The organism is Mesorhizobium sp. P2_D5, from assembly GCF_056404355.1.
Genome location: NZ_JBFUEE010000003.1, coordinates 782,244 through 838,457, shown reverse-complemented (window position 1 = coordinate 838,457; position 56,214 = coordinate 782,244). Strand labels below are relative to the sequence as shown.

General features: G+C 63.7%; 51 protein-coding genes and 1 pseudogene (2 of these 52 running past the window's edge). 25 read left to right on the top strand and 27 right to left on the bottom strand.

Annotated elements, in window-relative coordinates:
- The 3 genes in view from AC1DYW_RS17300 to AC1DYW_RS17290 are tightly spaced (at most 20 nt apart) and all read left to right on the top strand, a layout consistent with a single transcriptional unit that may run on beyond the window.
- Positions 1 to 123, top strand: partial view of an SspB family protein gene (locus AC1DYW_RS17300; RefSeq protein ID WP_477227031.1) — the end only. The gene continues 420 nt to the left of window position 1, outside the view; only the last 123 of its 543 coding nucleotides appear in the window; its start codon lies off the left edge, out of view; it ends in the stop codon at positions 121 to 123.
- A 15-nt stretch (positions 124 to 138) separates the two neighbouring features.
- Positions 139 to 384 carry a DUF4169 family protein gene (locus tag AC1DYW_RS17295; protein WP_477227030.1) on the top strand — a complete coding sequence of 82 codons (246 nt, stop codon included), beginning with the start codon at positions 139 to 141 and terminating at the stop codon, positions 382 to 384.
- Positions 385 to 404: 20 nt separating this feature from the next.
- A complete protein-coding gene (locus AC1DYW_RS17290) occupies positions 405 to 626 on the top strand; it encodes a ribbon-helix-helix domain-containing protein (protein WP_477227029.1) in 222 nt (73 codons plus the stop codon).
- A 127-nt stretch (positions 627 to 753) separates the two neighbouring features.
- Here the strand turns inward: AC1DYW_RS17290 and AC1DYW_RS17285 are convergent, their stop codons facing one another.
- A complete protein-coding gene (locus AC1DYW_RS17285; protein ID WP_477227028.1) occupies positions 754 to 2,556 on the bottom strand; it encodes a chloride channel protein in 1,803 nt (600 codons plus the stop codon).
- 152 nt (positions 2,557 to 2,708) lie between these two features.
- On the opposite strand from AC1DYW_RS17285, the gene AC1DYW_RS17280 reads away from it, so the two are divergent.
- From AC1DYW_RS17280 to AC1DYW_RS17270, 3 genes are all read left to right on the top strand, one after another.
- The gene (locus tag AC1DYW_RS17280) at positions 2,709 to 3,140 is read left to right on the top strand and encodes a MarR family winged helix-turn-helix transcriptional regulator (RefSeq protein WP_477227027.1); all 432 of its coding nucleotides are present in this window, start codon (positions 2,709 to 2,711) and stop codon (positions 3,138 to 3,140) included.
- Positions 3,141 to 3,263: 123 nt separating this feature from the next.
- Complete coding sequence (locus AC1DYW_RS17275) at positions 3,264 to 3,569, top strand: hypothetical protein (protein ID WP_477227026.1); 306 nt, start codon at positions 3,264 to 3,266, stop codon at positions 3,567 to 3,569.
- Between the two features lie 15 nt (positions 3,570 to 3,584).
- The gene (locus AC1DYW_RS17270; RefSeq protein WP_477227025.1) at positions 3,585 to 4,466 is read left to right on the top strand and encodes a sigma-70 family RNA polymerase sigma factor; all 882 of its coding nucleotides are present in this window, start codon (positions 3,585 to 3,587) and stop codon (positions 4,464 to 4,466) included.
- A gap of 34 nt (positions 4,467 to 4,500) precedes the next feature.
- Here the strand turns inward: AC1DYW_RS17270 and AC1DYW_RS17265 are convergent, their stop codons facing one another.
- A complete protein-coding gene (locus AC1DYW_RS17265; protein WP_477227024.1) occupies positions 4,501 to 8,415 on the bottom strand; it encodes an AsmA family protein in 3,915 nt (1,304 codons plus the stop codon).
- Between the two features lie 178 nt (positions 8,416 to 8,593).
- Between AC1DYW_RS17265 and AC1DYW_RS17260 the strand changes: the two are divergent.
- Positions 8,594 to 9,570, top strand: a pseudogene (locus AC1DYW_RS17260) (Dyp-type peroxidase).
- Positions 9,571 to 9,713: 143 nt separating this feature from the next.
- Here AC1DYW_RS17260 and AC1DYW_RS17255 read toward each other — a convergent pair.
- A complete protein-coding gene (locus AC1DYW_RS17255) occupies positions 9,714 to 11,201 on the bottom strand; it encodes a winged helix-turn-helix domain-containing tetratricopeptide repeat protein (RefSeq protein ID WP_477227023.1) in 1,488 nt (495 codons plus the stop codon).
- 143 nt (positions 11,202 to 11,344) lie between these two features.
- Here AC1DYW_RS17255 and AC1DYW_RS17250 point away from each other — a divergent pair, with 143 nt between their 5' ends.
- Complete coding sequence (locus AC1DYW_RS17250; RefSeq protein WP_477227022.1) at positions 11,345 to 11,563, top strand: hypothetical protein; 219 nt, start codon at positions 11,345 to 11,347, stop codon at positions 11,561 to 11,563.
- 109 nt (positions 11,564 to 11,672) lie between these two features.
- On the opposite strand, the gene AC1DYW_RS17245 is transcribed toward AC1DYW_RS17250, so the two are convergent.
- Positions 11,673 to 13,085 (bottom strand): FAD-binding oxidoreductase, encoded by a 1,413-nt coding sequence (locus AC1DYW_RS17245; protein WP_477227021.1) that lies wholly within the window; start codon positions 13,083 to 13,085, stop codon positions 11,673 to 11,675.
- A 205-nt stretch (positions 13,086 to 13,290) separates the two neighbouring features.
- On the opposite strand from AC1DYW_RS17245, the gene AC1DYW_RS17240 reads away from it, so the two are divergent.
- Positions 13,291 to 13,776, top strand: a complete 486-nt coding sequence (locus tag AC1DYW_RS17240; protein WP_095087065.1) for a thioesterase family protein — start codon at positions 13,291 to 13,293, stop codon at positions 13,774 to 13,776.
- A 143-nt stretch (positions 13,777 to 13,919) separates the two neighbouring features.
- Positions 13,920 to 14,117, top strand: a complete 198-nt coding sequence (locus AC1DYW_RS17235) for a hypothetical protein (RefSeq protein ID WP_095087062.1) — start codon at positions 13,920 to 13,922, stop codon at positions 14,115 to 14,117.
- Between the two features lie 42 nt (positions 14,118 to 14,159).
- Here the strand turns inward: AC1DYW_RS17235 and AC1DYW_RS17230 are convergent, their stop codons facing one another.
- Positions 14,160 to 14,639, bottom strand: a complete 480-nt coding sequence (locus AC1DYW_RS17230) for an Lrp/AsnC family transcriptional regulator (protein ID WP_477227020.1) — start codon at positions 14,637 to 14,639, stop codon at positions 14,160 to 14,162.
- Positions 14,640 to 14,728: 89 nt separating this feature from the next.
- Between AC1DYW_RS17230 and AC1DYW_RS17225 the strand changes: the two genes are divergently transcribed.
- The 3 genes from AC1DYW_RS17225 to AC1DYW_RS17215 all read left to right on the top strand — a co-directional run bounded on the left by AC1DYW_RS17225 (position 14,729) and on the right by AC1DYW_RS17215 (position 17,380).
- Positions 14,729 to 15,646: an EamA family transporter gene (locus AC1DYW_RS17225; protein ID WP_477227019.1), complete on the top strand. Its 918-nt coding sequence runs from the start codon at positions 14,729 to 14,731 to the stop codon at positions 15,644 to 15,646.
- 139 nt (positions 15,647 to 15,785) lie between these two features.
- On the top strand, positions 15,786 to 16,934 hold the full coding sequence (locus tag AC1DYW_RS17220) for a histidine kinase dimerization/phosphoacceptor domain -containing protein (protein ID WP_477227018.1): 1,149 nt from the start codon (positions 15,786 to 15,788) through the stop codon (positions 16,932 to 16,934).
- Positions 16,931 to 17,380, top strand: coding sequence for a response regulator (locus AC1DYW_RS17215; protein WP_095087049.1), 450 nt, complete (start codon positions 16,931 to 16,933; stop codon positions 17,378 to 17,380). Before AC1DYW_RS17220 ends, AC1DYW_RS17215 begins: the two co-directional genes overlap by 4 nt.
- 81 nt (positions 17,381 to 17,461) lie before the next feature.
- On the opposite strand, the gene AC1DYW_RS17210 is transcribed toward AC1DYW_RS17215, so the two are convergent.
- Positions 17,462 to 18,337, bottom strand: coding sequence for a dienelactone hydrolase family protein (locus tag AC1DYW_RS17210; protein WP_477227017.1), 876 nt, complete (start codon positions 18,335 to 18,337; stop codon positions 17,462 to 17,464).
- Between the two features lie 256 nt (positions 18,338 to 18,593).
- Between AC1DYW_RS17210 and AC1DYW_RS17205 the strand changes: the two genes are divergently transcribed.
- Together AC1DYW_RS17205 and AC1DYW_RS17200 are read left to right on the top strand one after the other, a co-directional pair.
- Complete coding sequence (locus AC1DYW_RS17205) at positions 18,594 to 18,749, top strand: hypothetical protein (RefSeq protein WP_477227016.1); 156 nt, start codon at positions 18,594 to 18,596, stop codon at positions 18,747 to 18,749.
- Positions 18,750 to 18,758: 9 nt separating this feature from the next.
- Positions 18,759 to 19,193: a hypothetical protein gene (locus AC1DYW_RS17200; protein ID WP_457151975.1), complete on the top strand. Its 435-nt coding sequence runs from the start codon at positions 18,759 to 18,761 to the stop codon at positions 19,191 to 19,193.
- A 30-nt stretch (positions 19,194 to 19,223) separates the two neighbouring features.
- Here the strand turns inward: AC1DYW_RS17200 and AC1DYW_RS17195 are convergent, their stop codons facing one another.
- On the bottom strand, positions 19,224 to 21,539 hold the full coding sequence (locus AC1DYW_RS17195) for a glucose/quinate/shikimate family membrane-bound PQQ-dependent dehydrogenase (protein WP_477227015.1): 2,316 nt from the start codon (positions 21,537 to 21,539) through the stop codon (positions 19,224 to 19,226).
- A gap of 189 nt (positions 21,540 to 21,728) precedes the next feature.
- On the opposite strand from AC1DYW_RS17195, the gene AC1DYW_RS17190 reads away from it, so the two are divergent.
- Both AC1DYW_RS17190 and AC1DYW_RS17185 read left to right on the top strand, forming a co-directional pair.
- Complete coding sequence (locus tag AC1DYW_RS17190; protein ID WP_477227014.1) at positions 21,729 to 22,556, top strand: DUF2059 domain-containing protein; 828 nt, start codon at positions 21,729 to 21,731, stop codon at positions 22,554 to 22,556.
- 81 nt (positions 22,557 to 22,637) lie between these two features.
- Positions 22,638 to 25,298, top strand: coding sequence for an ATP-dependent helicase (locus AC1DYW_RS17185; protein WP_477227013.1), 2,661 nt, complete (start codon positions 22,638 to 22,640; stop codon positions 25,296 to 25,298).
- Positions 25,299 to 25,355: 57 nt separating this feature from the next.
- Here the strand turns inward: AC1DYW_RS17185 and AC1DYW_RS17180 are convergent, their stop codons facing one another.
- From AC1DYW_RS17180 to AC1DYW_RS17160, 5 genes are all read right to left on the bottom strand, one after another.
- On the bottom strand, positions 25,356 to 26,399 hold the full coding sequence (locus AC1DYW_RS17180) for an ABC transporter permease (protein WP_477227012.1): 1,044 nt from the start codon (positions 26,397 to 26,399) through the stop codon (positions 25,356 to 25,358).
- A complete protein-coding gene (locus AC1DYW_RS17175; protein WP_477227011.1) occupies positions 26,396 to 27,193 on the bottom strand; it encodes an ATP-binding cassette domain-containing protein in 798 nt (265 codons plus the stop codon). Before AC1DYW_RS17175 ends, AC1DYW_RS17180 begins: the two co-directional genes overlap by 4 nt.
- Before the next feature lie 85 nt (positions 27,194 to 27,278).
- A complete protein-coding gene (locus AC1DYW_RS17170; RefSeq protein WP_095087028.1) occupies positions 27,279 to 28,286 on the bottom strand; it encodes a substrate-binding domain-containing protein in 1,008 nt (335 codons plus the stop codon).
- A 105-nt stretch (positions 28,287 to 28,391) separates the two neighbouring features.
- Entirely contained in the window at positions 28,392 to 29,300 is a 909-nt protein-coding gene (locus tag AC1DYW_RS17165) for a sugar phosphate isomerase/epimerase family protein (protein WP_477227010.1), read from the bottom strand.
- On the bottom strand, positions 29,297 to 30,331 hold the full coding sequence (locus tag AC1DYW_RS17160; protein ID WP_477227009.1) for a Gfo/Idh/MocA family protein: 1,035 nt from the start codon (positions 30,329 to 30,331) through the stop codon (positions 29,297 to 29,299). Before AC1DYW_RS17160 ends, AC1DYW_RS17165 begins: the two co-directional genes overlap by 4 nt.
- Before the next feature lie 198 nt (positions 30,332 to 30,529).
- Between AC1DYW_RS17160 and AC1DYW_RS17155 the strand changes: the two genes are divergently transcribed.
- Positions 30,530 to 31,555, top strand: a complete 1,026-nt coding sequence (locus tag AC1DYW_RS17155) for a LacI family DNA-binding transcriptional regulator (RefSeq protein WP_477227008.1) — start codon at positions 30,530 to 30,532, stop codon at positions 31,553 to 31,555.
- Positions 31,556 to 31,598: 43 nt separating this feature from the next.
- Here the strand turns inward: AC1DYW_RS17155 and AC1DYW_RS17150 are convergent, their stop codons facing one another.
- The 4 genes from AC1DYW_RS17150 to AC1DYW_RS17135 all read right to left on the bottom strand — a co-directional run bounded on the left by AC1DYW_RS17150 (position 31,599) and on the right by AC1DYW_RS17135 (position 36,799).
- Complete coding sequence (locus AC1DYW_RS17150) at positions 31,599 to 31,913, bottom strand: ferritin family protein (RefSeq protein ID WP_477227007.1); 315 nt, start codon at positions 31,911 to 31,913, stop codon at positions 31,599 to 31,601.
- A 56-nt stretch (positions 31,914 to 31,969) separates the two neighbouring features.
- On the bottom strand, positions 31,970 to 32,725 hold the full coding sequence (locus AC1DYW_RS17145; RefSeq protein WP_477227006.1) for a bestrophin-like domain: 756 nt from the start codon (positions 32,723 to 32,725) through the stop codon (positions 31,970 to 31,972).
- Between the two features lie 99 nt (positions 32,726 to 32,824).
- Entirely contained in the window at positions 32,825 to 34,378 is a 1,554-nt protein-coding gene (locus tag AC1DYW_RS17140) for a trimethylamine methyltransferase family protein (RefSeq protein WP_477227092.1), read from the bottom strand.
- Positions 34,379 to 34,387: 9 nt separating this feature from the next.
- Entirely contained in the window at positions 34,388 to 36,799 is a 2,412-nt protein-coding gene (locus tag AC1DYW_RS17135) for a GcvT family protein (protein ID WP_477227005.1), read from the bottom strand.
- Positions 36,800 to 37,108: 309 nt separating this feature from the next.
- Between AC1DYW_RS17135 and AC1DYW_RS17130 the strand changes: the two genes are divergently transcribed.
- Entirely contained in the window at positions 37,109 to 38,590 is a 1,482-nt protein-coding gene (locus AC1DYW_RS17130) for an esterase-like activity of phytase family protein (RefSeq protein WP_457151464.1), read from the top strand.
- 55 nt (positions 38,591 to 38,645) lie between these two features.
- Here AC1DYW_RS17130 and AC1DYW_RS17125 read toward each other — a convergent pair whose 3' ends face one another.
- Complete coding sequence (locus tag AC1DYW_RS17125) at positions 38,646 to 39,434, bottom strand: L,D-transpeptidase (RefSeq protein ID WP_477227004.1); 789 nt, start codon at positions 39,432 to 39,434, stop codon at positions 38,646 to 38,648.
- Between the two features lie 143 nt (positions 39,435 to 39,577).
- On the opposite strand from AC1DYW_RS17125, the gene AC1DYW_RS17120 reads away from it, so the two are divergent.
- Together AC1DYW_RS17120 and AC1DYW_RS17115 are read left to right on the top strand one after the other, a co-directional pair.
- The gene (locus AC1DYW_RS17120) at positions 39,578 to 41,050 is read left to right on the top strand and encodes an MATE family efflux transporter (protein WP_477227003.1); all 1,473 of its coding nucleotides are present in this window, start codon (positions 39,578 to 39,580) and stop codon (positions 41,048 to 41,050) included.
- A 166-nt stretch (positions 41,051 to 41,216) separates the two neighbouring features.
- On the top strand, positions 41,217 to 41,792 hold the full coding sequence (locus tag AC1DYW_RS17115) for a TMEM175 family protein (RefSeq protein ID WP_095086996.1): 576 nt from the start codon (positions 41,217 to 41,219) through the stop codon (positions 41,790 to 41,792).
- Between the two features lie 143 nt (positions 41,793 to 41,935).
- Here the strand turns inward: AC1DYW_RS17115 and AC1DYW_RS17110 are convergent, their stop codons facing one another.
- On the bottom strand, positions 41,936 to 42,217 hold the full coding sequence (locus AC1DYW_RS17110; RefSeq protein ID WP_184874898.1) for a hypothetical protein: 282 nt from the start codon (positions 42,215 to 42,217) through the stop codon (positions 41,936 to 41,938).
- Positions 42,218 to 42,478: 261 nt separating this feature from the next.
- Between AC1DYW_RS17110 and AC1DYW_RS17105 the strand changes: the two genes are divergently transcribed.
- Positions 42,479 to 43,345, top strand: a complete 867-nt coding sequence (locus tag AC1DYW_RS17105; protein WP_457151468.1) for an SDR family NAD(P)-dependent oxidoreductase — start codon at positions 42,479 to 42,481, stop codon at positions 43,343 to 43,345.
- Between the two features lie 34 nt (positions 43,346 to 43,379).
- Here AC1DYW_RS17105 and AC1DYW_RS17100 read toward each other — a convergent pair whose 3' ends face one another.
- The 3 genes from AC1DYW_RS17100 to AC1DYW_RS17090 all read right to left on the bottom strand — a co-directional run bounded on the left by AC1DYW_RS17100 (position 43,380) and on the right by AC1DYW_RS17090 (position 45,274).
- Positions 43,380 to 43,805, bottom strand: coding sequence for a low affinity iron permease family protein (locus AC1DYW_RS17100; RefSeq protein WP_457151469.1), 426 nt, complete (start codon positions 43,803 to 43,805; stop codon positions 43,380 to 43,382).
- 251 nt (positions 43,806 to 44,056) lie between these two features.
- On the bottom strand, positions 44,057 to 44,698 hold the full coding sequence (locus AC1DYW_RS17095; RefSeq protein WP_477227002.1) for a DapH/DapD/GlmU-related protein: 642 nt from the start codon (positions 44,696 to 44,698) through the stop codon (positions 44,057 to 44,059).
- A 72-nt stretch (positions 44,699 to 44,770) separates the two neighbouring features.
- On the bottom strand, positions 44,771 to 45,274 hold the full coding sequence (locus AC1DYW_RS17090) for a CreA family protein (RefSeq protein ID WP_457151471.1): 504 nt from the start codon (positions 45,272 to 45,274) through the stop codon (positions 44,771 to 44,773).
- A gap of 188 nt (positions 45,275 to 45,462) precedes the next feature.
- On the opposite strand from AC1DYW_RS17090, the gene AC1DYW_RS17085 reads away from it, so the two are divergent.
- The 3 genes from AC1DYW_RS17085 to AC1DYW_RS17075 all read left to right on the top strand — a co-directional run bounded on the left by AC1DYW_RS17085 (position 45,463) and on the right by AC1DYW_RS17075 (position 48,983).
- Positions 45,463 to 46,041, top strand: coding sequence for an SCO family protein (locus tag AC1DYW_RS17085; RefSeq protein WP_477227001.1), 579 nt, complete (start codon positions 45,463 to 45,465; stop codon positions 46,039 to 46,041).
- Between the two features lie 79 nt (positions 46,042 to 46,120).
- Positions 46,121 to 46,993: a 50S ribosomal protein L11 methyltransferase gene (locus AC1DYW_RS17080; RefSeq protein ID WP_477227000.1), complete on the top strand. Its 873-nt coding sequence runs from the start codon at positions 46,121 to 46,123 to the stop codon at positions 46,991 to 46,993.
- A 145-nt stretch (positions 46,994 to 47,138) separates the two neighbouring features.
- Entirely contained in the window at positions 47,139 to 48,983 is a 1,845-nt protein-coding gene (locus AC1DYW_RS17075) for an aminopeptidase P family protein (RefSeq protein ID WP_477226999.1), read from the top strand.
- Between the two features lie 221 nt (positions 48,984 to 49,204).
- Here AC1DYW_RS17075 and AC1DYW_RS17070 read toward each other — a convergent pair whose 3' ends face one another.
- The 6 genes from AC1DYW_RS17070 to AC1DYW_RS17045 all read right to left on the bottom strand — a co-directional run.
- The gene (locus tag AC1DYW_RS17070) at positions 49,205 to 49,501 is read right to left on the bottom strand and encodes an AzlD family protein (RefSeq protein WP_477226998.1); all 297 of its coding nucleotides are present in this window, start codon (positions 49,499 to 49,501) and stop codon (positions 49,205 to 49,207) included.
- Entirely contained in the window at positions 49,498 to 50,226 is a 729-nt protein-coding gene (locus AC1DYW_RS17065) for an AzlC family ABC transporter permease (protein WP_477226997.1), read from the bottom strand. The genes AC1DYW_RS17070 and AC1DYW_RS17065 overlap by 4 nt, the downstream gene beginning before the upstream one ends.
- 111 nt (positions 50,227 to 50,337) lie before the next feature.
- On the bottom strand, positions 50,338 to 51,030 hold the full coding sequence (locus tag AC1DYW_RS17060; RefSeq protein WP_477227091.1) for a DUF2461 domain-containing protein: 693 nt from the start codon (positions 51,028 to 51,030) through the stop codon (positions 50,338 to 50,340).
- A complete protein-coding gene (gene ligA / locus AC1DYW_RS17055) occupies positions 51,030 to 53,234 on the bottom strand; it encodes an NAD-dependent DNA ligase LigA (RefSeq protein WP_477226996.1) in 2,205 nt (734 codons plus the stop codon). The genes AC1DYW_RS17060 and ligA overlap by 1 nt, the downstream gene beginning before the upstream one ends.
- Positions 53,235 to 53,498: 264 nt before the next feature.
- Complete coding sequence (gene recN, locus AC1DYW_RS17050) at positions 53,499 to 55,172, bottom strand: DNA repair protein RecN (protein ID WP_477226995.1); 1,674 nt, start codon at positions 55,170 to 55,172, stop codon at positions 53,499 to 53,501.
- Positions 55,173 to 55,374: 202 nt separating this feature from the next.
- Positions 55,375 to 56,214, bottom strand: the 3' portion of a protein-coding gene (locus tag AC1DYW_RS17045) for an outer membrane protein assembly factor BamD (protein WP_095086961.1). The gene runs 33 nt beyond the window's last position; the window shows 840 of its 873 coding nt (coding positions 34-873); the start codon falls outside the window, past its right edge; its stop codon occupies positions 55,375 to 55,377.

Here is a 56,214-nt window from a genome sequence, read left to right as displayed (position 1 = left end):
GAGAAAAAGCCGAAGGCCGAGAAGAAGGCCGCCACCGCCGAGTCGGAGAAGAAGCCCGCTGCTGCCGACGCCGCCACCAAGGGCGCCGAAGTGGTCTCGCTCGACGCCTTCCGCAAGAAATAGTCCACGCCTCGCGCCATGGCCGACATCGTCAACCTCCGCCAGGCCCGCAAGCAGAAGGCGCGGGACGAGAAACTGCGCGTCGCCGAACAGAACCGGGCGCTGCACGGTCGTTCCAAGGCCGAAAAGGAACGCGACCGCATGATCGCCGACAAGAGCGACAAATTCGTCGCTGGCCACCGTCGCGAACCCTTTGACGACAAAGACAACCAGAGCTTCGGACCGAAAAGCGCGCAGCGGCTTTCGGATGAATCAGATGCTTAAAGCAAAATGAGCACTCCGCGGTGAGCGCCGTGGAAAAGCGCTCGGTGACCATTCGCGGTCACCGCACCAGCTATTCGCTGGAAAAGCCCTTCTATGACGATCTCGTCGCGATCGCAGCGATCAGGAAGCTGACGCTCGCCGCTCTTGTCGCCGAAGTCGACGAGACGCGGCCCCGCGACACCAACCTGTCCTCGGCGCTCCGGCTCGTTGTCCTGGAGTGGGCAAAGCGCGGCGCCGGCTAAATCTTTGTCTTTACGCACTTCCGGACGGAAACCGCTAGACACTTCCCGGAAACGGCGAACCGCTCTAACTCGTTGTTTGAAGCACTTTCGGACGGAAAACCGCTAAACCCTTTTCCTGGAATTGCTCCTAGAGGCTCTCGACCGCGTCCGCCTTTTTCCTGCGTCTGGTGCCGAAACCAAGCAGGGTCGAGCGATCGCGTTCCTCGGCCTGTTTCCTCGACCGCACGCGCATCAGATCCTTCCAGCCGACATAACCGACCAGCTGCAGGCCCTCTCGGGTGACGACGGGCAGATGGGACACGTTGGCCAGCAGCAGCTTGTCGGAGAGACCCTCCAGATATTCATCCGGATAGGCCAGCGTGATCTTGCTGCCGGCCAGCAGCTCGCCAAGCGTCGTGGTACGGTGCCTGCCGGCGCGTCTCCAGCGCAGGATTGCCGGCGGATCGATGAGACCGATCACATGCCCGTTCTCGTCGACGACGGGAAAGCTCGGATGCCGCGTTTCCGGCGCCGTCAGGAACGCCGCCGCGCCATGCAGCGTCATCGTCGCCGGCACGCTCTCGACTTGAGAGGTCATCACCTCGCGCACCCTGGTCAGGGCGAAGGGATCGACACGGTATTCGCGAACCAGATGGTGTCCCCTTCTGGCGATCTTCTCGGTCAGGATCGAACGCTTCATCAAAAGGACGGTGACGGCATGTGCCGCCGCGCAGGCCGCGATCAGCGGCACCAGCATGTGCGTGTTGCCGGTCAGCTCGACGGCAAAGAAGGTTGCGGTCAGCGGCGCCCGCATCGTGCCGCCCATGGTGGCGGCCATGGCAAGCAGCGCCCAGAAGCCCGGATCGGCCGCAGGCAGAATGCCGGCGAGCACCGCTCCCATCGCACCGCCCATGATCAGCAGAGGTGCCAGCACGCCCCCGGACGTTCCCGAACCGAGCGCCACCGACCAGATGATGGCTTTCACCACAAGGAGGATAAGTGCCGCGGTGGCGACCGTGCGGCCGTCCAGCATGTCGGTGATGTTGTCATAGCCGACGCCGAGCGCCTGTGGCTCGATCAATCCGCCTATGCCGACCACCAGGCCGCCCAGCATCGGCCACCACATCCAGTGAATGGGCAGCTTCTGGAAGCCGTCCTCGCAGGCATAGACCATCTGCGTCAGCAGCCCCGACAACAGGCCGGCCGCAACGCCGATCGAGACCCAGCCGGCAAGCCCGACAAAGGACACCTCCATGCCGCCCTGAAACGGAAAGATCGGCCCGGGCAGATGCAGCATGGTGCGCTCGACCTCCGCAATGATTGCCGCGACCGCCACGGGAATGAAGCTGCGCGGGGTCCATTCGAAAAGCAGCAGTTCGACCGCCAGCATGATGGCCGCGATCGGTGTGCCGAAGACCGTGGTCATGCCGGCCGCCGCACCTGCCACCAGCAGCGTCTTGCGCTCATTGTCGCTGACCGGCAGCATTTGTGCGATCAGCGAGCCGATCGCGCCGCCCGTCATGATGATCGGGCCCTCGGCCCCGAACGGGCCGCCCGAGCCGATCGAAATCGCCGACGACAGCGGCTTCAGGATCGCAACCTTGGCGTCGAGCCTTGAGCGCCCGAGCAGGATCGCCTCGATGGCCTCCGGAATACCGTGGCCGCGGATCTTCTCGCTGCCGAAGCGCGCCATCACGCCGATGATCAGCGCGCCGATCACCGGGACGACAACAGAGGCATAACCCAAAGGCGTGTCCTGCAGCTTCATATCGGCAAGCGTGAACTGGCCAAAATAGGCAATGTTGGTGGCAAGACGGATCAGTTTCAAAAGCGCGATGCCGGCAAACAGCCCCGCAGTCGCCACCACCACGGCGATGGCGGCGACCAGCAGCACCCTGGCATCGGTGGTGAAATCCCTGAGATGACCGGGATTGGAGTGATTGGGCTTCATGACGGACTTTGCTTTCTGGCGGCGAGCCGTATCTCGCGGCATGGTCGAGGCGGCCAGCCGGCTTTGTCGGCTGGCTATGTATCGTAACACGATATAAATATTCAAGTCGCTTTTGCGCGAAATCCGTTTGAGCTTTCCTGGAAAACGAACAAATGTCTGGTATGACGCAGCCACAGAAACTACGCCCGGCGATCAAGCAGTCCGACTACCAGCGGCTGTCCGAATTTCGCTACCTGATCCGGCGCTTCCTCGAATTCAGCCAGATCCAGGCGGAAGACGCCGGCCTGACGCCGCGCCAGCATCAGGCGCTGCTTGCAATCAAGGGATTCCCGGGCGGCGGACCGGTGACGATTGGCGATCTGGCGGAGCGCCTTCGCATTCGCCATCACAGCGCCGTCGAGCTGGTCAATCGCCTTTGCGAGGCAGGGCTGGTGGCAAGAGATCAGGACAAGGATGACCATCGCCGTGTGCTGCTGCGGCTGACCGAGCGCGCCGACGATTGTCTGGCCGAGCTGTCGGCAGCACATCTCGACGAGCTGTCACGCATCGAACCCATGCTCAAGCGCCTGCTCGTCCGCGAGTGACGCGCCGGCATCGTTGCGGCACGGCAGCAAATTATTCCTGGCACCCTGAATCCTTGGGCTTCCCGGGAACGTCTCGACAGGAGTGGGCCGGCAAGGCGAAACACGATTCAAGGAACAACCACGATGAAACGCCACCTGATACGCTACAAGACCAAGCCGGAGCTGGCCGATGAGAACGAGCGGCTGATCAAGGCCGTATTCCAGGAACTGAGCGATAAATCTCCGGACGGCGTTCGCTATATGACCTTGCGGGCCGGCGACGGGACCTTTGTCCATCTGGTCGAAACGGAAACTGATGCCCATGCCGAACTCATCACCGGGCTTGCGGCATTCGAGGCCTTTCAGAACGGCATCCGGGACCGTTGCGTTGAGCGCCCTCAACGTGACGAAATGACCGTCGTAGGCAGCTATCGGATGCTGGGCGAGTAGTCGGGATAGAGGCGCATGAACATCCCTGGCGATATCCGCGATCCCTTCGATCGCCTGTTCGGGGAATTGCGCCCCAAGCTGCACCGCTACTGCGCCCGCATGACGGGCTCGGCCATCGACGGTGAAGACGTGCTGCAGGAAGCCCTGGCCAAGGCGTTCGAAGCCCTGCCCAACACCGGCCCGATAGCGAATCCGGAAGGTTGGCTGTTCCGCATCGCCCACAATGCGGCGCTTGATTTCCTGCGCCGTCGCGCCCGTGAAAAGGCCTTTTCCGATGAGGATCCGGACATGATCGTCGACCCGGCCAACCCCACCGTCGATCGTCAGGCCGCGGCCGCCGGCCTGCACACCTTCATGCGCCTTCCCGTCGCACAGCGAAGCAGCATCATCATGATGGATGTCCTGGGCTATTCGCTGCAGGAGATCAGCGCCATGCTCGACACCAGCATTCCGGCCATCAAGGCGGCGCTGCATCGTGGCCGCGGCCGCCTGCGCCAGCTCGCCGATGAACCCGAGGATCGCCCTTCCCCCAGGCTGAGTGCGTCCGAGCGCCTGCTCCTCGACGCCTACATCGATCGCTTCAACGCCCGCGATTTCGACGCGGTGCGCGACATGCTGGCGGACGAGGTGCGGCTGGACCTGGTGGCCAGGGCGCGGCTGAATGGCCGCGGGCAAGTGGGCACCTACTTCCGCAATTATTCGTCGGTCCAGGATTGGCGTTTCGTGCCGGGCTTCGTCGAAGGCAGGCCGGCAGTCCTTGTCTGCGATCCAAGTGATCCGACGGCGCGGCCTTCCTACTTCGTGCTGCTGGGATGGCAGGCGGGCAGGCTTGCCGCCATTCGCGATTTTCGTCACGCTCGCTACGTTGCGGACAGCGCCGAGATGTCCGTCCTCTGAGGCAATCGTTCAGCGCGCCGGTCGGCAGTTTGTGCTACTGCAACGACTTCAGCAGATTGTCGATGGTGAACGGGTTGGACTTCGGCTTGGCCGGCGGCGGGTTGTCGTTGGCCTCCGGCAGCGGCGCACGCTCCACCTTCGGCGCCTGCTGCGCGGCCTTGCGTTCGGCCTCGAGCCTTGCCTTTTCCTGCGAGGCGATGCGTCTCGCCTCCTCCGCCTTCTGCCGCTCCTGCTCGTCGGCCTGCGCCTTGGCTGCCTCGTCGGCGGCCTGCTGCTGGGCCGCGGCCTCGGCATCTGCTTGGGCTTTCGCTTCGGCATCGGCTTTCGCCTTTGCATCCGCTTCAGCCTGGGCCTGCGCATCTGCTTGGGCCTTTGCCCTGGCGTCGGCCTCGGCTTTCAGCCGCGCCGCTTCCTCCTGTTGGCGCAGTTCCTCGGCCGCCCTGTCGCGTTCGTCCTGCAACGCCGCGTAGTAGCGCACCTCGCGCCGCAGCCGCTGCTTTTCGAGCAGCGCCGCCTGCATCGCCTCGACGCGCTGCTGTTCCCTTTCCAGCGCGCGCTGGGTCAGGAACTGTGCCAGCGGCTCACTGTCGAACTGCCGTTTCACGGCGCCGAACGGACCCTCGGCGGTGAAGTTCACGACCGGCTCGGAGCCGACCAGCGCGTCGTCGCCTGGCCGATAGGTGATCGCTCCCTTGGCGGAAACCATGGCTGTGTTGAGGTCCGCAATAATGTCGGCGGACAAGGTCGCCGCGGGATTTTCCAGGCTGATCGGCGGTGCCCGCACCGTGCCGCCGGCAACCGTGAAGGCGACAGATGTATCCTTGGCGGCAAAACTGCCATCGGCGGCGATTTGCGGCGCGAAGGCGGCGGTCTTGGCCGCGTCGATGTCGCGCCCTATCACATCCGCCTTGGCAAGAAGCGCGTTGAACGCATCGGGATTGACGCCGGCGACCTGCAAGCCCTTCAGCGCCGCCGTGCCGGAGCCGGACAGAGCGGCCACCATCGCATCGACCGACTTGCCGCTGGTCGACAGCGCCGTCGAAAAGTCGCCACTGCCGCTGATGCCGGCATTTGGCAGCACGGTCGCCAGATCGGCGCCGGCCAGTTTCATCTGGCCGGTGAAAAGTCCGGTGCCGTCATTGTTCTTCAATTCGAACAGGCCTGTCAGCGCACCATTGAGGAATTTCGCCTTGAGGTCAGAAACCCGGATGCCTTCCTGGTCGAGTTTGAGCGAAAAGCCGGCGTCATAGGCGGTGGCGAACGGCCCGGCGGCAAGTGCCGCCGTCGTCAGGTCGAGGTCGGCGGTGAATGGCAGGCTGGATTTCTGGCTGAACGGAGCAGCCGGCCAGCCGCCATTCTTGTCGCCCCCACTCTTATTGGCAAGGAAAGCGGAATCGCCGAACAGCGCCACCGCCATCGGATCAAGATCAAGTTCGTCGAGCACCAGCGCGCCGGCCAGATGCGGCACGCCGTCCTTGACCTCGACATTGACGTCGCCGGACACCGCCGCCTCGTTTAGGGCGCCGCTGAGATTGTCCAGCACCAACAGGCCGTTGCCATAGTCGCCCTGCGCCGCGAGTGACGCCGACATGCCAGCGCCCATGCCGGGCAGGCCGATGCCGGTCGTCATCAGCCACGGCTCGATGTCGGCGGCGTCGAGGCTGAGCTTGCCTTTGACGGTAGCCCCTTGCGGCGTGTCCGCAACGGTTCCCTCGAAACCGGCCTTGAAGTCGTTGCCGGCGAGGCTGAAAGTCGTCGCCAGGCCGCCGCCAAGCGTGCCCTTGGCCTGAACGTCCGTGCTCGCCTCGCCCAGCATGCCGAGCGGCAGCGCCGGCAGGCCGTAGAGCGCCAGCAGGGCGGTGGCGTCAGGGTTCCTGGCGTTGAAGGTCAGCGTCACCGGCGCTTCGAGCAACTTGTCCGCTGCTCCCTTCCCCGACAGCGACGCCGAAAAGGCCGAGCCACCGGCCTTGCCTTGGCCGCTCACCGCCAGCCCCGTGGTGCCATCGCCATTGTCGGCGGCACTTGCCACAAGGTCGACACGCGCATCCTGGAACAGCTCGGGATAGGCCGCTGCACGGCTCGAAAGCCCCTTCAGCACGGCATTGTCGGGATAGTGCTGGGCGGCGACATCGACCAGAGGCTTGAGATCGACGGCAACCACCGAAGCGTCGAGCTTGCCGGTCGGACTTGCCGGAAAATCCTTGATCCGGCCGGTGGCGCTGATCGAGGCGCCGGCCAACCCGCCCAGCGACAGTCGGTCGATTTCAAGCAACCCGTCGCGCAGCCTCAACGCCGTGTCGACCGTGTCGGCGGTCAGGCCCCCGGCGCTGACCGGCCCGGCCTTGATCTGGAAATCCAGGTCGCGGTCGGCAAAGCGGTTGGCGCCCTTGTCGCTGACGAAGATCGAAGCGAAGGCTGCCAGCCCGTCGACATCAAGCTCACCGCCTTCGAGCCGCATCAGCACCGACGGTTTGGCATCGTCGGGCTGGCTGGAATCGATACTGCCGGAAAACTTCGCCTTGCCCAGGATCAGTTCGAGATCGCTGAAGGCCTGGCGCTTTTCCGTGAGATCGACCGTGGCCTTGAAACCGGCCGCGGGCAGACGGCGGATCGCCTCGTCGACATCCTTCGACAGCCAGGCGGCAAAGCCTGAAGGTTGCGCCACCGCCAGCAGCAGCGAGCCGGTGAAGCCGAAATGATTCTCGACGCTGAGCATGCCATTGGCTTCCAGCGTGGTGCGGCCAGGCAGTGTCGCGGCGAGCGATTCCACCAACCAGCCGCCATCGGTCGGCTGGGCGGAAAGATGGACGTCGCGCACCGTGGTGTCGCCGGCGACCACCGCCGGCAGCTTGACCTCGACGGTGCCCGGTATGGTCGGCTTCGGCAGCTCGTGCAACGCTTGCTCAAGCGCCGCGATGCGCTGGTCGAGCGTCGCGCCGGCGCCGGCCTCGGCGCCCACCGCCTCGTCGAACTGCACCTGCGCGCCACTGGCCTCGATGGCGAAGCTCGGCTTCAGACCGAGATCGACCGAAGCCTTGCCGTCGGCGGTGTACGGGTTGTCGAGCGGACCGGTCTCGAAGCGGAATTCGTCGACACCGAGCTTCTGGTGGTCGAGCGAAAACTTGCCGTTCAGCCGAAAGCCCGGATCGGGCTTGCCAGCACTGACCTTCACCGTCTCGCCGTCGTTGCCGCGCAGCGCGGCGCTGTTCTTGTCGGCACCGGAGATCTTGAACTGGCCGGAGTAGACGGCGGCACCTTTGACGATGCCGGCATTGCCGTCGGTTTCGATGACCAGCGGATAGGCATCGGGATCGGCCTTCAGCCGAAGCCGCATCTGCCCGGTGCCTTCGGCCTTGCCAGTGGACGCCACGACCGTGGTACGAAGGCCGTCGAGCCGCAGTGTGCCGTCCATGCGCCATGGCCCGGCCAGCGACTTGGCCGAGATCGTCGAATTGATCTCGGAAATGAGATGGCTGCGTCCGCCGGCGGCATGGCTGAGTTTGATCTGCCCTTCCGTCACCGTCAGCTTTTCGATCGAGATCTGGTTGAGGTCGAAGGGCGAGGACGGTCGCATCGCCCAGTCGACGGTACCGTTGCTGGCAATATCGATGGTCGCTTGCGGCCGCACCAGCCGCATGTCGAAGATCAGCACCTCGCCACGCAGGAAGGGCGCCAGCTCCGCATCCATCGAAAACGTCTCGACGGTCATGGCCGGCTGGCCATTCGGGCCACCGGCGACGGTGACGTTGGAAAAGGTCACCGAGGGAAACGGCAACAGCCGCGCCGTGGCATCGCCCTGCACCGTCACCTTGCGGCCGAGGATGGCGCTGGCCTCGCGCTCGAATTCGGCGCGGTAGCCGGTCCAGTCGACAAAATACGGCACCACCAGTGCCGCACACAGCACCAGCACGAACAGGCCACCGAAGATCACGAACAGGCGTGCGAGCATCAGCTCCAAACGGATCGATTGAAATTCTGCCGCACTCTACCTGCATCCGCGTGTCGATAAAGAGGCAATTCGTCCAGCGTTGCGTGATGTCTCATCCGCAGGTTGCGTGATGTCTCATCCGCAGTTGCGTGAAGTCGGATGATCTGAAACAAATCCTGGAAAAGCGGAGATTTTTCGGATGTCAGGGAAGAACTGGGACCGCGTGCCGATCGATGCGCAGAGCGTCGATGCTCCACTGTCGTTGTCGGCGGTCTTTCTTGTCGTCACCGTCGCCGGCGAGCAAAGCGCTCTGGCCAAGGTCGCGGCCGTGCTCGGCGGGCTTGACGATCTCGTCAAGACTGTCGGATTCCGTGACCTGTCCGGCCACCTGTCCTGCATTGCCGGCATCGGCCGTGAGCTCTGGGATCGTCTCTCTCCAGACCGGCGGCCGCTGGAGCTGAGATCGTTTGCGCCGATCAAGGGCGCGGTTCATTCGGCGCCGTCGACAGCGGGCGACCTTCTCTTCCACATCCGGTCCGAACGCCCCGACAGTTCGAGCGCATTCTGCTCGACAGCCTTGGCGACGGCGTGACGGTCGTCGACGAGGTCTCGGGCTTCCGCTATTTCGATGCGCGTGACCTGCTCGGCTTTGTCGACGGCACGGCCAACCCGACCGGCCTCGATCTGCCTGCCTCGGCGCTCGTCGGCGATGAAGATGCCGACTTCGCCGGCGGCAGCTATGTCGTCGTTCAGAAATATCTGCACGATCTCAATGCGTGGGCGCGAACGCCAACGCCCCTCCAAGAAGAGATCATCGGCCGCACCAAGATCGACAACATCGAAATCGATGATGACGCCGCGCCGCGCAAATCGCACAAGTCGCTGGCCACCATCGAGGATGCCGATGGCAACGAATATGACATCCTGCGCGACAACATGCCTTTCGGCCAGCCGGGGCGACGAGAATTCGGAACCTATTTTATCGGCTACACCAGGTATCTCTGGGTGATCGAGAAGATGCTGCAGCGAATGTACATCGGTGACCCGCCGGGCGCTTACGACCGGCTGCTCGATTTCTCCACGCCGCACACCGGCACGACGTTCTTCGCGCCAACCCGCCCCATGCTGCAAACGCTTGTTCAGGGCGCGCAGGAGAAGCCTGCGGCCGCACGGTAGTCCGCCGTCTCTGGTTTGCCACCGACCGCATTCCCGTGCGCGCGGTGCGCGAGTTGAAGGCAGGGCCGTCCGAGGCGGCGCGTTGTCTTAAGACGGGTCTATGGGCACTCACAGCTCACAGCGGGCTGCGGCTTGGGAGACGCTTATTCTTGCCTGTCGACACGCTCCAGGATCGCGCGATAACGGCTGCACACAGCGGGATCCTCAAAGAAATCCAATTCCGCATCGACTATCTCGTCAAGTCTTAGTCCAGGGTAATGTGCCTTGACTTTTGCCAGGACGTCTTGCGCTTGCTCGATTTCGCCGAGTTCGCAATGGCAGACGACAAGACGAACGAGCGACCACCGCGGTACGCTCGCCATTTTCGCGTAGCAGGCCGTTGCCTCGCGATATCGTCCAGCAGTGGTCAGTATGATGCCGCGAAAGTCTTCATACCATCCCACGGCGTATGGGTCGCGGCGCTGGGCTTGGTTTATTTCAACAAGCGCCTCATCCGGCCTGTCCGTGTAATTGAGGAAAAGGGCACGGATGCTGAGAATGAACGGGTCGTTCGGATTCAGGGCAACCGCACGGTCAAGACTGATTTCAGCCTGCCTGAATTGGCGCAAGTACAAGAGAGCAAAGCCGGTCGCGAGATGGCCGTACGCCCCGTCGGGGTCGAGTTGCAACGCGGTTTTTGCCATCTCCAGTGCGGAATGCAGATAATCTGAATTGTAGTAGACCCAGAAGAATTTGAGGGTCTCGACAACGCCGAGCATGGCGTGGGCAGCAGCAAACCGCGGATCGAGCTTTACCGCATGGCGCAGAAACGGTTCCGCTTCGTGCGCGGCGTCATAGACGGCCGCCAATTGCAGCGCCCGCAGGTAAAACTCATAGGCCGACATGTTGTCCGTCGGCCGGGCCCTGGCGCGCGATGCAATCGCGGTTCTGGCCTGCCGGGCCAGGCGGGCTGCAATCATCTGGGTGATTTCATCCTGGATGGCGAAAATGTCATCGAGTTCGCGGTCGTAGTGCTCGCCCCAGATGTGAGCTGTTGAAGATGCGTCGATCAGTTGCACGGTGACCCGCACCCGGTTGCCGATCTTCCGCACGCTGCCTTCGACGACATACTGGACGCCAAGTCTCTTCGCCACCTCGGCCACGTCATTCGCCTTGCCGCGGAACTGGAAGGAAGAGTTCCGCGCAATGACCAGGAACTCCCTGAACTTGCCAAGCTCGGTGATGATGTCTTCGGTTATCCCGTCGCTGAAATAGCCCTGCTCCCGGTCGCCGCTCATGTTGTCGAAGGGAAGGACGGCGATGGACGCTCTGGCCGGCGCTGTAGCCTCTGCGATAGCCACAAAGGGCTTGGGACCAGCATATTTATAGCCGCGACCATGCACGGTTACGATCATCTCGGGGGGCAGCAGTTTTCGCAGCGCCGAAATATGGACCTGCAGCGTATTCTCCTCCACCACCACGCCGGGCCAGACAGCATCGAAGAGTTCGGTCTTGCCGATCACCTCGTCCGGCCTCTCCAGCAACGTGGCGAGGATGTCGAAGGACCGCGTCGACAGCTCCATCGGCCCCTTGGGACCCAGCAGAAGCCGTTCGGCGCGCTTCAGACGATAATTCCCAAACTCCAAGTCCATTTGCAAAAGAACCCGTCCCTCGAGGGCAACGATAACCCAAGACGGTCCTGAAGGCGAACTTCAGGGTAGTTCAGAACCTTTCAGGTCCGAGCCAAGGACCTGAGTGGGACACGGTGTCATTCTCACCGTCACTGGAGGACACAATGGCCGACATCTCCACCACCGCCCTGATTAGCATCCGACGCCTTAAGCTGCCTCGGCTAGGCTTTCCGAGGCTTGCAATCGGCGCAACTCTCAACGCCATATGCGGGGTGATGGGCGACGCATTCAAAATGGCCTACCTGGACCCATACACCGGTCTTCGTCGCCAACCGCCGATCGTCCCGGACGATGATCTTGAAGGCCGAGATCCCGGCTGGTGACCAATGTCCCCAACGAGTGGTTCAGCGCAAGCTTCCAGTCAGCGCGGGATATCTGTTTTGGGTCATTCGCGACCGGGTCGAGCCAACTAAGCGTTAGTAAGTCCGCGCCCTAATTTCCAGGCAATATCTTGCCCGGGTTCATGATATCAAGCGGATCGAGCGCCTGCTTGATGGTGCGCATGATGTCGACGCCGTGGCCGAGTTCATGGCGCAGGAAGCCGACCTTGCCCTGGCCGATGCCGTGCTCCCCGGTGCAGGTGCCGTCCATGGCGATAGCCCGCATGTTGAGCCGCGCGACGAACTTTTCCGACAGCGCGATCTCCTTGGGATCGTCGACGTCCATCAGCACCAGAACGTGAAAATTGCCGTCGCCGGCATGGCCGACGATCGGCGCAATCAGCCCCATCTCGGCGATGTCGGCTTCGGTCTCGGTGACACATTCGGCAAAGCGCGAGATCGGCACGCAGACATCGGTCGACAGGCCCTTGGCGCCCGGCCGCAGCGTCAGCGACGACCAGTAGGCGTCGTGCCTCGCCTTCCACAGTTTCGTCCGCTCTTCGGCGACACTGGTCCACAGGAACGGCCCGCCGCCATTCTCTTCGGCGATCATGCCGAAAGTCTCGGCCTGCTCGGCAACGCCGGCGTCGCTGCCGTGGAATTCGACGAACAGGCACGGGCTTTCAGGGTAATCAAGCTTCGAATAATTCTTCATCGCCCGCATCTGCAGTGCATTGACCAGTTCGATGCGCGCCACCGGAATGCCCATCTGGATCGTCGCGATGACCGTGTTGCAGGCCGCCTCGACGCTCGGAAAGGGACAAACGCCGCCGGAGATCGCTTGTGGAATGCCTTGCAGCTTCAGTGTCAGCGACGTGATGATGCCAAGCGTGCCTTCCGAGCCGACCAGCAATCGCGTCAAATCGTAGCCGGCCGCGCTCTTTTTCGCGCGCTTGCCGGTCGTAACCGTCTCGCCGTCGGCCATGACGGCGGTCAGCGACAGCACGTTATCGCGCATCGTGCCGTAGCGCACCGCATTGGTGCCGGACGCCCGCGTTGCCGCCATGCCGCCGAGCGAGGCATTGGCGCCTGGATCGATCGGAAAGAACAGGCCGGTGTCGCGTAGATGCCGGTTCAAGTCCTCGCGGGTGACGCCGGCTTCGACCGTGCAGTCGAGATCCTGCGGATTGACCGCCAGGATACGGTTCATCCGCGACGTATCGACCGAGATGCCGCCGCCCGGCGCATTGGTGTGGCCTTCGAGCGATGAGCCGACGCCGAAGGCGATCACCGGCACCCGATACACGGCGCAGGCGCGCACGATCTCCTGCAACTCGGCCGTCGTCTCCGGGAAGGCGACACCATCCGGCGCCTGCGTCGGGATATAGGTGGTGGTGTGCGCGTGCTGTGAACGAATGGCCTGGCCGGTCTGGAAGCGCTCGCCGAGCCGTTGCTTGAGGATGCCGAGCACCGCCGCGATGCCTTCCTCGTTGCGTTCGACCGGATTGAGGTCGCTCAGAGCCATGAATTCCTCCGCGAATGGACCAGCGCGCACCCTTGTTGTGCATCTATGGATGATGCGCTCGGCAATTCCAGGAAAGGCGTGGAGCGGCTTTCCATCGGAATTGCATCAAACAAGGAGATAGAGCAGTTCGGCGTTTCCGTGAAACGATGAACCGATCTAGTCTCACCGGCAACAGTCTGTCCAGCACCAGAACAAGGAAGTTTCGATGCCTATCCCCGCCCCCTTCGTCTCCCAACCCATGGACATCGAGAAGGACTGGATCGACTACAACGGCCATCTCAACATGGCCTATTACAACGTGCTGTTCGACCGCTGCTCGGACGACGCCTTCGAGGCAATGGGCATGGGGCCGAATTACGCCAGGGACCGCCGCCTCACCATCTACACGGCGGAAGTCCATGTCTGCTACGTGCAGGAGCTGCATCTCGAGCACAAGGTCACTGTCACCTTCCAGCTGATCGACCATGACGACAAGCGGCTTCGGGTCTACCAGGAAATCCGCCACGTCGATGGCTGGCTGGCTGCCACGTCGGAATCGCTTTCACTACATGTCGACATGTCCGGGCCGAAGGTGGCGCCCTTTCCCGCCGATGTGCTTGCCAAGGTCGAAGCCATGCGCGCCGCCCATTCGGCACTGCCGATGCCGGAGCGCGCCGGCCGTTCGATCGGGATTCGCCGCAAGACCGCTTGAAGCGACTCGACGGCCACGTTAACCTTACCGAGGTTTTAACGGGAACAAGCCAATTGAGCCATTGAACGACTCAGCGGAGCGGTCGAGAACGATGCTCATGGGTTGCGATACGGCGGCGGGCGAAGCCGGTTCGAGGGACGTGCATGAAAACCGACATCAAGGTCGAGGTGGACAGGCTCGTAGCCGATCCGCGCATCACCGACTATGATTTCTGGCGCTCGCTCAAGAACGTCAACAACGAGATCTTCCACATCGCCAACAACAACGAGCCGATCCCGTTCGACATGATCCGCTGGCGCGCCATCCTGAAGCAGGCCCGCATGAAGCGCGGCCACGCCTAGAGCCTTCGACCGACATCCTCGCCTTCAAGACTGGCCTCGCCCTCAAGATTGGCGCTTCACCGCTCCCAGCGGCGAGCGCGCCACTACTGGTGACGACTGGATGATCGCCGTGTTGGTCATCGCGTAGGGAATGATGCGGTCGATCACCCGTTCGAGCTCGGCCACCGAGCCGACATGCGCCAGCGCGATGAAACAGTCCTCACCGGTCACCCGGTCGCATTGCGCGATCTCCGGCAACTCGCGGATGATCTCGGCCACCACTGCCAGTTGCCCCGGCACCGGACGGATGCGCAGCCATGCCGATAGCGGCAGGCCAAGTGCGGCAGGGTTGATCCTGACCGAATAGGCCTCGATGACGCCGCTCTCCTGCAGCCGCTTGATGCGCTCGGCGACACTCGGCGCCGACAGGCCGACCGAGCGTGCAAGCTCCGCCGTGCTGATGCGCGCGTCCTTCTCCAGCAGGCGCAGGATCTTCATATCCGCAGCATCGAGGTCGGCACTTTCAGTTCGAAGGCGTTTCAAGGAAATCTCCTTGCTTCCGGGCGAAAGCTAGCCAGAGGAGCCAATCATCACCCATATAAATCGACAGAACCGCCTGCGATACTGATCCGATGGATGATCAAACGCAATCTCTTGCTGCAAACCCTGCCCCTGCCGACAAAGCGCAGAGCGGGCTGGCGACGAGACTGCCGCCACATGTCTGGTTCGGCATCAGCGCCGTCTTCCATTATCTCGGGCCGGCATTCGCCGTGCTGCTGTTTCCGCATGTCGGCGTGCTCGGCATGGCGTGGCTGCGCATAGCCACCGCAGCCCTGGTCTTCGCGCCAGTGACCCGTCCATGGCGAACCTTCGCCCGCGCCGATCGCTCGACGCGGCTGCTGTTGCTGGCCTTCGGCGCCTGCCTGGCGGTGATGAACTGTTCGTTCTACCTGGCGCTCGACCGCTTGCCGATTTCGCTGGTCGCGGCAATCGAATTCGTCGGCACCATCGGCATTGCGCTGATCGGCCTCAGGAGCCCGCGCAATCTTGCCGCCCTTGCCGTTGCCGTCATGGGCACATTGCTGCTCATCGACGTCAAGTGGTCGAGCGATCCGCTCGGGCTGTTCTGGGCCTTCCTCAACGGGGTGCTGTTCGTTGGCTACATCGTGCTCGGCCACCGCGTCGCCCGCTCAGGCGCAGGCGACGGCATCGCCGGCCTCGGCGCAGCCATGGCCATTGCCTTCATCGTCGTGCTGCCGATCGGCCTCACCGACGCGCTGCCGGCCCTTTTCTCACCAGTGCTGTTGCTCGCCGCCATCGGCGTCGGCATCTGCTCGTCGGTCATTCCCTACATCTGCGACCAACTCGCCATGTCGCGGCTGCCGCGCGCGAGCTTTGCGCTGATGCTGTCGCTGCTGCCGGTCACCGCGACGCTGATCGGCGTCATCGTCTTGCGCCAGATTCCGAGCCTCATTGACTGCTTCGGCATCATTTTGGTCGTCGCTGGCGTTGCCTTGCATAAACCCGCAGCCGTCAGAAAAGTTGAATAAAACAGTTTATTATCAAAGGCTTAAATCAACAACTCTTGAGCTCCGCGAGTCGCCAGACTGCGATAAAACGGCTCAAGATTGAACTATTTCCACTCCTGAGCCGTTGGTCCCCACGAAAACGGCTTGGAGTTGGAAAGAAATGGACTGGAAACGGACCAGGGAACCGGCTGACGCCTGGCGCATGACAGACGATCTGCATGCAGAACACGGCAAGGGCGATCCGTTCGCCGCCGCCATTCGCGCCACGCGCATGTCGATGATCATCACCGATCCCCGGCAACAGGACAATCCGATCGTCTTTGCAAATGACGCGTTCCTGCGCCTGACCGGCTATGAGCGCGACGAGGTCATGGGTAAGAACTGCCGTTTCCTGCAAGGACCCAAGACCGACAAGGCCGCCGTCGACAAGGTGCGCGCCGCGATCGAAGATCGAGCCGACATCGCCGTCGATCTTCTGAACTACCGCAAGGACGGTTCCAGCTTCTGGAATGCGCTCTACATCAGTCCGGTTTCCAACGACAAAGGCGAATTGCAGTTCTTTTTCGCCTCGCAACTGGACGTCTCGGACCGCAAGAGCTCGGAGCATCGCGTAAAAGCGGACAAGGACCGCTTCGAGAAGGCAGTACAGGAACGCACCAGCGAGCTTGAAGCCGCACTCGAGGCGCAGACAACCCTGCTGCACGAGGTCGACCATCGAGTGAAGAACAACCTGCAGATGATCTCCTCACTGATCATCATGCAGAGCCGGACCATCAAGGACGAATCGACCAAGCAGTCGCTGTCCACCATGCTGGCGCGCATCGAGGCGCTGAGCACCGTCCACCGCCGGCTCTACCAGTCGAAGGACGTTAGCCGGTTCGACGTCTCGGATTTCGCCAGGGATCTCGTATCCAACCTGCTCACGGCTTCGGGACGTTCGGAGATCAAGTCGACCCTCGACCTCGAACCCATCGTCATTTCGGCTGAAAAGGCAACTCCCGTCGCCCTGATGGTCAATGAGCTTGTCACCAACGCGCTAAAACATGCTTTCAAGGAAAAGCCTGACGGCACGAGGACGGGGCGCATCGGCATCAAGATGAGCCAGCCTGACGGCCACTTCAACATCGAGGTGTCCGATGATGGGGTCGGCATGGCTGATGCCAGCGGCGACGCGTCTTTCGGCATGCGGCTGATCAAGTCGCTGGCCCGTCAGCTGCGCGCCGACATCGAATGGCGCGACGCCGGCCCCGGCACCAAAGTTATCATCTCGATGCCGAACGAACCGCAGCAAAAAGGGAATCTGTCATGATTGAACCGCTCAAGGTCCTGATCGTCGAAGACGAAGCGCTGCTGGCAATGGAACTGGAAGGCCTTGTCGAGGACGCCGGCCACAGCGTCGTTGGCTGGGCGACCTCCCTGACCGAAGCAAGGACCATGGTGGATACAACGGCCGCCGACATCGCCTTTGTCGACATTCATCTGACCGACGGGCCGACCGGCGTCGAAGTGGCCGAGTATATCGGCCAGAAGAAGAACGCCATGGTGGTGTTCATGACCGCCAACCCGAAACGTATTCCCGATCATTTCGCAGGCGCGATCGGCGTGATTGCCAAACCTTACACGATGAACGGGCTGACCTCCGCGTTACGCTATCTGCAGGAAGGCGTGCGCCGTCCGCCGCCCGTTTCGGTGCTGCCGTCCGGCTTCACGCTGTCGCCGGCCTTCGAAACCGTCTGGGCGTCCTCAGGTGCCTGACTCCAAAAGGAGCACGGGAAAGCGCGTAGCGCTTTCCCTAAGGCAAATCCGAGCGGCGCGGCGTTACCGCGATGAAAAGCTCTACGCCAGCTTCTCCTTGAGGAAAGCGATCGTGCGCCCCCAGGCGAGGTCGGCCGCCTTCTTGTCGTAGCGCGCCGCCGAGGTGTCATTGTTGAAGGCGTGGTTGGCGCCTTCATAGACATACACCGTGTATTCGACATGCGCGGCATCGAGCTCCTTCTTGAAGGCGTCGATGCCGGCATTGGTGCGCTCGTCCAGCCCGGCATAGTGCAGCAGCAGTGCAGCCTTGATCTTCGACACATCGGCGGCCTTCGGCTGCATGCCGTAATAGGCGACGGAGGCGCTGAGATCGGGCGCGTTGACGGCCAACATGTTTGCCGTGCCACCGCCCCAGCAGAAGCCGACGGCGCCGACCTTGCCGTTGCCGTCCTCTTCGACCTTGAGGAAAGCGACCGTTGCCACCCCGTTGGCGACAGTCTGCGCGGAATCCAGTTTGGTGAACATGTCGCGCGCCTTGTCCTCGTCATCAGGCGTGCCGCCGAGCGGCGACAGGAAATCCGGCGCCAGCGCCACGAACCCTTCCAGCGCCACGCGCCGCGCCACATCGCGAATATGCGGGTTGAGCCCCCTGTTCTCGTGGATGACGATGACGGTGCCGAGCTTGCCAGACAGGTTCGCAGGCTTGACCAGATAGCCCTTCATCTCACCGCTGCTGCCGGCATATGTGATGTCCTCGCCCTTCACGCGTGGATCGTTGTCGGCAACGATTGCCGCTTGCGCCGAATTTGCCGCCAAAAGCGGTGCGATCGCGGCCGCGGCAGCACCCGATCCGGCAAGCCGGGTCAGTTGCTCCATGAAGCGGCGGCGGTCGAGCGTCAGATGGGTGTATTCATCATAGGCGTCGATCATCGCCTGGGTGATGGCTGGTTTCGTCATGGGCGCGCTCCTTCGATCCGCTTTGGCATCGTTCGCAAGATAGGGGCGAGGCTCCTGTCGTCCAGTCACGGCTCGGTGACACCTCGTCCTCCCTCGCGAATGCCCTGGAGGCTTCCAGCATCATCACGTTTTGGTCATCAGCCACAAATCCTGATGGCGCTGCCACAATAGTGGGGGACACTGACAGACGTCGGCCGCGCCTTGGCGCGGTCACGGTCCTGATCTGAAAGGCCCTATCTGGAAAGGAAAGACGCCGATGACCATGCCCTCGCCAATCCTGGCAGCCGCCTTCCTGTTTGCCGCGACCGCCATTCCAGCGTTGCGCGCGACGATCGTTGCCGCAAGTCGAAGGTCCACGATCAAGGTCCGCAGCCATCAGCGCCATCCGGCAAACACGAAAACCCAGGGTTGAGGTGAAGTCATGGACGTACAGGACATCGTGAACACTGTTTCGCAGAAGGCAGGTCTCGACCAGGCGACGACGGAAAAGGTCGTTGGCACCATTTTCTCGGTGCTCGAGCACGAAGCGGAAGGCACCAGCGCCTCCTCATTCTTCGCCAAGATCCCCGGCGCCGATGCGTTGGCCCAGAAGTATGACGTCATGGCCACCGCCCCAGCCGGCGGTGGCGGCTTTCTGTCCTCGCTGCAGGGCGCGCTTGGCGGCGTTCTCGGCGAGAAAGCCGGCGCATTGGTCAACGGTATTGCGGCGCTGAAGGCATCCGGCCTCGACATGGCGCAGATCCAGAAAGCGGGCGCGACGCTGATCCAGCAAGCCGAAGCCGCCGCCGGCCCGGACCTGACGAACGAGGTGCTGGGCTCGGTGCCCAGCCTGAAGAGCCATCTCGGGATCAGCTGAGGCGTCGATCCGTCAAGACAGTAGTCTCCCCTACTTCGGCAGCGCGTAGGCCATCACATAATCGCCCGGCTTTGTGCCGACCGAGCCATGGCCGCCGGCAACGATGACCACGAATTGGCGTCCGTCGGCGACGGTGTAGGTCATCGGCGTCGATTGCCCGCCGGCCGGCAGTCGTGCCTGCCAGAGCTGCTTGCCCGATGTCAGGTCATAGGCGCGCAGATAATCGTCGACCGCGGCACCCAGGAAGGCGACGCCGCCGGCGGTGATCATCGGTCCGCCAATGCCCGGCACACCGACCTTCAGTGGCAATGGCAGCGGCGTCATGTCGTAGACGGTGCCGTTGCGATGCTTGTAGGCGATGGTGCCGGTCCGCAAATCCACACCCGCGACATAGCCCCAGGGCGGCGCCTGGCAGGGAATGCCGAGCGGCGACAGGAACGGTCCCATCACCACCGCATAGGGCGCGCCCTCGTTGCGGTTCAGCCCTTGCTCGCTGCCGCGCCCTTCATCCGGCGGCGGCACCTGATCGCGCGGAATGAGCTGCGACTTGAAAGCCAGATAGGTCGGCATGCCGAATAGTACCTGCCGCACCGGATCAACCGCGACGCCGCCCCAGTTGAAGGTGCCGAAATTGCCGGGATAGATTAGCGACCCCTGCACCGACGGCGGCGTGTAACGGCCTTCGTAGCGCAGGCCCTGGAATTCGATCCGGCACGCCAGTTGGTCGAACATGGTGATGCCCCACATGTCAGCGCCGGTCAGCGGCTTCGGATTGAAGGAGAGGTCCGACGCTGGCTGCGTTGGCGCGCTGTGGTCACCCTCGACGGCGCCGCCGGGCGCCGGCACTTCCTTGACCGCAACCACCGGCTCGCCGGTGCGGCGGTCAAGCACATAGAGGTCGCCCTGCTTGGTCGGCCCGACCAGCGCCGGCACCACCGTGCCGTCGGCCTTGGTGATGTCGATCAGGCTCGGCTGCGCCGGCACGTCCATGTCCCAGAGGTCGTGGTGCACGGTCTGCCGCACCCAGCGCAACTGCCCGGTGTTGAGGTCGAGCGCGGTGATCGAGGACGAGAACTTCTCGACATTGTCGCTGCGCCCGGCACCGAGCTGGTCCGGCGTCTGGTTGCCGAGCGGCACGTAGAGCAGGCCGAGCTTCTCGTCGGCGCTGGGCGTCGACCACATGTTGGGCGAGTTGGCGGTATAGGTCTGGCCCGCCCCCAGCGGCGTCGTCTGGTCCGGATTGCCGGAATCCCAGTTCCACACCAGGGCGCCGGTGTTGACATCGTAGGCGCGGATGACGCCAGACGGCTCCTGCGTCGAATAATTGTCGTTGACGGCGCCGCCGACGATGATCTTGCCGCCCGATACCAACGGCGCCGAGGTCGAATAGTAATAGCCCGACTTCGGATAGGGCATGTTGGTCAGCAGGTTCAGCGTGCCGCCCTCGGCGAAGGCCGGACAGACCTGCCCGTTGGCGGCGTCGAGCGCGATCAGCCGCGCATCCGAGGTCGGCAGGTAGACGCGGGTTGCACAGGGCTGGCCGGCGGCGATTGCGGCATCGGCATAATAGGACACGCCGCGGCAGGTCTGGTGCTGGCGATCCTTGTCGAGCTTGATCTTGGGATCGTAGCGCCATTTCTCCTTGCCGGTCACCGCATCGACCGCGATGGCGAAATTGTGCGGCGTGCAGATGTAGAGCGTGTCGCCGATCTTCAGCGGTGTCACCTGATACGTTGTCTCGCTGATATCGTCCGGCCCCTTCACGTCGCCGGTGCGATAGGTCCAGGCCGGCTGCAGCTTGGCGACATTGTCCGGCGTGATCTGGTCGAGCGGCGAATAGCGTTGGCCAAACTGCGTGCGTCCGTAATAGTGCCACTCACCGGCCGGCACATCGTTGCCGAGATTGGCATTGGGGATCACCTTGTCGGTGTCGAGCTCGCCGGCAATGTCCTTCGGATCCGCTGTCATTGAATAACCGGCGACCGCCAGCGACGCCAGCACGGCAAGGATCAGCGGCGCGCGTGCGTCAGGGCCGGTAATCCCCCGCCGCGCCCACGGCGTCAGCAGCCAGAGTGCAACCAGCACGATGATGCCGCCGCGCGGGCCGAGTTCCCACCAGTCGAAGCCGGTTTCCCAGACCGCCCAGGCCAGCGTGCCGATCACGATCGCCGCGTAGAGCCACAGCGCGGTGGACCGGCGCCGGTAGAGCAGCCAGGCGGCGATCAGGAAGGCGATGCCGACGATAATATAGTACCAGCTGCCGCCCAGCGAAGCCAAGCGGATGCCGCCGCCGCCAAGCACCAGACCGATCAGAAAAAGGATGAGGGAGGTGATGGTGACAGCCAAGATGATACTCCTTCGACTGTTGCGTTTTGCGACGCCCAAGGACAGCCCGATGCACCCGTTCCTGCCCTCCGCACAGCTTTCTCCCGCCCGCCCCGCCTGTCAAGGCGACGCACACGCCAAGGTGGCAATCCATCTTGCCTGCGGTCGGGTTTTCCAGCAGTCTCCATCATCTCTCGCAGGAGCAAGCAAATGACGTCGTTCGTTCCGCCGCTGACGCGCCTGATGCTTGCACTCTGTTGCCTTGTCTCTCTCACCGTGGCTGCGCCTGCGCAGACGCTGCATGAGATCAACAAGGCGAACGGCTTTCACGAGATGCTGATGGCTATCGGCCCGGGTTTCATCGCGGCCGTGAAATCGGCGCCGGAAACGCCGCCGCAAAAAGTCCAGGACGCCCTGGCGGCGGCCATGGAAGGCGCCTTTGACGCGAACAAGATGGAGGCAGCCATCGAAGCGCGAATGGCGGACAAACTGCCCGCCAGTGAATTGTCCGACCTGGCCTCGTTCTATGCGTCGCCCCTCGGTAAACAAGTCACGGCACTGGAAATCCAGGCGTCAACTCCGGAAGAAAGGCAACGCAAGACGATCGAAGGTCCCAAGATCCTGGGCGAACTTCCATCTAGGGATCCGACTCGGCTCGCACTGTACAAGAAGCTCGTGGACGATCTCAGCGCTGTCGACACCGGAGAAGCCGTGGCCTTGAACATGGGCTACGCCATGCTTTCCGAGATGCTTGGAGCGGCCGGCAAGCCCCTGCCCGACGACCAGATCATGGCCCTGCTGCGCCAGCGATCCGAAGGCCTTCGCCATGACATCGAAACGGACGTCATGGCATCGGTGGCCTACATCTACCGGGATTTGCCCCTTGACGATCTCAAGCTCTACCAGATTTTCCTGACATCGCCCGCCGGCAGCCACTATTACGACCAGATGCAGGTCGCTCTCGGCGCCGTGATGACGGACGAGGCGCGCTCGTTCGGACATCGATTTTTCGTCGCCCTCGGTTATCGCAAGGCCTGAACAGCCCATATCAGGCACTTTAGCGGAACAAAACGTAGACACTTCTGGCCTTTCGCCGCCGAATCACTACATTCGGGGGAGATGTCCGGCTTTTCCGAAGACATGCCCTTTTTCGATGAACCCAATGCGCGGCCAACTGCCCCGTCGGGCATTGCCGCGCGCGCCATGGCTGCCCGCAGCGGCCACAACAATGCGCCGGACTATCTGAAGGGGCTGAACCCCGAGCAGAGGCTGGCGGTGGAAACCACCGAGGGCCCGGTTCTGGTGCTGGCCGGCGCCGGTACCGGCAAGACGCGTGTGCTGACCACGCGCATCGCCCACATCCTCGCCACCGGCAAAGCCTTCCCCTCGCAGATCCTCGCCGTCACCTTCACCAACAAGGCCGCGCGCGAAATGAAGCAGCGCATTGGCATCCTGATCGGCGAAGGCAATGTCGAAGGCATGCCGTGGCTGGGCACCTTCCACTCGATTGGAGTGAAGCTGCTTCGCAGACACGCCGAGCTTGCCGGTTTGCGCTCCGACTTCACCATCCTCGACACCGACGATGTCGTGCGGCTGATCAAGCAGTTGATCCAGGCCGAGGGCCTGGACGACAAGCGCTGGCCGGCCAAGCAGTTCGCCCAGATGATCGACGGCTGGAAGAACAAGGGACAAGGCCCGGCCGACATCGCCGAGGGCGACGCCCGCGCCTTCGCCAACGGCAAGGGCCGCGAGCTCTACAAGGCCTATCAGGCGCGGCTGCAGACGCTGAACGCCTGCGACTTCGGCGACCTTTTGTGCCATCCGATCCGCATCTTCCGCGCCAATCCGGATGTGCTGAAGGAATACCACAAGCGCTTCAAATACATCCTCGTCGACGAGTATCAGGACACCAACACCGCCCAATACATGTGGCTGCGCCTGCTGGCGCAGCGGCCGCAAGCGTCGCGCCCATCTTCGTCGACCGGTCTCCAATCGGCCGAAGGCCGCAAGGACGACCGTCCGTCCGAGCCGTTGCGAGGCCCGCGCGGAGGGCCCGCGCCGGCAGGCGCGGAACAGCCCGTGAGCGACAACAAAGTCAACATCTGCTGCGTCGGCGACGACGATCAATCCATCTATGGCTGGCGCGGCGCCGAGATCGACAACATCCTGCGCTTCGACAAGGATTTTCCCGGCGCCACCATCATCCGGCTGGAACGCAACTACCGCTCCACCGCGCATATCCTGGGGGCTGCCTCCCACCTCATCGCCCACAATGAGGGCCGCTTCGGCAAGACGCTGTTCACCGACCGCGACGAGCCCGAGGACGACAAGGTCCATGTCCACGCCGCTTGGGATTCCGAGGAGGAAGCCCGCGCCGTCGGCGAGACCATCGAGGCCTACCAGCGCCAGAAGCACAATCTCAACGACATGGCCATTCTGGTCCGAGCCTCATTCCAGATGCGCGAGTTCGAGGACCGCTTTGTCACGCTCGGCCTCAACTACCGCGTCATCGGCGGTCCGCGCTTCTACGAGCGCATGGAAATCCGCGATGCGCTGGCCTTCTTCCGCGTCGTCGCGCAAGGTGCCGACGACCTCGCCTTCGAGCGCATCGTCAACGTGCCGAAGCGCGGGCTGGGCGAAACCACCATCCGCCAGATCCACGACACGGCGCGCGCGCTGCGCGTGCCGATGCTGGAAGCCGCCGCCAAGCTCGCCGAAAGCGACGAGTTGAAGCCGAAGCCGCGCGCCGCCTTGCGCGAGGTCGCGGCCAATTTCGAGCGCTGGCAGAAGGCGCTGGAGACCACGCCGCACACCGAACTCGCCGAGACCATTCTGGAAGAGAGCGGTTACACCGACATGTGGAAGAACGACCGCTCGGTCGAAGCGCCCGGCCGCCTGGAGAATTTGAAGGAGCTGATCCGCTCCATGGAGGAATACGAGTCGCTGCGCTCCTTCCTCGAGCATGTGGCACTGGTCATGGACGCCGAGCAGAATGCCGAGCTCGACGCCGTCAACATCATGACGCTGCATTCGGCCAAGGGCCTCGAATTCGAGACCGTCTTCCTGCCCGGCTGGGAGGAAGGCCTGTTCCCGCACCAGCGCGCGCTCGATGAGGGCGGCCGCTCCGGGCTGGAGGAAGAGCGCCGGCTCGCCTATGTCGGCCTGACCCGCGCCAAGAAGAACCTGCATTTGTGGTTCGTCTCCAACCGACGCATCCACGGCCTGTGGCAGTCGACCATCCCGTCGCGCTTTCTAGAAGAGCTGCCGGAAGCCCATGTCGATATCGCCGAGAGCGGCAATTCCTACGGCGGCTATGGCAATTCCTATGGCGGGGGCTCATTCGCCTCCGGTCGCGGGGGGCGGCAAAATCCCTATGGCGCCTCGCGCTTCGACAATGTCGGCGCCAACACCGAAAAATCCGGTGCCTTCTCCAACACCTATGCGACGCCGGGCTGGCAGCGCGCGCAACAGAACCGCACCGAAGCGACCGACCGCAATTGGGGCTCGCGCTCCGGCCATCAGGTCGAGCGCATCGGCTATGGCGAGACCGACTCCGGCTACGGCGCCGGCCGCACCAGCGTCAAAGGCCGCACCATCGACGGTGAGCTGGTCGCGAAATCCGTCTCGGATACGCCATCCGCCTTCAGCGTTGGAGATCGCGTCTTCCACCAGAAATTCGGCAACGGCAACATTTCCGCCATCGAAGGCAACAAGCTGACGATCGACTTCGACAAGGCCGGCCAGAAGCGCGTGCTGGACGGGTTTGTCGCAGCGGTGTGAACGGCCGCTTGCCCCGTTGTCCTACAAGCGACCGCCCCAGCCAGAAATCTCCACCCGTCACCGATACCGCGCCTGGTTCCATTTGTGGCCGAGCAGCGACAGGATGATGATCAGCCCGTTGAAGAACTGCACGTAGAAGCCGCTCAGGCCCGCCGCCACGACGCCGGTCTGGATGAACGACACGGTGACCGCACCGATGGCGCCGCCGACGACGGTGCCGATGCCGCCCCAGGTCGGCGTACCGCCGACGAACACCGATGCCAGCACCGGCAAGAGATAGCCGTCGCCGGCGGTCGGCCACCAGGTGAAGTTGATCATTACCGAGAAGGTGCCGGCGATCGCCGCGCCGATGCCTACGAAGACGAACACTTTCACCCGCACGCGCTTGACGTCGATGCCCATCTGCTGGGCGCTGTCGGGATTGTCGCCGACCACCCTCACCTGCGCGCCGAAGCGGTGGCGGTTGTAGAGCATCGCCGACAATACGACGAAGGCGATGGCCCAGAATATCTGCACCGGGATGCCATAAACCTGGCTGGAGAAAATCTTATAGGCCCAGCTGTTGGCAAGGTTGGTCAGCGCCATCGACTTGCCTTCGTTGATGATCTGGATCAGGCCGCGCAGCAGGAAATTCATGCCGAGCGTGGCGATTAGCGACGACAGCCCGCCATAGACCACCAGGGAGCCCACCAGGAAGCCGAGCAGTATGCCGGTGACGAGCGCCGCGGCAATGCCGAGAAACGGATCGTAGCCGGCCTGCACGACCAGCGCGAAGACCCATGAGGCAAAACCCATCGTCGCCGGAAACGACAGGTCGATCTCGCCGCAGGTAACGACGAAGACCAGCGGCACCACCACGAACAGCGCGACCGGCAGCGTGGTCAGCACCGAACTGTAGAGATACCAGGTGGTGAACACGGTTGGGTTGGCGATCATGAACACCGCCATCATGACGATGAACACGCCGAGCGTGCCGAGCGAAGCACGATTGTCGAGGATGAAGCCGCGCAGCCATTGATCGGATGGGTGTCTCCACTCCTTCTGTGGGCTGGGAATGGCGGTGGACGGCTCGTGCAGATCGGGTTCCATGGTCTTGCTCATCGCACTGCCCTCTCGGCGTCGCCGGTGTCGTGCAACCCGGCCAACCCGCCGGGGTGTGCGACATCCTCCATGAAGTTGATGAGGTTCTCGGCCGACTTGACCTCGCTGCGGTCGGCGGTGAGCGCGACCTTGCCGCGATCGAGCACCACGAAGCGGTCGGCGATGTCGAAGACATGATGGATATTGTGGCCGATGAACAGGATCGAGCGGCCGCTCGCCCGCACCTGGCGCACAAAATGGAAGACCTTGGCGGTTTCGGTCAGCGACAGCGCCGTCGTTGGCTCGTCGAGGATGATCAGTTCCGCCTGCTTGTAGATGGCGCGCGCGATCGCCACGCCCTGGCGCTCGCCGCCCGATAGCTGACCCACGATCGACTGCGGCGTGAACACTTTCGAGGTGAAGCCGATCTCGCGCATCAGCCGGCTGGCTTCCTCGATCTCCTTGTTGACCTTCAGCCAGCCGAGGAAGCCGGTGAGTTCTCGGCCCATGAAGATGTTGCGCACGATCGTCTGCTGCACGGCCAGCGCCCGGTCCTGGAACACCGTCTCGATGCCCGCGTCGCGCGAACGCGCCGCACTCCATCCCGTCACCGCCTTGCCGCGCACGAGGATCTCGCCGCTGGTCGGCCTGACCACGCCGGACAGGATCTTGATCAGGGTCGACTTGCCGGCGCCATTGTCACCGATCAGGCCAACCACTTCGCCACGGTCGACGCTGAGATTGACCCCGCCCAGTGCATAGACCTGGCCATAGGACTTGCTGATATCGCGCAGTTCGATGATGCGTTCGGCCATCGGATCCTCACCTCTGTTGTCGCTGCCGGCGTCTCTGCCGGCGGTCCTGCCGGCCGGGCTCAGCCCCGGCCGGCAGCTTGGGAGGTCAGCGCAGTGCCTGCTTGGCCAGTTCGGCGACGATCTCGTAATTTTCAACCGTGACGAAGCCGGCGCCGGTGTCGACATTCATCGGCGCCAGACCGAGCACCACCTGCTGGCAGAGGCTGAGGATCGGCAGATAGCCCTGCAGGAACGGCTGCTGGTCGGCCGTCAGCTGTACCCAGCCGCCCTTGAAGGCCTCGACGATCTGCGGGCTGGTGTCGAAGCCGAAGTTGAAGATGTCGCCGGCCTTCCTCCCTGCGGCCTGCATGTATGTCGGCACATTGCCGAGCATCTGCCCGCCGGGATAGCCGACCGCCTTGACGTCGGGATTGTTGAGCAACGCGGCGGTGATCAACGGGATCGCGAGATTCGGATCGGCTGCCCATTCGGTTTGAGAATTGATTTGAATGACATCGATGCCGGCCTCTTTCAGCGCGGCGACTGTCCCACGCTCGCGCGCGCCCCGACTCTCATTCTCGAACGGGCCGATCATGATCGCCTTGTCGCCGGCCTTGAGCTTGGCCAGCTTGAACGCCTCGGCGCCGAGCGCGCGGCCCTGCTGCTCCTGCTGGGCGCCGACATAGCCGCCGCCGAACGCCGCCGTCACCGTCGGCACCGGCACATTCTGGTACATCATCTTGATGCCATCCTTATGCGCCTGTTCGGCCAGCGGCATGATCGCAGCGTCGCCAGGGTGGCCCATCATGGCGATGCCGCCTGGCTTGACCGCGACCGCCTCGCGCAATTGCTGCACCATCTTTTCGACGTCCCAGCCGGAGAAGATGTAATCGACCTTTGGTCCGAGATCGGCTGCCGCCTGCTTGGCGCCATTGTAGACGATGGTGCCGAAGGCGTCGCCCTCGGCGCCGCCGACGAAGAAACGGATGTGGACGTCCTTGCACCATTGGGCGTCGAGCGCCTGCGCCGGCAAGGTGGAGATCGCAGCGGCGAGCGTCGTGGCGGCGGCCACGATCGTCGAGCGCAGAAGTGTCCTTCTCATCGTCATGCTCATGCACTTATCCTCCCTTTTTTCCCTGGCCAGGCCGAGGGGTTTTCGACGATCGCTTCGGCAGTGCGCCGCAATCTTGGCCAGCCGGCACCTCCCGCCGGCTCGCTCTCACACCGGGTTAGGCAGGTAGCTGGCACCTCCCCGGCATTGCTTCAGATAGTCCAGGGCACGTACCTGCCCGGTGATCTCCAGCTCGTTGCGATAGACCGGATCGTGCCAGCCTTCGATGTCGATGGCGCCCTTGTAGCCGGCCAGCCGCAGTTCGCTGATCACCCGCGTCCAGTCGCTGTCGCCGAAGCCCGGCGTGCGCATCTGCACGAACGGCAGCCGGCCGAACACGCCGTGTTCGCGGATCACATCCCAGCGCACCGTCGCGTCCTTGCCGTGGACATGGAAGATGCGCGGCGCCCATTTGCGGATCTGCGGCAAGGGATCGATCAGGTAGACGAGTTGGTGGCAGGGCTCCCATTCGAGGCCGAGATTGTCGTCTGGCAATTCATTGAACATCAGCTCCCAGGCGTCCGGATTGTGGGCGATGTTCCAGTCTCCACCAGCCCAGTTGCCGTCCATGGCGCAATTCTCGAAAGCGATGCGCACGCCCTTGTCGGCGGCGCGCCTGGCCAGCGGACCCCAGACTTCCTTGAAGCGTGGCAGGCTGTCGGGCAACGGCTTGCCGCGGAGGCGGCCGGTGAAGCCGCTGACGATCGAGGTGCCGAACAGATGCGCGTTGTCGATCACCGTTTCCCAGGCCTGGAGCACACCGCGATCGACGTCGCCGCCCTCCAGCGGATTGCCGAACACGCCGATCGAGGAGACCGTGACGTCCGCATCGCCGATCGCCTCGCGGATCTGGCCGGCAAGCCGCGGCAGATCCTTGCCGCCCAGCGTCTGCCAGAAGAAGGGCTGGATGCACTCGAAACCGAGCGGCAGGATCGCCTTGATATAGGCGGCCGGGTCATCGAGATTGGCCCGCACCATGGTGCCGATCCTGATGTCGAGAAGCGGGTTTGGCATCATTGTCCTTCCTGCGAAGAGATCGTCACCCGGCGCCCGGTCTCGGCGCTTTCGATAGCGCCGAAGACCATGGCCAGGCTCTTGATGTTGTCGGCGCCGTGCGTCTCCGGCTCGGTACCGGTCTCGATCGCGCGCATGAAATCCTGAATGATGCCAAGATGGCCGCCGACGCGGTCGGCGGGATCGAGCGGCGGCACGGCGATCGGCTCGGTACGGTCGAACAGGCCTTCACGGGCTGGCAGGACGACCTCGGCCTTCAATTCGTCACTGCCGTCCCAGACCAGGCTGCCGCGCTCGGCGACGATGCGCCATGTGCTCTCCCAACTGGTGCGAAAGCCGGCGGCGCACCAGGAGCCGGCATAGGTGAAGACCTTGCCGCCGCCGAGATCGAAGACCGCGCTGGCCGATGATCCCTGCCGGTACCAGGAACTCGCCGGCTCCCATTCCTGGCAATAGACGCCGGCCGGCTCGCCATTCACCATGTAGCGGGCGGCGTCGAATGTGTGGATCGCCATGTCGAGCAGCAGGACGTGGGCCATCTCCTCGCGAAAACCGCCGAAATGCGGCGCGACGAAGAAGTCGGCATGGATGCTGGTCGCGGCACCGATGGCGCCGGAAGAGAGAAAGCGCCGGATACGCCTGACATTGGCGACGTAGCGGCGGTTCTGGACGACGGCATGGATACGCCCGGCCCGGCGGGCGGCCTCGACGATTGCGCGCGCATTCTCGGGGCTGTCGGCGAGCGGCTTTTCCGTCAGGAGATGGCAATGATGGGCAAAGGCCGAGAACGCGACCTCGCGCCGGGCGGCGGGAACCACCACGTCGAACACTGCGTCGGGCCTGGTCTGGTCGAGCACCACATCGAGGCTGGTGCCGATGACGGCGCTGGTGAGGTCGTATTCGCGCGCCCTCGCCCTCGCCCTGTCGGCGTCCAGGTCGACAAGGCCGACAACGGAAAGCCCATCGATCTGCCTCACGGCATCGAGCCACTGCTTGCTCATCGCTCCGCAGCCGGCCAGGACGACATTGATCATCCAGCACTCCTCCTCCGCTCGGTCCCTCCAGACCGATCGTCACGGCATTCACGGCATGGCCGTAAACGTTTTTCCGTAAACGTTTACGAGAACACACCCGAAGGTGTAGAATGTCAATTGGCCGCTCGCAAAAAATTGTCTTGTCGCCTTGGCCTGAGCGCTTACCGGTGCTAGCCAAGCAAGGGGGAGAACAGTCACTTGGCGTCCAGCATTCATGACCTTGCCCGTCACCTGAACATTTCGATCGGCACCGTGTCGCGCGCCCTCAACGGCCGCGCCGACGTCAACGCCGACACGCGCCAGCGCGTGCTCGAGGCGGCCAGGACGCTGAACTATTCGCCGAACCAGTCCGGCCGCAGCCTTCGGCAGGGCGCCACTCATTCGATCGCCTTCATGCTGCAGCCGCATCCGGGCGACCAGCAATATGGCGAGCCGTTCTTCATTCCGTTCCTGATCGGGCTGCAGGCGAAACTTGCCGAGAGCGGGCTCGACCTGATCGTGGTCATGGGCGCGCCGGGCGACTACCAGCAGGAACGCCTGCGCCGTGTCGTCGAGACGCGCCGCGCCGATGCCGTGGTGCTGGCCTGGACGCGGCGGGAGGACGAGCGCATCGACTATCTCACCCAGGCCGGCTTCCCGTTCGCCACGCTCGGTCGCAGCCGCTCCGGGGCCAAGTCCTACCCTTCGCTCGACCTCGATTTCGAAAAGGCCGGTGCCGACGCAGTCGACCGCCTGGTGGCGCGCGGCCACCGCCGCATTGCCGCCATCCGCCCGTCGCTCGATCTCAATTTCAGCTACCTGTTCCTCGACGGGTATCGCAAGGCCTTGCGGCGGCACGGCATCGAGGTGGACCCCGAGCTGATCGCGTCCGGTTTCATCAACGAGGCCGGCGGCTACGAGGTGACGCCGCAGGTCATGCGCTCCAAGGATCCGCCGACCGCTATCATCTTCAACAACGACGCGATGGCGCTTGGCGGCTGCAAGGCGCTGGCCGAAATGGGGATCAGGCCAGGCCACGACATGGCGGTGACCGTCATCGTCGACACGCCGCTCTGCCGTTACTTCTCGCCGGCGCTGACAGCCTTCCGCCCGGCCCTGGAGCCGATGGGTCAGCGGCTCGCCGAAATGCTGCTGGCCTCGATCCCGGCCTTCGCCGGCCCGGGGGGTCCGCGGATCATGCGCGAGGTCTGGCCGCTGGAGCTTGTGGCGCGCGACAGCGATTGATCTGGCCGAAAGCAGAGCCAGATCAGTCGCGACCTATCAGGCCTCAATCCACCTTCTTCTCACCCCTCTCGCCGGCCTTGACGATGTCGCCGGTGGTGAACAGGATTTCCTTCAGTTCCGCCCGCCAATCCTTTTTCTGGCGCAACAGGAATTCGAGATCCATGCCGAAATGCTTGAACTCCTCGCCTTGCGCGTTCTTCATGATGGAGCGGGCCTGCGGGTCCTTCTCCACCGAGATGCGCTGTTCGTACCAGCCTATCGCTTCCGCCTCCTCGATCAGCGAGGTAATCATGCGGGCAAAGGTCCGCACCTTCTGCGACAGTTCTTCAGGCGGTTCGTGATACTGGTCGAATCCCATGTCGTCCTCCGATGGAGCCATCTCACAGAATGCCCGGGATCGACGCCGGTTCCGTATCATCGCTGCAATTCCGCCAATGCCCTCTGCAGGGGCGCCGGCGAAATCTGGATCGGGCCGGAGAACGGTATGTCCATATCCAGGATGAGGTAGATCGCACCGGCGATCAGCACGGCCGAAACCACGAAGGTCGAAACCGTGATGGCGTTGCGCGGTGCCCTGAACCCGAAGCTGGCGAAGATCAGCACCAGCCACGCAACCAGCATGGCGATCAGCGGCGCAGGGATCGTGCCCTCCGACTGCTCGATCAGAATCCATCGCAACTCCACCACTTTCTGCAGACGCTGACCGGCATCCTGCAGAAGGGAGCTGTGCGCCGCGTCGGCCGGCTCCAGCGCCCTCAGCTGGGTGCCGATCTCCGTCAGCAGATGTTCGGACAGCCGGTTGGCGATGACCGGCGTTTCACCGGTCGGCGAAGCGTCGCCCGCCACCCTCTGCACATAGACGACCAGCAGCTGGCGCGCCTCGTCGGTCTCCGGGCCATACTCGCGCAAGGTCCTGTCGAGCAGGATCAGCTCCGTCGCATAGTCGTGCACGTTGTGATCGATCGATTCGAACGTGTTCTTGGCCGAGTTGATCATCAGGCCGAGCACCAGCGACGTCATAACCCCAAACAGGTTGGCGGCGAGCCGAACCACGTTGTTCGTATCTTCGTCGCGATGTCTGATCGGCAGCCTGGGCCAGATCGCCATGCTGACCAGCGGCGCCGCTGTCAGGCACAGGAAGATCATCACTGCGATCAAAGTTTCGCGCATGACGCCCATTTCTGCACGGGATGCGCCGATTGCCAATGACCCCGGCACCGATCACGTCGCGAAAGCTGCGTCACGCGTCTTGCGCGACGGCTCCCGCCCTCAGGACACCGGTGCTGCGCCGCCCTCTTGCGTGCGCCGGGCGATGAACGCGTCGAGGACGCCGGCGGTCGCGACAGCCGTAGCCGGCGGCACGAAATCGGCAAGTGTGCGCCTCCAGACACCGGTGGCCCGCTCGCTCGCCGTCTTCGAGCCGCCTTGCGTCCAATTGCCGAAATTCGACCAGTCGGCGACCAGCGGTTCGTAGAAGGCGGTGCGGTAGCGCGCCATGGTGTGGCCGGCCGAGAAGAAGTGACCGCCCGGCTGTACCTCGGCGATTGCCTCGAAGCCGATGGAATCGATGTCGCCGGGCGTCGGGGCGCAGAGTTCAGCCACCGTCTGCAACGCCTCGATATCAGTGACCAGCTTCTCGAAGGAAACGCTCAAGCCGCCTTCCAGCCAGCCGGCGGCATGGATGCACATCGTCGCCCCGGCCAGCACCGAGCCCCACAGCGCGAACTGCGTCTCGTGCGCCGCCTGCGCGTCCGAAATGTTGGCCGCGCTGCCGCCGCCGGACCGCCATGGCAGCCCGGTGAAGCGCGCCAGTTGGCCGGCGCCAAGCGTCGCCTTGACATGCTCTGGCGTGCCGAAGGCGGGCGCGCCTGATTTCATGTCGACATTGGAGGAGAAGGAGCCATAGACGACCGGTGCACTGGGCCGCACGATCTGCGCCAGCGTCAGTCCCGCCAGCGCTTCGGCATGCTGCAACGTCAGTGCACCGGCGACCGTGATCGGCGCCATCGCGCCCGCAAGGCAGAAGGGCGTGATGACGGAGATCTGCCCGGCCCTGGCGAAATCGATGATGCCTTGCGCCATCGGGATGTCGAGCTGGCGCGGCGAGTTGGTATTGATGACGGTGTAGCAGTGCGCGCCGGCAAGGAATTCGTCCTGCGACAGGCCGCGCGCCAGTCGCAGCATCTCGAAGCCGTCCTCGACCTGCGGCGTGCCGCGCGCGAAGACGAACGGAAGCTTGTCGGAGAGCGTCAGCTGCGCGCGGTTGACCGCATAGTGGCGAAAGCGGTTGTCGACGTCCTGCGGCTCGATGCAGGGTCCCAGCATATGCAGCACATCGAAATGCTGCACCAGCCGTATCAGATCCTCGAAATCGGCCAGCGTGCCCGGCCTCCGGCCGCGCTCGAGATCGGTGACGTTCGGCGCCCCGCATCCGGCCAGGAAAGTCATCGAGCCGAGTTCGAGGGTCAGATCGCGAGTGTGAGCACCGCCATGAGCATGGATCGACTTCGGCGCCGAGGCCAGTGCCGCCGTCACCATATCGCGGCCGATGCGCACCATGTCGGTGTCCGGATCGACCAGGGCGCCGGCGTGGGCGAAATGTTCACGCGCCTGCGGCAGCAGCACCTTGATACCGAGCTCTTCCAGCACGCGCAGCGCCGTGTCGTGGATGGCGGCAACCTGATCATCCGAAAAGATCGGCTGCGGCAGGAACGGGTTCCTCAGCGAACGGTAATTGGGGCGGCGGCTGGTTTCCGAGCCGGCTTCGCCCGTCCGTCCACGCCGGCGCTCGCGCCTGCTGTCACGTGCCGCGTCATCCATCAGAAATCCTCCTCATTGCCGCATCGCCTTGCCTTCGGGGTCGTAGGGCGAGGCCGCGATGACGCGCGCCGGCCTCTCCGTGCCGACGACATGCACCGAGAGCGCGGTGCCCTCGCCTGCGAAATCACGATCGACGAGCGCCAGCGCCAGGCTTTTGCCGACAGTATAGCCATAGCCGCCCGAAGTGACGAAGCCGACGCGCCGGCCTTGATGCCAGACCGGCTCGAAGCCGCTGGCGTCACCGTCGATGGCATCGATCTCCAGCGTCACCAGGCATTGGCCGCTGCCGCCCTCCCGCTGTTTCAATGCCGCCTCGCGACCGGTGAAGTCACCCTTCCCAAACGCGATGAACCGGTCGAGACCGGCCTGATCGGGTGTGTAGCCCTGGGTGAATTCACGCGACCAGATGCCGAAACTCTTCTCCAGCCGCAGCGCATTCAGCGCGTAATAGCCGATCTCGGCAAGGCCGAGATCCTCGCCGGCGGCCAGCAGCGTTTCGCGCAAGCCGGCATGCATGGTGACCGGACAACTGATCTCGAAACCGAGCTCACCGGCGATCGAAAGGCGGGCAACCCGCGCGGGCACCATACCGATGTCGAATGCCCCGCAGGCCATGAACGGCAGTGCCGCGCCCGACATGTCCTGATGCGTCGTGCGCGCCAGGATTTTGCGTGCATTCGGCCCAGTCAGCAGGAAGCCGCTCATCGTGTCGGAAAGGTCTGTGACAGTGATCCCCTCCGCCGCATGGCTCTCGAACCAGCGCATGTGGAATTCCCTGAGATAGTACGAGCCCATCAGCCAATAGTCGCCGCCACCCCAGTTGATGACCGTGAGGTCGCCCTTCAGCCGCCCGTCATGGCCGAGCATCGGCGCCAGCCTCGCCTGTCCCGGCTTCGGCAGCCTGCAGGCAAGCAACTGGTCAAGCCATGCTTCGGCCCCTTGCCCCGAGACCGCATAACGCGCATAGGCCGAGATATCGACGAGACCGGCGGCACGCCGAACCTGCAGCGCCTCGTCGCCGACGATGTCGAAGGCGTTGGAACGCCGCAGCGTCGTGTTCTCGCGAAACCCCATCGGTGCGAAATAGGCCGGGATTTCCAGACCCCAGGACGCCGTCCATTCGCATCCCGCCGCCGTCATGCCGTCATAGGCGCCGGGGCGTTTCAGCGGCCGGCCGGCGGGTAGCCGCTCATTGGGAAAGGTCATGACGAAGCGGCGCGAATAGAACTGGCGCGTCGTCTGCCTGAGATATTCGCGGTTGGCCGCGAAGGCGCCATAGCGGGCGATATCCATGCCGAAGATGTCGGCCTGCGGCTCACCATAGATCATCCACTCGGCCAGCGACTTGCCGACGCCGCCACCCTGGCTGAAGCCGGCCATGACGCCACAGGCAAGCCAGTAATTCTTCAGCCCGCGCACCGGCCCGACGATCGGATTGCCGTCGGGGGTGAAAGTGAAGGCGCCGTTGACCCATTTGCGGATGCCGGCCGTCCTCAGGCACGGAAAGCGCTCATAGGCCTTGGACAGTTCCGGGCTGATGCGGTCGATGTCTTCCGGGATCAGCTCGATGCCGTAATCCCATGGCGCGCCATCCATGTTCCAGTGCTTCGGGTTCTGCTCGTAGACGCCGAGCAGCACGCCCTTGCGCTCTTGCCTGAGGTAGGAAAAGCCGTCGAGATCGACCGCAAGACCGAGTTCCTTGTCGAGAGCGGCAACCTCCGGAATGTCTTCGGTGATGAAATAGTGGTGCTCCATCGGCGTCACCGGCAAGTCGACGCCGGCCATGCGGCCGAGCTGCTTTGCCCACAGCCCGCCGGCGTTGACGACATGCTCGGCCACGATCGTGCCTTGCTCGGTGACGACATCCCAGTGCCCGTCGGCACGCGCCTTCAACGCGACCACGCGGTTGCGCAGGATCACGTCGGCACCACGCTTTTTCGCGGCGCCGGCATAGGCATGCGTCGCTCCGTAAGGGTCGAGATGGCCTTCGTTGGAATCATAGAGGCCGCCGAGCACGTCGCTGACATCGACGATCGGGCAGATCTCCTTGATCTCTTCCGGTGTCACCAGGCGAGCCGTTTCGATGCCGACCGACTGGAACACGGCCCAGGCCGATTTCAGCCACTCCCAGCGCTGGGGATCGCTGGCCATGTTGACGCCGCCCGTCATGTGCAGGCCCGCGTCCTGGCCGGATTCGGCCTCGATCTCGCGATAGAGCTTGATGGTGTAGTCCTGCAGCGCCGCGACGTTGGGATCGGCATTGAGCGCGTGGAACCCGGCCGCCGCGTGCCAGGTCGAACCGGCCGTCAGTTCGGCTCGCTCGATCAGCGCCACATCGCTCCAGCCGAACCGTGTCAGATGATAGAGCACCGAGGCTCCGACCACGCCACCTCCGATGACGACTGCGCGGTAGTGCGACTTCAAGGCTTCCCTCCCCGGTTAGTCCGAAGGCTGCACCATATACGCACTGGACATATGTGTCTAGTACGATGCACGCACACCACGCTTTGTCGACTTGAGCTAGAAGGGAGTGATCAATTCTTTGGTGCGACCACAGGTTATTATCGGCGTGTGAAGAACCCGACGGGGCATTGCGCGCGCTGTCACGCAAGCATCATGTTTGCGCCGTAGACCGCTTTCGGGGAGGCGCGCGCGGCATCATCGATGCCGCACCTCTTTCAGCTCTTTCGCCATCGGCCGCTCCGGCACGCTTTGTTACAAAGAGGATCATCCATGAAACACCTGCACCGAACCGCGTCGCTCGGCGTCGCGCTGGCATTGTTCACCGCCTTGACGCCGGCGCTGGCCGACAGCACCGCGACCGTCGGCGGCATCAGCTTCGTCAACAAGGGACTGGTCGGCGTCGGCCGCATCCCGGCCAGCCAGAAGGACAAGTTCGGCGAAACGTTCGGCTCAGGTTCCGGCATGGCGATCGACACCGCCGGCTGGACGCATGGTGCCGACGGCTACAAGGGTTCGCTCTGGCTGCTGCCGGACCGCGGCTACAATGTCGTCGGCACCACCGACTACCGGCCGCGCCTCAACACGATCGGCATCGAGTTCGCGCCAACCGCGCCTGGTGCGGCACCCGCTGCCGGCCAGGAGCAGTCCGGCGTCAAGGCGACACTCGCCGACACCATGCTCCTGACCGACGACAAGGGCGCTGATGCCACGGGCCTCGACCCGCTCAACGGCGTGCGCGCAGCAAGCGGCGACATGCCGATCCTGCCCGAGGCCAACGGCAAGCTGGCGCTCGACAACGAGGCGATCGTGCGGCTAGCCGACGGCTCGATGTTCATCTCCGACGAATACGGCCCGAACATCTATCGGTTTTCCGCTGAAGGCCGCCTGCTGTCGGCGACCCAGCCGCCGGCTGCCCTCGTGCCGATGCGCCATGGCGCGCCGAACTTCGCCTCGGACAATCCAGGTCCAGGTGCTGCCGAGCCCGATCCGAAGGATCCCGATACCGGCCGACAGAACAACCAGGGCCTCGAAGGCATGGCGATGACGCCGGACGGCAAGTTCCTGATCGCCGTGCTGCAGTCGGCGCCCCGGCAGGATGGCGGCGATTCCGGCGCGACGCGCCAGAACACGCGCGCGCTGGTCTATGACGCTTCCGACCTCGCCCATCTCAAGCTGGCGCACGAATATGTCGTGCCGCTGCCGGTGTTCAAGGATGCCAAGGGCAAGACCAAGGTGGCGGCGCAGAGCGAGATCGTCGCCCTGTCCGACCAGACCTTCCTGATGCTGACCCGCGACAGCGGCAACGGCCAGGGGTTGAAGGGCGACACCTCGCTGCTTCGCCAGATCAACATCGTCGATCTCTCCGCTGCGACCGACATCGCCGGTGGCGCCTTCGACGCCGCCGACAAGCCGGTGGCACCCAAGGGCGTGCTCGACCCATCGGTGACGCCGGCCAAGCTGACGCCGTTCATCGACCTCAACGACAAGGGCGAACTCGGCCGCTTCGGCCTGCACAATGGCGCGCCGAACGACAAGAACAACCTTTCGGAAAAGTGGGAGGCGATGTCGGTGGTCAGCGTGCTCGATCCCAAGCTGCCGGACGACTATTTCCTGTTCGTGGCCAACGACAACGACTTCCTCACCCAGGACGGGTTCCAGGTCGGCGCACCCTACAAGGCCGAGGACGGCGCCGATGTCGACACCATGTTCACGGTCTATCAGGTCACGCTTCCCGGCCTCGCCAAGAAGTAACGACACGACCCAGGCGGACGCCAAGCGCGTCCGCCTACAGATCCTGAAGGCACACTTACTGCAACATCTCCGCGTCCTTCGGTACGCCCGCGTCGATCGGCTCGGCCGTCCTGTTCGACACGGCGGTGATCTTCGCGGCGGCCGACAGATTTGCGCGTACGAAGACCGGCGCGGGTCCGTTGACGCGGCCGTAGAGGTCGATGATGTCCTGGTTCATGAAGCGCACACAGCCGGACGAAGCGTTCTTCCCGATCGAATCCCACTCCGGTGTTCCGTGCAGCCGATACATCGTGTCCTTGCCGTCGCGGAAGAGATACAGCGCGCGGGCGCCTAGCGGGCTCTGCGGGCCGGGCGGCATGCCGTCCTTGTATTTCGCCAGTTCCGGCCGGCGCTGGATCATTTCCGGCGGCGGCGTCCAGACCGGCCACTTCTTCCTTGCCTGGACCACGGCGCTGCCGGTCCATCGGAAACCGGCCTTGCCCAGGCTGACGCCATAGCGGATAGCCTTGCCGCCGTCGCGCACCAGGTAGAGGAAGTGCTCGGAGACATCGACGACGATCGTGCCAGGTTTTTCTCCGGTCGGGTCGGACACGATCTGACGCACGAACTTCGGATCCATCTTGGCCACCGGGATCGCCGGCAGCTGATAGCCCTCGTCGACGCGCGCCTCATACATGGTTGCGACATCGCCGAAGGCCGGATCGCTTGGCGGCGCTGCCATTGGCGGCGTCACCACCTCCGTCGTGGTGCACGCCGAAAGAGCCACGGAGGCCGCGCCCAAAGCGGAGGCACCGAGAAACGAGCGCCTGTTCAGGCGCTTAAAAAACAGCGGAATATCGGACATGAACCCCCGGCTTACGAGTTTGATCAAGTAAGGAACGCGCCCCACGCGCCCAGAACCACTATCCGATTACGGAAGCTTTGAGAACATGATTAGATCAAGGCACGGACCGGACCTGACATAAGCCTTCGCCGAGTTGCCTTGCCATGGACGACAAGATGCCCACGCGCCGGCGCACCGGCGACCTGACCAGTGGCCCGATCCCGCGCACGCTGCTGCTGTTCGCCTTGCCGGTGCTCGGCTCCAACGTGCTGCAGTCGCTCAACGGCTCGATCAACGCCGTCTGGGTTGGCCGTTTTCTAGGCGAATCGGCGCTGACGGCTACCTCCAACGCCAACCTCGTCCTGTTCCTCATCCTCGGCACGGTGTTCGGCGTCGGCATGGCCGCCACCATCCTGGTGGCACAGTCGGTCGGCGCCCGCGACCTGCCCGAGGCGCGCCGCATCGTCGGCACCAGCGCGACCTTCTTCTTCCTCATCTCGGTCATCTTCGCGGTCTGCGGCTGGATATGGGTCGACGCCATCCTCAACACGCTCGGCACTCCGGCCGATGCCTTGCCGCTGGCGCGCTCCTATCTGCGCATCATCTTTGTCGCCGTGCCGATGATGAACCTTCTGTCCTTCGTCATGACCGTGCTGCGCGGCGCCGGCGATTCACGCACGCCCTTTTCGTTCATGGCGCTCGCCGTCGTCCTCGACATTGTGCTCAACCCGTTGCTCATCCGTGGCATCGGGCCATTCCCGGAACTCGGCATCGCTGGCTCCGCCACCGCGACGCTGATCGGCCAGACGGTCAGCGCAATCGCCATTCTGATCGTGCTCTATGTGCGCAAGCACCCGCTGCGGCTGGCCGGCGCCAACCTCGCTCTGCTGCGGCCCGACCCTGCCTTGCTGCGCATCATCGTGTTCAAGGGCGTGCCGATGGGCCTGCAGATGATCGTCATCTCGGTGGCGGCGCTGACGGTGATGGGCATCGTCAACTCCTACGGTTCGCAGGTCGCCGCCGCCTACGGCATCGCCGCGCAGCTTTGGACCTACATCCAGATGCCGGCGCTCGCCATCGGTGCGGCGGTCTCCTCGATGGCGGCGCAGAATGTCGGCGCCGGCCGCTGGGACCGGATCGGCCGCATCGCCGCCTCCGGTGTCGGCTTCAACCTGGTGCTGACCGGCGCATTGGTTGCCGTGCTTTGGCTTTTCGACCGTTCGGTGCTGAGCCTGTTCCTGAGCAACGACAGCGCTGCGATCGACATCGCCGCCCACATCAACAATGTTGCGTCCTGGTCGTTCATCCTGTTCGGCATCACCATCGTGCTGTTCGCCACCGTGCGCGCCACCGGCGCTGTGATGCCGCCGCTCGTCATCCTGGTGATTTCGGTGCTGGTTGTGCGCACCGGCTTCGCCTATTTCATGCGCGGCGTGATCGGCGAGGAAGCGCTGTGGTGGAGTTTCCCGGCCGGCTCGATCACCTCGCTGGTGCTGGCCGCGGCCTACTACCGCTTCGGCCGCTGGCGCACCCTGCACATGATCGAGGACAGGCCGGCTGCCGGCGAGCCTCCGGATACCGGCCTTGGTGTGCCGCGCCAGCGCGCGAATATGGCGCCCGAGATGCCCAACGGCTGAAAGACAAGCAATGCCTCCGCACTTCGCCGGCAACGGCGGCGTATTGTTCTTCTTCCACCCGAACCGCCCCGATCCGTTCCGTCCTCAGAGGTGGTCGCCCAGCCACATGGCGGGTAGCCGCCTGTCCCGCTATCGCGTAGATTTCGCCGACAGTGGGGGAGGACTTATGGGCAAAGGCAGGGTCGAGGCATTCACCGATGGCGTCGTGGCCATCATCATCACCATCATGGTGCTCGAGCTGAAAGTGCCGCATGGCGAGGATGTTTCCGCCCTGTTGCCGTTGTGGCCGATCTTCTTCAGCTATGTGCTGTCCTTCATCAACGTGGGCATCTACTGGAACAATCTGCACAACATGTTCCACACCGTGCAGCGCGTCGACGGCCGCGTGCTGTGGGCGAACCTCAATCTTTTGTTCTGGCTGTCGCTGATGCCGGTGACGACGGCCTTCATGGGCGAGAACCACTTCGCACCGGTGCCGGTCGCCGTCTATGGCATCGATCTCGTGCTATGCGCCGTCGCCTATACGATACTGGCCGCAGCACTGCATCGCCTGCATGGCAACGAGACCGCCTTTGCCAAGGCGCTGGGCAATGACCGCAAGGGCAAGATCTCGCTGAGCCTCTACATCGCAGGCGTCCTGCTGACCTTCGTCAGTCAGTGGATCGGCGTCGCGCTTTATGTGCTGGTTGCGATGATCTGGTTTGTGCCGGATAGGCGCTTCGCCCGGGTGATCGAAAAATAGCGCTTTTTGTCTGACGCGATTCCCAGGGAAAGCGCTACGCGCTTTTCCCGCGAAAACCGCTTCACACTTTTCACGGAATTTCTCTACCTATGTCTTACGCAATTCCGGACGGAAAACCGTTTCACACTTTTCCTGGAATTGCTTCACTTTCGCATCGCCTTCAGCTTTTCCGCCACCGAGGCGGCAAGGTCGGCATAGCGCTCCTCCAGCCGTTCCGCCGCCTTGATGATCGAGAAATCATGGCCGAATTTCTCCAGTGCCATGCGCAGCTTCTCGACGAACTCGGCTTGTTTCTCCAGCGCGGAAAAGAGCGTTTTCACCTGCGCTTCGCTGATGTCGGGGTTGGCCAGCATCTGCGGCACCTCGCGGCTCATCTGATCGCCCGTGGCGGTCTGTTCCTTCAGAATTGCGACCCAGTCCGTCAATCAGGAAATCTCCATCTCTCACGGCAAAAGTCTCCTTTTGCCGCGGCAACATGCGCAGCCTCGGCCGGGCTGGTCAACCCGGGCCAGTGCATGCCGCCCGAATGGGCGCAGCGGCTTTGGGACAACGACATGCATGAAAACAAGGCCTGAAGCGCGCCGCATAAATCGCTTCAAACCCAATGCGCTTTACGCGCAGTGAGGCTTGCGCTGGCCCGTTCCAGCGCTAAGTTCTGCGCCATCGAAAGAAGGACCCCATAGCCCATGATCACCGACGCCGAAATCCAGACCGCCCTGCCCGCGCTTGGCCCGGGCAACACCGCCGTCATCACCGGCGCCGCCAGCGGTATTGGTCTTGCGGCCGCCAAGCGGCTTGCATTGATGGGCATGAAGATCGTGCTGGCAGACATCGGCAGCGCACGCCTTGACGACGCCTCCCGCGCCGTTTCCGCGATTGCGGGCGACGATGCTGTGCTTGCCGTTGCCGCCGACGTTTCGAACGCGGATGAAGTGGACCGTCTCGCCGAAAGAGCGTTCGGCGCCTTCGGCGACGTGTCGCTGCTGATGAATAATGCCGGCGTTGGCAACAACCCCGGAAAGCCCTGGGAAAACCGCGATGCCTGGAGGCGGCTTCTGGACATCAATTTCTGGGGCGTCGTGCATGGCGTCGAGGCCTTCGCGCCGCGCATGCTGGCCTCGGCCAAGCCCGGCCTGATCGTCAACACCGGCTCCAAGCAAGGCATCACCACGCCGCCCGGCAACCTCGCCTACAATGTCTCCAAGGCTGGCGTGAAGACCTACACGGAAGGCTTGGCACACGCGCTGCGCAACGAACCCGGCGCCCATCTCGCCGCCCATCTGCTGATCCCCGGCTTCACCTTTACTGGCCTCACCGAGGGCGCGACCGAAAAACCGGCCGGCGCCTGGAGCGGCGAACAGGTCATTGATTTCATGCTGGAATCCCTGACCAGGGGCGATTTCTACATCCTGTGCCCGGACAATGAGGCGGCGCGGCCGCTGGATGAAAAGCGCATGGCCTGGGCGATCGGCGACATCATCGAGAACCGCCCGGCCCTGTCGCGCTGGCATCCGGACTACAAGGAGCCTTTCGCGGCCTACATGAAGCAATGAGCGTTCTCAGAGACTGATCCTGAATTCCAGCCTTTCAAGCCGCGTGCTTCTTCGGTCCGCGCTTCTGCGCCACGGCCTTCTTTGCCGCCATGGCAGCGATCTTCTCGTCATGCCGCCTGGCCGCACGCTCGCATTTGTCACGGATCTCCTCGACCTCCGATTCGGTCAGATGTTCGATGCCGATGAAGTTGTTGTGGCCCTCGCTGACGCGGATCAGCTCGTCGAGCTTGGCCTGGATCGCCGCGCCGTCGCGGTTCTGGGTGTTCTGGATGAGAAAGACCATCAGGAAGGTGATGATGGTCGTGCCGGTGTTGATGACGAGCTGCCAGGTGTCCGAAAAGCCGAAGAACGGCCCGGTCACCGCCCAGACGACGACGATCAGGCAGCAGGCGGCAAACGTCAGCGGCAGGCCGGTGACATGGGCGACCCAGTTGGCGATCTTGGTGAAAAGCTTTTCCATGTGTCGAAATCCCTCAACGCAGCGGCACGATGAGAAACAACCGGCGACCGCTTCAGGTTCCCGGCGCAAACAAATACGTCAGGCGCAATTGGCTACACGCATAAAGGGAACAAGGCGGAAAACACGCCTTATGGCTTCAATGCCACAATAGCGGCACAGGCAAGAGTGCCTGTTCCTTCCGCTACCCAGCGGGTTATCTCCAGCCCCTTCCGCCGCGCCACCCCCGCATGGCGGAAGGGGTTTCAGTCCGGTCAGATGGCGTCGTTTTCCCAGCGGTCGAGGAAAGCCTCTATCGGCAATGCCTGCATGTCGGGAACCGCCCTGGCGAGCTTTTCGACCGGCCAGTCCCACCAGGCGAGCGCTTCGATCCGAGCCGCGACAGTGGCCGGGAAGCGTGATCTGAGCGGTCTGGCCGGCACCCCGGCGACGATGGCGTAGGACGGTACGTCATGCGTCACCACCGCATTGGCGCCGATGACGGAGCCATTGCCGATGGTGACCCCGGGCATGATCACCGCGCCATGGCCGATCCAGACATCATGGCCGATGGTCACTGCTTTCGCCTGCCGCCGCTCGCGGAATGCGGCGTCAACGCCCAGCCAGCGAAAATACTCGTTCGGCCGGTAACTGACCTTGTGCTGGGTGAGCCGCTCGATGGGGTGCTCCAGGGCGTTGATGCGGCTGTTTGAAGCGATCGAACAGAATTTGCCGATCGTCGTGTAGATCGCTTCGGCGTGGCGCTCGAAATAGGAGAAGTCGCCGACTGTCACCTCGCGCAGCACCACCCGCTCGCCGATCGAGGCATAGCGGCCGAGCTTGCAGGCCTTTAGTTCCGCGGTCGGATGGATGCGCGGCTCGGAATCCTTCGGGACGAGATTTTCGGAACGGTCCATGCAGGCGGCTTTACCCCTAGGCGATTGGTCCCGCAAGCTGGACCAATCGTCCGTAAGCTCGGGCCGACCCACCTATTTCGGCTTGCCGCTGGTCCACACAACGTTCTGGCCGTAGAGCGGCACGGTGGTGACCGACATCTTGGCCGAGCCGTTCTGCACCTGGCGTGAATGCGACAGGTAGATCAGCGTCTCGTTGGCCTTGTCGTAGATGCGGTTCACCACCTGCTTCTTCCAGATCAGGCTGATGCCTTGCTTGAACACTTCCTCGCCGCCTTCGCTCATATCGATGTCGCCGATGGTGATTGGGCCGGTCTGGCGGCAGGAGATCGAGGAGTCGGACGGATCCTCGAACCAGTTGCCCTTATGCAGGCGGTCGATGATGCCACGATCGAAATAGGCGACGTGACAGGTGACGCCCTCCACCTTCGGATCCTTGATCGCCTCGACGATGATGTCGTTGCCCAGCCAGTCGACACCGACCTTGCCGACTTCATCGGCCACCGCCGTGCCAGCGCCAAGGACAACGCACGCGGCCAACGCGCCGCCGATCAGTTTCCGCCCAATCAGTGCCTGCAAGGGAGCCTCCTGCTTCGAGTTGCCGGTCACAGGTGGGGCGACCAACCCCGCTTTGCAAGCATATACATCGACACCACTGCGGTTGCGGCAACGCGGCACTTTGCCTGGACGGGGTCGAACCGTTAAGACTGTCGTGCTGGCGCGGCCTTGGGCCGGCGCCCCGATGATTCTGTGGACGGACCTTACTGATGATGCGTTCTATTCTGGTCGGCATTCTCGTCCTGATGGCGGCCGGCATCGGCTGGCTGACCTTCGACTGGTACCGCGGCCACTATGGCGGCGAGCCCTTCGGCGCTGCCTTCACCCTGGTCGACCAGAAAGGCGCGCCGATCACCGAGGCCGCGTTCAGGGGCCAGCCCAGCGTCGTCTTCTTCGGCTTCACCCATTGCCCCGAAGTCTGCCCGACCACGCTGTTCGAACTGGCGGGCTGGCTGAAGACCCTCGGCAACGACGGCAAAAACCTGCATGCCTATTTCGTCTCGGTCGATCCGGAGCGCGACACGCCCGATGTGATGAACGCCTATGTCAGCAATTTCTCCGACCGCATCGTCGGCATCACCGGCGATCCGGACAAGGTCCATGCCATGGCCAAGTCGTTCGGCATCTACTGGAAGAAAGTCGACACCGGCGACGGCGACTACACGATGGACCATACCGCCTCGGTGCTGCTGCTCAACGCCAAGGGCGACTTTGCCGGCACCATCGCCTATGGCGAAAGCGCCGACACGGCCGTCGCCAAGTTGAAGCGACTGGCCGAGGGCGCATGATCCCGAACCGAAGGACCGCGTCAGCGAAAAGTGGAACCGGTTTTCGGACAAGATCATGCTCGAGCAAGACACTTAATCCATGACCCAGACGCGGCTTCATTTCATCACCGGAAAGCTCGAATCTGTCAGCATTTTCGCGGCGTTCGAGGCGGCCTTCGAGGATGAAGGCCTGCCGATCGCCGTGCTGGAGGTCGATGAAGATCGCGACATTTACGAAGTGTCGCTCTATGCCGATGGCGACGTCGATGCCGTCGAGGCGCGGGCCAAGGACATCCTTGCCGGCCTTTCCATCGCGAAGCCGATCGGCCGCGAGGCCCTGCCCGACATCGACTGGGTGGCACGCTCGCTGGAAGGCTTGAAGCCGGTGCGCGCCGGCCGTTTCTTCGTCCACGGCGCGCATGACCGCCGGAAGCGCCACAGCGGCGAACTCGCCATCGAGATCGAGGCGGGTCTTGCCTTCGGCACCGGCCACCACGGCACCACCGCCGGCTGCCTCGAAATGCTGGAAAAGGTCATGCGCCGCGAGCACCCGCGCAATGCGCTCGACCTCGGCACCGGCAGCGCGGTGTTGGCCATCGCCGTCGCCAAGCTGGCGCACATCCCGGTGCTGGCCACTGACATCGACCCGGTGGCGGTCAGGGTGGCTGCCGCCAATGCGCGGCTCAACCACGTCAAGGCGCTGGTGGAGACGGTGACCGCGCCGGGCTTTCACCACCCGATCTTTGGCAAGCGCGCGCCCTTCGATCTCATCGTCGCCAACATATTGGCGCGGCCGCTGATGCGGCTTGCACCGCAAATGGCCGATCACATCGCACTTGGTGGCTCGATCGCGCTGTCAGGCATCCTCGAGCGCCAGCGCGACGCCGTCGTCTCGGCCTATGTCGGCCAGAACTTCCGCCACGTGCGCACCTTGCACCGCGAGGGCTGGGTGACGATCCACCTCAAGCATTGAGGCCGACACGCCGGCAACGACCCAGCTTGGACCAAGCCCGGCCGGTTGTCAGTCAAGCGATGCTGTAGCAGGTTGCGCCAGCCGGAAATCGATTCCGATTTTCAAGCCCGTGCGCTACGGTCGCGCGCAATTCAGGGAGGCCACGATGTTCCAGACCTTCGATTCCGCGGGCGATCCGGCTGTCGGCAAGCCGCGCGTCGCGCTGCTGCGCCAGTGGCTGGCCGCCAACGGGCTGGACGGCTTCATCGTGCCGCGCGCCGACGAACATCAGGGCGAGTATGTCGCCGATCGCTCGGCGCGGCTGAAATGGCTGACCGGTTTCAGCGGCTCGGCCGGTGTCGCCATCGCGCTGCGCGACCGCGCCTTCGTCTTTGTCGACGGGCGCTACACGCTGCAGGTGCGCCACGAGGTCGATCTCGACATTTTTTCGATCGAAAGCCTGGTCGACAACCCGCCAGCCGCCTGGCTCAGGGACAATCTGGGCAAGGGCGCACGGCTCGGATTTGACCCGTGGCTGCACACCATCAGTGAGGTCAAGGCACTGCAGGCCTCGGCCGACAAGACTGGCGCTGTGCTGGTGCCGCTCGACAAGAACCCGATCGACATCATCTGGAAGGACCAGCCCGAGGCGCCGGTAGCGCCGGTCGAGCTCCACCCGATCGGCTTTGCCGGCGAACTCGCCAAGGACAAGCTGGCGCGGTTGGCAACGGCGATCGCCAAGGACGGCGCCACCCATGCGGTGCTGACCGACCCCTCTTCCATCGCCTGGGCCTTCAACATCCGTGGCGGTGACGTGCCGCATACACCGCTGGCGCTCGGCTTCGCCATCCTCGCAGCCGACGGATCGCATCAGCTGTTCATGGACGGGCGCAAATTCTCGCGCCAGGTCGAGGCCTATCTCACGCAGCTCGCCGAGCCACATGAGCCCGGCGAATTCGAGGCGGCGATCGAGGCCCTTGCCAAGGGTGGCGCGAAGATCGCGCTCGACCCGGTGCTGGCGGCCGACAGGCTGCGCATGCTGGTCGAGGACAATGGCGGCACCGTGGTTGCCGCAGCCGACCCTGCCCGCATTCCACGCGCCACCAAGAACCAGGCCGAGATAAACGGTTCCCGCGCCGCGCATCGGCGCGATGGCGCTGCAGTAGCGAAGCTTTTGTGCTGGCTGGAGCGCCAGAAACCCGGCTCGCTCGACGAGATCACCGTGGTGACCAGGCTGGAAGAGACGCGCCGGCAGACCGGCGAGGAAACCCAGATGCCGCTGCGCGACATCTCCTTCGACACCATTTCCGGTGCTGGGCAGAATGGTGCCATCATGCACTACCGCGTATCGCGTGCCACCAGCCGCAAACTGCAGGCCGGCGAATTGTTCCTGCTCGATTCCGGCGGCCAGTATCAGGATGGCACCACCGACATCACCCGCACGGTGCCGATCGGCCAGCCGACCGAGGAAATGCGCGAACGCTTCACGCTGGTGCTGAAAGGCATGATCGGTATTTCGACGCTGCGCTTCCCCGCCGGCACACGCGGCTCGGAGATCGACGCCGTCGCCCGCATGGCGCTGTGGAAGCACGGCTGCGACTTTGCCCACGGCACCGGCCATGGCGTCGGCTCCTATCTGGCCGTCCATGAAGGCCCGCAGCGCATTGCCCGCACCGGCACCGAAAAGCTGCTCGAAGGCATGATGCTGTCCAACGAGCCCGGCTACTACAAGGAAGGCTGCTACGGCATCCGCATCGAGAACCTGATCCTGGTGACGCCGGCGGAACAGGTCGAGGGCGGCGACATCGCCATGCACGGCTTCGAGACGCTGACGCTGGCGCCGATCGACATCCGCCTGGTGCGCACCGATCTGCTGACGCGCGACGAGCTGCACTGGCTCGACGCCTACCATGCCCGCGTGCTGGCTGAGATCGGACCGATGCTAGACGGCGAAACGCTGGCCTGGCTGGAAAAGGCCACCGCGCCGCTGCCGCACGATGCGAAGATTTAGGGGCTGGTCTTGGAAAGCTGGCGCTACCCCTCATCTGCCTGCCGGCATCTTCTTCCCGTATAGTGACGGGGAGAAGGGGCCGTTGCGACCTCGGCGCCCTTTTCTGCAACGCTGGCGATTGGCGAAACCCTCAATGACAGCGTCTTTCTCCCCGTCTCTATACGGGGAGAAATGCCGGGCAAGACAATGAGGGGCGGCGCCACGGTCGCACGGCAGAATTCCTACCCGACGAACTGCCGCGCCAGTATCAGCACCGCCGCGCCGGCGAGAAACATCGACATCAGCCCGCCGCGCAGCGAAACTACGGCGGTGACAACCAGTGCTGCCCATTCCGCCGGCCCGGCGTTCAACAGCTCCGGCGCGACCAGTGTCGTCAGGACCGCCGCCGGCACTGCATTGAGGCCGGCTTCGACGCGCGGATGGATGTTCTCGAAACGGGAGATGACCAGATGCCCGCCGATGCGCGTCAGATAGGTCGCGATCGCACCGGCGATGATGATCCAGAATGTCGTGGTCATGGCCGTGCCTTCACGCCGCTGTGGTGAGGTGGCAGGATGACGGCGAGCAGCACACCGGCAACCGCGCCGATCGAGACGTGCCAGGGCGAGCCGACGGTCTTGTAGGCAATGATCGAGGCGGCAGCGCTGGCAATGACCACCGGCAGCCACAGCGGCCGCTTGCGAAAGCCCAGGACGAGACCGAGAAAATAGATCGGCAGCAGGAAATCGATGCCCATCGCATGCGTGTCGGGGATCAGCTTGCCGAACACCGCGCCAAGCGCGCTTTCGATCACCCAGAACACATAGACCGGCAGGCCAAGTCCAAGATACCAGGCGAAGCCGACCGTCTGGCCGGATTGCGCCCTCGCCTCGGCCACGGCGAACTGCGGATCGGTGAGGATGAAATAGCCGAGCGCCTGCTCGATGATGGGCCAGTGCGCGATGCGCCGGCCGATGCCGGCGGAATAGAGCACATGGCGGAAGTTGACGGCAAAGATCGACAGCACGATCAGCCAAGGCGCGACATGCTGGCCGAACAGTTGGATACCGACCATCTGGCTGGCGCCGCCATAGACCAGCGCGCTCATCAGAAAGGCCTCGAGGACCGAGAAGCCATTGTCGACCGCAAGCGCCCCGAACAGCACCGCGAATGGCGCCGACGCCACCACGACAGGCATCGAGAGCCGTACGCCCTGCCAGAAATCGCTCCTTGCACCACTCTCGGAGATTGCGTCCGTCGCCATCAATCACTCCCTTGCGAAGGGCGGTATGTAGGTGGCGCAGCCCGGTCTGTCACACGAATTTGCTTGAGCCAAATGATCAGCGGAAATGATCGTCGTGATGCTTGTCGAAGGCTAGGCGGCGAGGGCTTTGCCCTCGATCGCCCTGCCCCAGTCGAGAAGCGGCCTGGCGCGCAAGGTGAAATCGACGAGTTCGCCGACCAGCTGCGCACCATGGATCCCCGCCGGGTCGATCACATGCTGGACGACAAAATGCCGGTTGCGGATGGCGTCAGTCAGATCGGGTTCGCTGATCTGCTCGAAGCCGCGTGGGGTACGCTTCATGCGGCCTTCCGTCTCAAGCTCAAGGCCGTTCTTCTTCAGCGCCTTTACCATGGCGCGGAACTTGTCAGGCTGCGTCGCGATGGCTTTGCGCATAGCCAGCAGCAGTGCCGGCTCCGGCTGCCACCAGGCAACGTCGGCAAAGCAACCCTCGAGCCCGACATGAACGTAGAACACGCCGTGCGCCATCTTGGTGCCGTCGGGCGACAGGATCGCCGACAGATGCCGGTTGTAAGGCCGCTTGTCCTTGGCGAAGCGCACGTCGCGGTTGATACGGAACAGCGACTTCTTGCGATCGCCGCGCAGGCCGAGCCCAGCTTGCGTGAAACGCTCCGTGAGCGTTTCGACCAGATCGCCGAAGGGATCGCGCAACTCCTTTTCGAACAGGTCGCGGTTTTCCAGGAACCACTCCCGGCTCTGATGGAAATCCAGCGCCTTCAGGAACGGAATGGCCTTCTGCCCGAAACCCTTGAATGCACCTTCCATCACGCCTTGCCGATCCGCACCAGCCAGGCGTCCTCGTCGATCACTTCGACGCCGAGCTCGCTGGCGAGCTTGAGCTTGGAGCCGGCGCCCGGCCCGGCGACCACCAGATCCGTCTTCGCCGAAACCGAGCCCGCGACCTTCGCGCCGAGGCGTTCGGCCATTGCCTTGGCTTCGGGGCGGGTCATCTTTTCCAGCGTGCCTGTGAACACAATCGTCTTGCCAGCCACCGCGCTGTCGGCCGAGATGGTCACGATATACGGCTTCGGCTTGACCTGTTTGAGCAGCGCGTCCAGCACGTCGTCGTTGCGTTCGTTGCCGAAGAAGTCGCGTAGCGCATCGATGACCGTGTCGCCGATGCCGTTGACCGATGGGAAAACGCTGTGCGGATCGTCGGCCGCCGCTGTCTCCTTGCCGACGCGGATCAGTTCCTCGATGGTCGAGAAGGTTTTGGCAAGCACTGCGGCCGTGGTTTCGCCGATATGGCGGATGCCGAGCGCGAAGATGAAGCGGTCCAGTTCCGGTTCGCGGCGCGAGTCGATGGCAGCAAACAGTTTGTCGAGGCCTTCGTAATTGCGATCCTCGACGCTGCGCACATTCTTGCGCGTCTTGCCCGATGCCGCCTCGCGCTGCCTGGCCTGCTCCTCGCGCCGCTCGGCCAACGCCTTGGTGACGGCCGGACGGCGATCCCTGAGCGTGAAGATATCGGCGGCTGTCTTGATCAATCCCGCATTGAAGAAAGTGTCTATGTTCTCGGCGCCCAGGCCTTCGATGTCCAGGGCACCGCGTGACACGAAGTGCCGCAATCCTTCCACGGCCTGCGCGGGGCAGATCAGTTCGCCGGTGCAACGGCGGCGGGAATCTTCCTTGCCTGTCTTCTCGTTGATTTCACGCGTCGCGGGCGAGCCGCAGATCGGACAGGTGTGCGGGAATTCGTATGGCACGGCGTCGGGCGGACGCTTGTCGATGACGACGCTGACGATCTGTGGAATGACATCCCCTGCCCGCTGGATCACCACCGTATCGCCGATGCGCACGTCGATGCCGTCCCTTATCGGCTGTCCCGTGCTGTCCAGGCCCTTGATGTAGTCCTCATTGTGCAGCGTGACGTTTTCGACCACGACGCCGCCGACCGTGACCGGCGCCAGCCGCGCAACCGGCGCCAGCGTGCCGGTGCGGCCGACCTGGATGTCGATCTTCTGCACGGTCGTCATCGCCTGTTCGGCGGGGAATTTATGCGCAACCGCCCAGCGCGGCTCGCCGGTGACGAAACCCCATCTGCGCTGCAGCTCCAGCTGGTCGACCTTGTAGACGACGCCATCAATGTCGTAGCCCAACGAGGAGCGCTGCTCCTCGATCCGATGATAATGCGCGATCAACTCCTCGGCCGACTTCGCCCGCACCATCAGCGGGCTGATCGCGAACCCCCAATCCTTGAACTTCTGCACGGCGCCGTACTGGGTCGGAGCGGGATCCTCAGACGTATAGCCCCAGGCATAGGCGAAGAATTTGAGGTTGCGGCTGGCGGTGACGGATGGATCCTTCTGGCGCAGGGAACCGGCCGCCGTGTTGCGCGGATTGACGTAGTCCTGGCCGCCAACCGCCGCCGAGCGTTGCTTCAGCGCCTCGAATTCCGCGTAGGTCATATAGACCTCGCCGCGTATCTCGATGATTTCTGGCCAGCCCGAGCCTTTCAGCTTCGCGGGGATGTCGGCGATCGTCCTGAGATTGGCGGTGATGTCCTCGCCGACGGCACCGTCGCCACGCGTTGCGCCCTGCACGAACACACCGCTTTCATAGCGCAGCGATGCCGACAAACCGTCGATCTTCGGCTCGGCCGTGAAGGCGATGTCGAGATCCTTGTCGCGATCGAAGAACCGCCGGCCGCGTTCGATGAAGTCGGCGACATCCTCGTCGGTATAGGCCTTGGCGAGGCTGAGCATGGGCACCGCATGGCGCACCTTGGCGAAGCCTTCCGCCGGCGCCGCACCGACCCTGCGCGACGGCGAATCCTCGCGCACCAGCGCCGGAAAGCGCTGCTCAATGGCAAGGTTGCGGCGCGTCAACGCATCATATTCCGCATCGGAGATTATCGGCGCATCCTCGGTATGGTAGCGCCGGTCATGCTCGGCGATCTCTTCCGCCAAGCGCTTCAGCTCGGCTTTGGCTTCGCTGTCTGTCAGGGCATCGACTGGTTTTTCGGACATGGTTTCAGACCCGGCTCATAGATGTATGCCGCCCAAAAGTGCGCAGCGGTTTTGGGACAACGACACGCATAGCAACAAAGACCCAGAGCGCGTCGCGCAAATCCGATTCGGCGCGACGCGCTTTGGTGGTCCGCGACCATAGATCAGCTTTCGGATCCAAGGGAGCAAAATTCTGATAAAACCGCGCCGAAACAGCGGGATGGCGCCACAAGCTGACTCTGTTGCGAAGCCGGGATTTTTGCCAGCCTGGCGAACCGTGCATCGTCAGGACGCGGCGGTGTTCTCGCGCAGCAGCCGCTCGGCGGCGGCGCGCGCCTCGTCGGTGATGGTGGCGCCGGCCAGCATGCGCGCGATCTCTTCCTGCCGCGCCGGCCGGTCCATCTCGGCAATGCCGGTCGCGACTCGGTCGGTGCTGCCCGACTTGGAGATCAGGAAATGCGTCGCCGCACGTGCCGCTACCTGCGGCGCATGCGTGACCGACAGCACCTGGACGCGTTTCGACAATCGCGCCAGCCGCTGGCCGATGGCGTCGGCGACAGCGCCGCCCACGCCGGTGTCGATTTCATCGAAAACCAGCGTCGGCGCCGAGCCACGGTCGGCCAGCGCCACCTTCAGCGCCAACAAGAAGCGAGAAAGCTCGCCGCCGGAAGCGACCTTCATCATCGGCCCAGGCCGTGTGCCTGGATTGGTGCGCACCCAAAATTCGATCTGGTCGATGCCTTCTTCCATGCGGCTCTCGGCCTCGCTCTTCATCTCGACGATGAAGGCGGCGCGTTCGAGCTTTAGAGCCGGCAACTCGGCCATGACCGCCTTGGTCAGGCCGACCGCCGCCGCATGGCGCAGCGAGGACAGTTGTGCGGCTGCAATGTCATAGGTCTCGCGTGCCGCGGCAGCCTGCTTTTCGAGCCCATGCAAGCGTTCCTCGCCGGCATCGAGATCGGCGAGATCGGCCGACATCGTGTCGCGCAATTGCGCCAGGTCGTCGACGGCGACAGTGTGCTTGCGCGAAGCGGCGCGCAGCGAAAACAACCGCTCCTCCGCCTTCTCCAGCCGCTGTGGATCATATTCGGTGGCGCGCAGTGCGGCCTCGACGCCCGATTGCGCGGCATCTAGCGACAGCATTGCCTCGTCGAGCGACTTGACCACGTCGTCGAGCAGGCCCGGTGCTTCCGTCACCTTGCGCTGCAGCCGTCTGAGCAGGCTCGCCAGTTGCGGCAAGGGCGAGGACGGACCGGACAGCACATCTTGCGCGTCATGGATTTCGGAAGCGATCTTTTCCGCCCGCATCATCGATGCGCGCAGCTCGGCGAGATCGGTCTCCTCGCCCGGCTGCGGATCGAGCTTCGTCAGCTCCGCCACCGCCGCACGCAGATAGTCGGCCTCACGCGCGGCCGCCGCCACTTTGGCGCTGTGACGCGACAGCTCGTGCTCGCAGGCGCGCCAGTGCCGCCACGCCTCGCCGGTCGAGCGGACAGCGCCGAGATGGCCGCCGAAAGCGTCAAGCACATCGCGGTGTGCGCCGGGATCGACCAGAGCGCGTTCGTCGTGCTGGCCGTGGATCTCGACCAGCGCGCGGCCGACATCGCGCATCAGCGTGACGCTCGAAGGCTGATCGTTGACGAAGACGCGGGTGCGGCCATCCGCCGTCTGGAGGCGGCGCAGGATTATGTCGCCGTCATCGTCGATGGCGTTTTCGGCAAGCAGTGTGCGGGCTGGATGGTTGCGCGGGACGTCGAAGACGGCGATCACTTGGCCCTGCGCCGCGCCATGGCGCACCAGCGACGCGTCGCCACGCGCGCCGAGCGCCAGCGAGAGGGCATCGAGCAGGATGGATTTGCCGGCGCCGGTTTCGCCGGTCAGCACGGAAAGACCCGGCTGGAAGTCGATATCCAGCTTCTCGATCAGGACGATATCGCGGATCGACAGTCTGGAAAGCATCAGAACCCGGACCTATTGCATGTCGCCAAAAAGTGGACCCAGTTTTGGGATAACGACATGCACAAAAACAAAAGACTTAAAGCGCGATGCGCTTTAGAGCGGCACGCGACCATCTGGAGTCGCAGCGCCGCACTATCTTTTTGTTTGGGCACCGGATCAATCCGAAAAAGCGTTGCGTACGCTTCGGTCCAATGCTCTGGGGTCAGGCGCCGCCGGTGATCATCTTCCCGGCCTTGGATATCCACGAGCCGGCATTCTCGCGCGGCGCAAGCCCATTGCTCTGCAGCAGCTTGTAGGAATCCTTGTACCACGAACTGTCGGGGTAGTTGGTGCCGAGCACCGCGGCGGCGGTCTGTGCCTCCGAGGTCAGGCCCATCGCGTAATAGCTTTCAGTCAGGCGGGCGAGAGCCTCCTCGACATGGCGCGTGTTGGAATAGTTCTCCACCACGGTGCGGAAGCGCTTGACGGCGGCGATGTATTCGCGCCGCTCGAGATAGTAGCGGCCGATCTGCATTTCCTTGCCGGCCAGCTGGTCGTTGGCGAAGCGCATCTTTTCCTTGGCGTCATCGACATATTCCGATGTCGGCCAGCGCGTCACCAGGTCCTGCATCGTCTGAAGGGTCTGGCGCGCTTCCTTCTGGTCTTGCGTCACGTCCTTGATCTGGCGGTAGTAGCTCAAGCCGATGATGTACTGCGCGTAGGCGGCGTCATCAGTCGAAGGATAGAGCGTGAGGTAGCGTTTGGCCGAGCCGATCGCCTCGTCGTAGTTGCCCTGGCGATAGTCGGCGAAAGCGCCCATCACCATCGATTTGCGGGCGAATTCCGAATAAGGATGCTGGCGGTCGACGGCATCGAATTTGCGGCTCGCCTCTTGCAGGCGCCCGGCATTCAGATTGGCAAGACCTTGATTGTAGAGAACATCGGCCGGCTCGGTCTGGTCGACATAGGTCGACAGGTCGATATCTTTCTCCGACGACATGCAGGCCGACAGGAAGAGCGATGGAACAACCACCGAAAGCGCCAGGAAAACAGCCCGCTGCGG

Bases quoted from the DNA above. Each gene is read 5' to 3' on its own strand.
- AC1DYW_RS17095 (WP_477227002.1), bottom strand. From the start codon at position 44,698: ATGGACCGTTCCGAAAATCTCGTCCCGAAGGATTCCGAGCCGCGCATC.
- AC1DYW_RS17205 (WP_477227016.1), top strand. From the start codon at position 18,594: ATGACCATGCCCTCGCCAATCCTGGCAGCCGCCTTCCTGTTTGCCGCG.
- AC1DYW_RS17245 (WP_477227021.1), bottom strand. From the start codon at position 13,085: ATGGCTCTGAGCGACCTCAATCCGGTCGAACGCAACGAGGAAGGCATC.
- AC1DYW_RS17265 (WP_477227024.1), bottom strand. From the start codon at position 8,415: ATGCTCGCACGCCTGTTCGTGATCTTCGGTGGCCTGTTCGTGCTGGTG.
- AC1DYW_RS17175 (WP_477227011.1), bottom strand. From the start codon at position 27,193: ATGGCCGAACGCATCATCGAACTGCGCGATATCAGCAAGTCCTATGGC.
- AC1DYW_RS17170 (WP_095087028.1), bottom strand. From the start codon at position 28,286: ATGAGCATGACGATGAGAAGGACACTTCTGCGCTCGACGATCGTGGCC.
- AC1DYW_RS17225 (WP_477227019.1), top strand. From the start codon at position 14,729: ATGGATGATCAAACGCAATCTCTTGCTGCAAACCCTGCCCCTGCCGAC.
- AC1DYW_RS17185 (WP_477227013.1), top strand. From the start codon at position 22,638: ATGTCCGGCTTTTCCGAAGACATGCCCTTTTTCGATGAACCCAATGCG.
- AC1DYW_RS17285 (WP_477227028.1), bottom strand. From the start codon at position 2,556: ATGAAGCCCAATCACTCCAATCCCGGTCATCTCAGGGATTTCACCACC.
- AC1DYW_RS17200 (WP_457151975.1), top strand. From the start codon at position 18,759: ATGGACGTACAGGACATCGTGAACACTGTTTCGCAGAAGGCAGGTCTC.
- AC1DYW_RS17240 (WP_095087065.1), top strand. From the start codon at position 13,291: ATGCCTATCCCCGCCCCCTTCGTCTCCCAACCCATGGACATCGAGAAG.
- AC1DYW_RS17130 (WP_457151464.1), top strand. From the start codon at position 37,109: ATGAAACACCTGCACCGAACCGCGTCGCTCGGCGTCGCGCTGGCATTG.
- AC1DYW_RS17080 (WP_477227000.1), top strand. From the start codon at position 46,121: ATGACCCAGACGCGGCTTCATTTCATCACCGGAAAGCTCGAATCTGTC.
- AC1DYW_RS17070 (WP_477226998.1), bottom strand. From the start codon at position 49,501: ATGACCACGACATTCTGGATCATCATCGCCGGTGCGATCGCGACCTAT.
- AC1DYW_RS17210 (WP_477227017.1), bottom strand. From the start codon at position 18,337: ATGACGAAACCAGCCATCACCCAGGCGATGATCGACGCCTATGATGAA.
- AC1DYW_RS17215 (WP_095087049.1), top strand. From the start codon at position 16,931: ATGATTGAACCGCTCAAGGTCCTGATCGTCGAAGACGAAGCGCTGCTG.
- AC1DYW_RS17125 (WP_477227004.1), bottom strand. From the start codon at position 39,434: ATGTCCGATATTCCGCTGTTTTTTAAGCGCCTGAACAGGCGCTCGTTT.
- AC1DYW_RS17160 (WP_477227009.1), bottom strand. From the start codon at position 30,331: ATGATCAATGTCGTCCTGGCCGGCTGCGGAGCGATGAGCAAGCAGTGG.
- AC1DYW_RS17105 (WP_457151468.1), top strand. From the start codon at position 42,479: ATGATCACCGACGCCGAAATCCAGACCGCCCTGCCCGCGCTTGGCCCG.
- AC1DYW_RS17295 (WP_477227030.1), top strand. From the start codon at position 139: ATGGCCGACATCGTCAACCTCCGCCAGGCCCGCAAGCAGAAGGCGCGG.
- AC1DYW_RS17220 (WP_477227018.1), top strand. From the start codon at position 15,786: ATGGACTGGAAACGGACCAGGGAACCGGCTGACGCCTGGCGCATGACA.
- AC1DYW_RS17145 (WP_477227006.1), bottom strand. From the start codon at position 32,725: ATGCGCGAAACTTTGATCGCAGTGATGATCTTCCTGTGCCTGACAGCG.
- AC1DYW_RS17165 (WP_477227010.1), bottom strand. From the start codon at position 29,300: ATGATGCCAAACCCGCTTCTCGACATCAGGATCGGCACCATGGTGCGG.
- AC1DYW_RS17060 (WP_477227091.1), bottom strand. From the start codon at position 51,030: ATGGAAGGTGCATTCAAGGGTTTCGGGCAGAAGGCCATTCCGTTCCTG.
- AC1DYW_RS17190 (WP_477227014.1), top strand. From the start codon at position 21,729: ATGACGTCGTTCGTTCCGCCGCTGACGCGCCTGATGCTTGCACTCTGT.
- AC1DYW_RS17100 (WP_457151469.1), bottom strand. From the start codon at position 43,805: ATGGAAAAGCTTTTCACCAAGATCGCCAACTGGGTCGCCCATGTCACC.
- AC1DYW_RS17250 (WP_477227022.1), top strand. From the start codon at position 11,345: ATGGCCGACATCTCCACCACCGCCCTGATTAGCATCCGACGCCTTAAG.
- AC1DYW_RS17235 (WP_095087062.1), top strand. From the start codon at position 13,920: ATGAAAACCGACATCAAGGTCGAGGTGGACAGGCTCGTAGCCGATCCG.
- recN (WP_477226995.1), bottom strand. From the start codon at position 55,172: ATGCTTTCCAGACTGTCGATCCGCGATATCGTCCTGATCGAGAAGCTG.
- AC1DYW_RS17120 (WP_477227003.1), top strand. From the start codon at position 39,578: ATGGACGACAAGATGCCCACGCGCCGGCGCACCGGCGACCTGACCAGT.
- AC1DYW_RS17075 (WP_477226999.1), top strand. From the start codon at position 47,139: ATGTTCCAGACCTTCGATTCCGCGGGCGATCCGGCTGTCGGCAAGCCG.
- AC1DYW_RS17085 (WP_477227001.1), top strand. From the start codon at position 45,463: ATGATGCGTTCTATTCTGGTCGGCATTCTCGTCCTGATGGCGGCCGGC.
- AC1DYW_RS17180 (WP_477227012.1), bottom strand. From the start codon at position 26,399: ATGAGCAAGACCATGGAACCCGATCTGCACGAGCCGTCCACCGCCATT.
- ligA (WP_477226996.1), bottom strand. From the start codon at position 53,234: ATGTCCGAAAAACCAGTCGATGCCCTGACAGACAGCGAAGCCAAAGCC.
- AC1DYW_RS17255 (WP_477227023.1), bottom strand. From the start codon at position 11,201: ATGGACTTGGAGTTTGGGAATTATCGTCTGAAGCGCGCCGAACGGCTT.
- AC1DYW_RS17115 (WP_095086996.1), top strand. From the start codon at position 41,217: ATGGGCAAAGGCAGGGTCGAGGCATTCACCGATGGCGTCGTGGCCATC.
- AC1DYW_RS17280 (WP_477227027.1), top strand. From the start codon at position 2,709: ATGTCTGGTATGACGCAGCCACAGAAACTACGCCCGGCGATCAAGCAG.
- AC1DYW_RS17065 (WP_477226997.1), bottom strand. From the start codon at position 50,226: ATGGCGACGGACGCAATCTCCGAGAGTGGTGCAAGGAGCGATTTCTGG.
- AC1DYW_RS17150 (WP_477227007.1), bottom strand. From the start codon at position 31,913: ATGGGATTCGACCAGTATCACGAACCGCCTGAAGAACTGTCGCAGAAG.
- AC1DYW_RS17270 (WP_477227025.1), top strand. From the start codon at position 3,585: ATGAACATCCCTGGCGATATCCGCGATCCCTTCGATCGCCTGTTCGGG.
- AC1DYW_RS17275 (WP_477227026.1), top strand. From the start codon at position 3,264: ATGAAACGCCACCTGATACGCTACAAGACCAAGCCGGAGCTGGCCGAT.